Raw genomic sequence first — 55755 nt, 5'->3', positions numbered from 1 at the left:
TCCAATCCTATCTGGGGTCTGCGAACGCCTCATCCGTCGCACCGTCGGAGTGGGCTGCTATCCGCCCGGCGGCGAGGGTGAGTGTGAAGGGGGTGCCGGCCGGGGCATCCGAAGCGGAGCGGAGAACGTGACCGTCGACGCCCTGGGCTATCGCATAGCCTCGATCGAGAGTCCGCTGCGGCGACAGCGCCCGGAGGTGGGAACGCAGGTCGCCGATCTCGCGGGTGGACCGCTCAAGAATGCGCTCGACGAGTTCGGTGCCGCGCGCGACATACCGCGTGAGTTCCTCCGCCCGGGTGTCGACGATCCAGGCGGCTGAGGCGAGGGCGGGCCGCGACCGCATCTGGCTGACGCGGGCCGTCTCGTGCTGCAGGTAGGTGGCGAGCCGGGAGCCCAGGCGTGCCCGGGCCTGGTGGATGCGATGGAGCTCCTCGGTCACATCGGGGACAACGCGCTTGGCGGCATCCGTCGGGGTTGACGCGCGCAAATCGGCGACGTCGTCGAGGAGCGGTCGGTCTGCTTCGTGGCCGATGGCGCTGACGAGAGGAGTGCTGCAGGCTGCTGCGGCTCGAACCAGCCGTTCGTCACTGAAGCCCAGGAGGTTCTGGAAATCACCACCACCCCGAGCGACGATGATCACGTCGACCGCCGGATCGGCGTCGAGCCGTTTGATCGCTGAGATGACTTCGGGGACGGTGCGGTCGCCCTGCACCGCGGCGTGGACGATGCGGAAGTCGACCGCGGGCCAGCGCAGCTGGGCGTTGCGGAGTACGTCTTTCTCGGCGTCGGAATCCTTGCCGGTGACCAGTCCGATGCAGTGGGGGAGGAACGGCAACCGCTTTTTACGGGAAACGTCGAAGAGGCCTTCACTGGCGAGCTGGGTGCGGAGGCGTTCAAGCCGTTCGAGGAGGTCGCCGAGTCCGACGTGCTTCATCTGCAGCACCTGCATCGTGAGGGTGCCACCCTTGACCCAATAGTTGGGCTTGAGGAGAGCAACCACCCGGTCGCCGTGCTTCAGATCGGCAGGGATGCGTGCTTTCACGGATGACCAGATGGTGAAGCTCACCGTGGCGTCCTGGTGGAGGTCCTTGAGCTTGCCGTAGATGTTTCCGGCGGATGTTCCCCACTGGGCAAGCTCTCCTTCGACCCAGACCGAGCCGAGGCGGTCGATGTAGTCCCGGATTTTCACGCCGAGGAGTCCAACGGGCCACGGATTCTCTGCTGTGGCGGGCGAATCCGGCATCCGTTTGCTCTCCTTAGGGTCGTCCAGCATGCGCACAGAGCCAGCGGCCTAGAATTGAGGCGTGAGTGACGCAACAATTCGCCTGCCCATGCCGAGAATCCCCGGCGTGCGTTCGAGGCTCAAGGATACCCCGGTGGTCGGACATAAGCGGGTGCTGTTAGCTGCGCCCCGTGGCTACTGCGCCGGTGTTGACCGTGCCGTCATCGCTGTCGAGAAAGCTCTGGAGCACTACGGTTCGCCGGTCTATGTGCGCAAACAGATCGTCCATAACATCCACGTCGTGTCAGAGCTCGAGTCGAAGGGCGCGATCTTCGTCGAGGAGGTCGACGAGGTCCCCGCGGGAGCACACATCGTGTTCAGCGCGCACGGTGTTTCGCCTGCCGTGGTGAACGCGGCTGCAGACCGGGGGCTGCAGGCCATCGACGCCACCTGCCCCCTGGTGACCAAGGTGCACCGCGAAGCCGTGCGCTTCGCCCGCGATGATTTCGAGATCCTTCTCATCGGCCACGAAGGCCACGAAGAAGTCGAAGGCACCGCCGGTGAGGCGCCTGAGCACACCACCCTCGTCGGCAGCCCCGACGAAGCCGACACCGTGCAGGTGAAGGACCCGAACAAGGTTGTCTGGCTGTCGCAGACGACGCTCAGCGTGGACGAGACCATGGAGACGGTCCGCCGGCTTCGAGCGCGCTTCCCGAACCTGCAGGACCCGCCAAGCGACGACATCTGCTACGCTACCCAGAACCGCCAGGTGGCGATCAAGAAGGTCGCGAAGGATGCTGACCTCGTGATCGTCGTCGGCTCGGCGAACTCGTCCAACTCGGTTCGTCTCGTGGAGGTCGCTCTCGAGTACGGCGCCAAAGCTGCCTACCGGGTCGACTACGCGAGCGAGATCAAGCAGGAGTGGGTCGACGGCGTCGAAACGGTCGGCGTGACCAGCGGGGCATCCGTTCCGGAGGTGCTGGTGACCGAGGTCCTCGAAAGCCTCGCATCGGCCGGCTACCGTGACGTGCAGGAAGTGAAGACGGCTGAGGAAGACCTGATGTTCTCGCTGCCGAAGGAACTCCGCACCGACCTGAAGGGCGCCAAGGACAAGCGAGCGCTCGGCGGGCGGAACCGGCCGTGAGCGACGCCCCGCGCCCGCGCCCTGAGTTCGGCGAGTACGCGACCCCTGAGGAACAGCGCAAGGCGATCAAGGTTCCCCTTGACGACGCCGAATCGGTGCCCGTCGAATCCCAGCAGTCCCCGACGAGCCACATCACTGTGCAGGGTGGACCGACCTCGAAGGCACCGGTCGGGCGCGCAACGGACCGCCTGGCGACGATGAGTCTTCTCGGGATCGGTTTGTTGACGATTCTGCTCACGCTGCCGGCACTGATCAACCTGCCGAATTCGATCAACACGGCGTTCGCGCAGCTTGAGCTTGGGAATTACACATCGACGGCCCTTGGCTCGACCCTCGGCTGGACGGCCCTCGCCATCTCGCTGGTGCTCTGGGGTTTGGCCGCCTGGCTGTCGTTCCGCGCCCTCGGCAAGGGCCGGGTTGCCTGGTGGATCCCCCTCGTCTTCGGCGTGGTCGCCAACATCGCCGTCTTCATCTGCATCGCCATCGCCATGGCCGGAGATCCCGCGTTCAGCGAATACGTGAACCGGGCCAGCTGACCGCTAACTCGCCACAAGGCCACAACGAAAAAGACGGATGCCCCGACCGCGCTGGGGCATCCGTCTCATGAAATCGTGTGTGCTCAGCTGCGGGAGTGGCCGGCCGAGCCGAGCTGGCGGGTCGACTCGACGACCCGGGCGGCCATGGCGGACTCGGCGACCTTGCCCCAGGCGCGGGGGTCGTACAGCTTCTTGTTGCCCACAGCGCCGTCGACCTTGAGCACGCCGTCGTAGTTCTTGAGCATGTAGTCGGCGATCGCGCGGGTATACGCGTACTGCGTGTCGGTGTCGATGTTCATCTTGACGACGCCGTTCGCGACGGCTTCGGCGATCTCGGCGTCGGTCGAGCCGGATCCGCCGTGGAAGACGAGGTCGAGCGGCTTGGCGGAGGTGCCGTACTTGGCGGCGATGCCGTCCTGGATCTCCTTGAGCAGTTCGGGCTTGAGCTTGACGTTGCCTGGGGCGTAGACGCCGTGCACGTTGCCGAAGGTCAGGGCAGCCATGTACCGGCCCGTGTCGCCGAGACCGAGGGCCTCGACGGTTGCGATCGCGTCGTCGAGGGTCGTGTACAGGTGCTCGTTGATGTCGTGGCTGACCCCGTCCTCTTCGCCGCCGACGACGCCGATCTCGACCTCGAGGATGGCGTTGATCCCGCGGGTCCGCTTGATCATCTCTTTTGCGATCTCAAGGTTCTCGTCGAGGGGCACCGCTGAGCCGTCCCACATGTGCGACTGGAAGAGCGGGTTGCGGCCGGCCTTGACCTCTTCTTCGGAGGCGGCGATGAGCGGCATGACGAAGCCGTCGAGGGCGTCCTTCGGGCAGTGGTCGGTGTGCAGGGCGACCGTTACGGGATAGTTCTTGGCGACCTCGGTGGCGAACTTCGCGAAGGCGATGGCGCCCGCAGCACGGTTCTTGACGGTGTGGCCGGCGAAGTAGTCTGCGCCGCCGGTGGTTACCTGGATAATGCCGTCGGAGCCGGCTTCGGTCAGACCCTGGAGCACGGAGTTGATCGTCTGAGAGCTCGACACGTTGAACGCGGGATAGGCGAAACCCTTCGCCTTCGCGGTGTCAAGCATCTCTGCGTACTGCTCTGGGGTTGCGACGGGCATATCTTCTCCTTGACGAGATGGGAATGTCTTCGTGAATCAGTGTAGCGATCGGCCACTGAACGGCGGAGCCGCGGCGACAAGGCAGGATTGAACGGTGACCTCACCCAGCCTTCCCTCCGACGTCCTCGAGGGTTTCGCCCGCGCCACACGGAGCGCGGCACTCGCGACCGTCGACCTCCTCGGCTCGGGCAACAAACATGAGGTGGACCGTGTTGCGGTCGTCGCGCTCCGCGACGCGCTCTCGGGAATCGAAGTCGACGGGCTCGTGCTGGTCGGTGAGGGGGAGAAGGACGAAGCCCCCATGCTTCACCTCGGTGAACGTTTCGGCACCGGTGAAGGACCGGCCGTCGATATCGCCGTCGACCCGGTAGACGGCACACGGCTCGCCGCCGAGAGGCTGCCCGGATCGATCGCCGTCCTCGCGGTCGCAGCACGCGGCACGCTCTGTGACATCGGGCCGGCTCACTACATGGAGAAGCTGGTGACGGATGCCTCAGGGGCGTCACTCGATCTCACTGCGCCGCTGGCCGAAAACCTTGACAGAATGGCCGAAGCGCGCGGCGTTGCCGTCTCTGACCTCCTCGTAGCGGTGCAGGACCGGCCGCGCAACGCGGCACTCGTGTCGGCTGCCCGTGCCGTCGGTGCGCGCGTGGACCTCTTCGCCGACGGCGATGTCGAGCGCTGCCTGCTCGCCGCACAGCCGGGCACCGCCGTCGATCTCGTCGTCGGCATCGGGGGAGCGCCGGAGGGAGTCCTTACCGCTGCGGCGGTTCGGGCCCTCGGTGGGCACATGCAGGCGCGTCTCGCGCCCCAGCGTCGACGAGAGGCCGAACGGCTGAGGTCGGCCGGCTTCGACACGGGCCGCGTCCTCGGGCTTGCCGACCTGTGCGCCGGGGACGCCTGGCTGTTCCTCACCGCGATCACCGACTGCCGGATCGAAGCCGGCCGGGTGCTGCCCGGTGTGCGGGTTGAGGGCGCCAGCGCTATCACGTCATCCTGGAGCGCAGGTCCGGGGATCGTGGTCCGGAGGACGACGGCCCGAACCGCGCGGTAGAGCGGGCGCCTCCGACGGCCTCCCGCCGCGAACGCTGCGTGCACATCTGTGTGGTGCGTGGCTCCGCGGGCGTCCCGCCGATAGGCTGGAACCGTCCAAGCGAACCCGCCATCGCAACCACAGACGTTTTCGATAAGGACCATTGTGACCCCCGACACTTCTTCCCTGCTCGCCCACCCCGACCGCAACCTCGCCCTCGAACTGGTGCGGGCGACAGAGGCTGCTGCGATTCGCGCGACGCCGTACATCGGCCGGGGCGACAAACTCGCTGCCGACGGCGCCGCGGTCGATGCGATGCGGGCGTTTCTCGGCACCGTGAACTTCGACGGAGTCGTCGTCATCGGCGAGGGCGAGAAGGATGAAGCGCCCATGCTGTACAACGGCGAACGTGTCGGCAACGGCCGCGGCCCGGCCTGCGACATCGCGGTCGACCCGATCGATGGCACGAGCCTCACTGCCGCCGGGCGCCAGAACGCGCTCTCGGTGATCGCGGTGTCCGACCGGGGAACGATGCTCGACGCATCCAGTGTCTTCTACATGGACAAGATCGTCACCGGCCCGGAGGGCATCGGTGTCGTCGACATCCGCAAGCCGATCGGTGAGAACATCCGTGCCCTGGCGAAGGCCAAGGGCAAGAGCGTCGGCGATATGACGATCGCCATCCTCGACCGCCCGCGCCATGCGCAGCTGATCGACGACGTCCGTGCGGCCGGTGCCGGGACGCGCCTCATGCTTGATGGCGATGTGGCCGGCGGCATCAACGCCGCCCGTTACGAGACGCGGATCGACATGTGCGTGGGCATCGGCGGCAGCCCCGAAGGAATCGTGACCGCATGTGCCGTGAAGGCGCTGGGCGGGCTTATCCAGGGCATCATGGCGCCGAAAGATGACGTCGAACGCCAGAAGGGCATCGACGCCGGCCTCAAGATGGACTACGTCTACGAAGCGGATGAACTCGTCAACAGTGACAACACGTTCTTCGTGGCGACGGGTGTCACCGACGGCGGCCTGGTCGACGGTGTGCGTCGCATGGGTCCGATCATCCGCACGCAGAGCGTCGTTCTGCGCTCCAAGTCCGGCACGATCCGACGCATCGGAGCGGATCACCTCGCCGCCAAGTGGCTCTAGACGCTCCTACCCGCCTCCTCGGTCGGTAATGGCTGAAGTTCGGCAAAAACTGCAACCGTTATCGACCGAGAAGCGCTGCGTTCAACCGTTATCGACGGAGCAACTCAACGCTCGTCAGGTACCTCGGCTGTCGACCGCGCGCGGACGTCGGCGCGTTCGCGAACATCGGCGGGGATCGAGCTTTCGCCACCGAGGGAAACACGCGGTAACCCACCGCTGTGCTCCAGCTCCAGCTCACTGGCCAGCTCGACTGCAGCCAGATCGCGGGCGGTGTCTTCGAGGGGAAGCAGCGCAGGGATGGTTTTTGACTCATCGAGCACGTTGAGCTTGCGTGCCGAGGGCAGCACCTGGCGTTCCAGCGACCCCACGAAGCGGTTGTAGTCGCTGACCGTCGCCTTCACCGACCGGCCGAGCTTGTCGATGTGCCCAGCCATCGTCGCGAGCCGGCCGTAGAGTTCGCGGCTGAGATCGAAGAGGGTCTTCGCCTCCTGTGAGACGACATCCTGCTGCCAGCTGAACGCCACCGTCTTCAGCACCGACCAGAGCGTCACCGGCGACGAGAGGGCAACCCGTTTGCTGAATGCGAACTCCATGATGGTCGGGTCGGCTTCGAGCGCACTCGACACGAGCGACTCGCTCGGAATGAACGCGATGACCATCTCGGGGCTCGCGTCGAGACCGTCCCAGTAGGTTTTGCTGCCCAGCGCGATGATGTGGTCGCGAACAGCCTTCACGTGCGCCTTCATCAGCTGGGCCCGCCGGGCGAGTTCGGGTTCAGACGCCGTCAGCGGGATCGCGCTTGCCTCGATGTACGAGCTGAACGGCACTTTGGCATCCACGGCGATGCTCTTGCCTCCGGGGAGGTAGACGACCATGTCGGGTCGGCCCACACCGCTGTCTGTTCTGATGCTCGACTGTACGTCGAAGTTCACCCGTTCCAGCAGGCCGGCCGCTTCGACGACGCTGCGCAACTGGGTCTCGCCCCACACGCCGCGGGTCGAGTTGTTGTTGAGGGCGGCCGCGAGCGACTCGGCCGTCGAGCGGAGTCGCTCCTCTGATTCGGTTGCGCTCCTCAGCTGTTGTGCCAGCTCGCCGTGTTGCCGGCTGCGCTGCGTCTCGAGTTCGGTGACCTTCTGCTGCATCTCCTGAAGGCTCTCCCGGACGGGAGCCAGCGCCTGCAACACCCGGCTTTCGGAGCGGGCGCGTTCGGTCTCTTCTTCGCGCTCCCGGCGGTGCCGCTCGACCAGGTCCTGATACTGGTCGCGCTGGGCGTCGATCCGATCCTGGAGGGCGTCAGCGCGGGTCTCGGCCCGGGCGAGGAGCTCGGCGAGCTGGGCATGCCGCTCGGCCTCGGATGCCCGCGCGCGTGCGAGTTCGGATTCATGCCGCGCCTGGACCACCGGATCAACGGCATCCGCGGGTTTCCTGCGCCGGAGGACGACGAGGGTGGCCAGGGCGCCGAGCAGAGCGCCGAGGAGGACTCCGAGTATGAGAGCGGCGAGAGGATCCATGAGGCCAGTGTCGCACCCACCTCCGACACGGACGCAGCCGACACAGCGCGGCTCAGCGTACCGGGCCCGTGGGCGGGCGGATCTCGATACGCGGCCTCGCTGCGCTCCTGCGCTACTCGATCAGCGAAGGCGTCTGTTCTCGATACCATCGAGTAATGGCTTCGTGGCGCGTGTACCTCTTCCTCGTACTGGCGACCCTGTTCTGGTCCGGCAACTACGTCGTCGGCAACCTCGTCGCCGGAAGCATCAGCCCGCTCCAGCTCACCGCGATCCGCTGGGCAATCGCCGCACCGTTCTTGCTGGTCCTCGCCGTCCTGATCGAGAAACCGGACTGGCGGGCGGCGCTCCGGGAGTGGCCCATGCACGTGCTGCAGGCCGCCCTCGGCCTCGTCGCCTTCTGCCTCCTGAGCTACGTGGCGCTCGCGCACACCACCGCGCTCAACGCCGCGCTCGTCGGCGCCACCAACCCGGCGCTCATCGCCGTGGTCGCGGCCCTGCTCGTCCGGGAACGGATTCGACCCACCAGCGGCGTCGGGCTTCTCATCTCCCTCCTCGGGGTGCTCCTCATCCTGACCGACGGCCGGCTCCTCGAGGTGTTCACCACCGACTACAACGTCGGCGGCCTCTACATGCTCGGCGCGGTGGCCGTGTGGACCGCGTACACGATTCTGGGACGCACTCTGAAGACGGCGCCCGTGACATCCGCAGCGCTGCAATCGGTGATGGCCGCCGTCGTGCTCGCCCCGATTACCTTGCTCGTCGGTGGCCCGATCACACTCGACCTCGCCGGGTGGTGGGGGGTGCTGTACATCGGGCTGTTCCCGTCGGTGTTGAGCCTCATGCTCTGGAACATCTCGGTGAAGAAGATCGGCGCCGGTCGCGCTGGAATCTACCTGAACCTTATGCCCGTGTTCACCGCCCTGATAGCGATTCTGATGGGCACGCCGGTCACCCTCGTGCAGCTTCTCGGCGGCGCCCTGGTGATCGCAGGGGTGTGGCTGACCAGCCGCCCGCCGCGCGCCGTTCCGGTCGCGCCGGGGGCACAGATCGAGTTCGACGCAAGAGCCTCAGAGGTAGGCCCGGTACGATAGACCCTCGTGGCTCTAACTATCGGTATCGTCGGCCTTCCTAACGTCGGCAAGTCAACCCTCTTCAACGCGCTCACCAAGAACTCGGTGCTCGCGGCAAACTACCCGTTTGCCACGATCGAGCCGAACATCGGTGTGGTGAACCTGCCCGACTCGCGCCTCGCCGTTCTGGCTGAGATCTTCGGCAGCGAACGTATCCTGCCCGCCGCCGTGTCGTTCGTCGACATCGCCGGCATCGTTCGCGGCGCCAGTGAGGGGGAGGGGCTCGGCAACAAGTTCCTCGCCAACATCCGAGAAGCGGATGCCATCGCGCAGGTCGTTCGGGGATTCTCCGATGACGACGTGGTCCACGTCGACGGCGCCGTGAACCCTGCCGGCGACATGGAGACCATCAACACCGAGCTGATCCTCGCCGACCTGGAGACCCTCGAGAAGGCGCAGGCGCGTTTCGAGAAAGAGGTCAAAGGCAAGAAGCTCGACCCGATCGTGCTCACCACGGCTGAAGCCGCGAAGGCGTACCTCGACACCGGCAAGCCGCTCTCGAGCTCAGGGCTCGACCTCGAGCCGATCCGCGAACTCGGCCTGCTCACCTCGAAGCCGTTCATCTACGTCTTCAACATCGACGAGGGTGTGCTGCAGGACGACCTGAAGCTCGCCGAACTGGCCGCGCTCGTCGCCCCGGCGAAGGCGATCTTCCTCGACGCCAAGCTCGAGTCGGAACTCATCGACCTCGATGCTGAGGATGCCGCCGAACTGCTGGCGTCGACCGGCCAGACCGAGTCGGGTCTCGACCAGCTCGCGCGGATCGGCTTCGACACGCTCGGCCTGCAGACTTACCTCACGGCAGGCCCCAAGGAGACGCGCGCCTGGACGATCCCGAAGGGCGCGAAGGCGCCTCAGGCCGCCGGCGTCATCCACACCGACTTCGAGCGTGGCTTCATCAAGGCTGAGATCATCTCGTTCGAGGACCTCGTCGCGACCGGTTCGGTTGCGGAGGCCCGCGCCAAGGGCAAGGCCCGCATGGAGGGCAAGGACTACGTCATGGCCGATGGTGACGTGGTTGAATTTCGATTCAATGTGTAATCGAGTTCCGGCCTAGCGCAGCTCAAGCCCAAGTGGCACCTTCAGCCATTCGACAATGGCTCTAGGGCGAACCGCAGGAGTCTTCGCGCATCCAAAGCTGGACCAGATTATTGGACTGTGAATCTCAACTGGTGGCCTCGCTCGGGCCGGATCCACGCGGGCGTTTGAACTTTTCGGCCAACTGGCGGGCCTTGCCCTTGGCTTCTTGCTCGACCCGGGTTGCCAGTTCGTGCAGCTTGCGCAGCGGTTCCATCCCGCCGGCTTTCCCGCTATAGGACTCCTCGGCAGTTTCGACAAAAGGCACGACCCGCTCCACGCCTGCGACGTTGACGACGAACGCGGAGTCGTCCGGATTAAGCGCGATGCTAACCGGAACGGCGTCCCCCGTGTCAGGATCGATGGCTACGGCGTCGATCGCCAGGTCGACGTGGTCACCGTCCACGACCTCCGTGATGGCTATCTCAGTAAGCGGCCCGGACGTGACTGCCAGGACGAACTCCTCCTCGGCGGCTGACCGGCTCTGGTCATTGTTCATGATCGTCTCCTAGGTATCTGACGAACCAAACTCTACGCCTCGGACATTGGGTTGGCTACGGACCGAATCTTTCATCCGCACCGCCGGCGGCCGCGCCGATCCGGAGCCCGCCGCTGACCGCACTCCGGCCTTGCCGGTCTCGGTCAGCGCGTGGACGCAGCGGTAGAAAGTGTCATGGGCGTACGGCCGCTGGTTCACAAACTGACGGCCAGCGGGAGATCTTCGGCGCGGAGGATAGCCGTGTTTCACGCTCGCGCTGAACGAGGAACTCGTGACTCCCCCCACCCCCCCGAGGCGCGACGTTTGGAGACTTCGGAACGTGGTGGAGTTCCGCTTCAACGTGTAGGTTGCCCCGTCAAGTCTTGTGTTTACTGGGCCACCGGTGCTGCAGACCCACACCGCTGCCTGTCGCGCTCGGGCGTTTTCAGGCCAGTTCGTCCCCGACGTTGGTTCAGGACTGGACCCCGACCACGAAGCCTGCCTCTATAGCTGTTGCTGCGATGGCAGTTTTACGTGACATGCGCTTTGCTCCAGTCCCTCTGTTTCTTGTAGATGCGAAACACATTTCTGAAGTCGCGCATGTTTGCCCTGCGAAGAAAACTAGATAGAACGAATGCAACTACGAGACCCACGAACGGAATTGAACCGTCGACAGTCCCAGACCTGAACTAACGTTTGGTCGCACCTTACTATCTACGCAGAAAGTCCGCAAGGGGCAACGTGCAGAAAGCGATGTTCAGCCCCCGCTCGGCGCGCGCCCCCGCGCAGCGAGGGTGTCAAGCATCTTCACCACCGGGACACCGACGCCATAGGTGATGAAGTCACCAACCGGCCGGACTCCGATGCCAAGCAGTGTGCCCGACCCTTCCGCGTTCTTCAGACCCTTGGTGAGCGCCTTCCGTGCAAGCGCCGGCATCCGACCGGCCGGAACCACTTCGGCAACACCCGAGAAGGTGATCGTCGCCGCCGGCACTTTGATCCACGGCAGGAGCGGCACCCGTTTCGGAATCGCCACAGTGACTGACACCTCAGGACGAGCCGCGATGTGACGGGCATTCCACTGCTCGTCGCTCGTCGTGAACCAGAGCGTGCGGTCCACTGTGTACGGCATCACACCGGCCGTGCGGGCCTGGCCACGGGCGGAGACCATGCCCACCACCATGAAGTTCTGCTTCTCGAGGACCCGCCACACATCATCGGTCGTCAGTTTCGCCATGGTGCCTCCTGGGCGCTCGCGATGGGCCCAAAATACTGCAGCCCACGTTCCGACGGAACCCGGAACATCCCACCGCGCCGGCGAGGCACTGCCTTTACCGGTGCGGGGAGTGGACCGGGGAGCTGAAGCCCGCGAGCATGTTGAGGACCTCTTCGGTGAGGGCATCGTGAATGGTGGACGCCCAGACGCAGTTGCGGTGTTCGCGCAGGAGCCAGTCCATGGCGTCGGCCTCGCTCATTCCGACGTCGTCCCAGCTGATGCCGGGGTTCGCGAATGTCGCCGGTAACCCGGTCTCGGGTGACAGGATGACCGCACCCAAATGGATAGGGTCGTCGGAGCCGGGCGGCGCCCACAGCAGCTCCGCGTCGCCGTCCCGCTCTTCGTTATGCAGATGCCATGCATCGCCTGAGCCGGTCCAGATCTGGGGTTCGGCCTCGCCCGGAGCGGGAACACGGAACACGAGGAAGTCGTCCTTCTTGAACGTCGCCCAATCGTCGGGGTCGAAACCAGACGAGGAGAGCTGGGCGGATGTCGCGCCCGCTTCAAAGAGGTCGATCGCGTCGAAGATGTCTTCATCGATCATCCCCAGGTAGGCGTGGACCTTGCCGGCGAACTCCTCCATCCACAGCAGTACGGCCTCTGTCGTCCTGTGATTCCAGGGGCTACCGTCCAGCGGGGGACCGTCGTGCCCGCCGACGTGCAGGTGCCAGGCCAGGTCGTCTTCGGTGGTCTCGACGTGCATCGCAATGTCACCGATCTCGATGAAGGCGAGAGACACGCCCTCGTCCTCAAGCCACCGGGCATGGAGTTTGGGCGCGGGCAGCGACCGGGGGTATCGCCGTACCAGTTTCGGCAGGTCAGGAATCAACAGCTCCGCCTCGAGAATTTCCGCGTCGTGCCTGGATGCCATGTGGTTGCCCTTTCCGGCATCAATCTTGACAGCAAAAAATGGGTGAAGGTCTCACGCCTGCCTTGCGTTGCTCAACGGAAGAGGCCCTCTGCTGCTCGACGCACCCCACCGGCGCTACGGTTGGTACACCCCCGCCGCGACCGGCGGACTCGTGAAGGAGCGCCCGTGAAGAGTCAGGACAGCATCAGTATCAACGCTGATCGCAAACGTGTGTTCGCTGTGTTCTGCGACTTGGACAAAGCCGCGGCTAACGTGAGCGCGATCACCAGGATCGAGGTCCTCACGGGCCCCTCACAGCTGAACCTGGGTACTAAATGGCGCGAGACCCGCACCATGTTCGGAAAGGAAGCGACCGAGGAGATGTGGGTCACCGGGTACGAGCAGGACGTTTCGTACGTCGCTGAGGCGGAATCTCGCGGAACGCACTATCGCAGCGAGTACCGCTTTACGCCGGAAGGCAACGGCACTCGCGTCGACATGACGTTCGAGGGAACCCCGCTGACCGTGGGCGCGCGCCTCGCCGGAATTCTCGGCGCGTTGTTCGCCGGTGCGGCCAGGAAAGCACTGCACCAGGACCTGGTCGACCTGAAGCGAGCCTGCGAAACCGCGTGACCCTGGGCGGCTGATCGAATCACCGCTCGATCCGCACGACCGAGTACTCGGTGGCGGGAGTTGGGGGAGTGCCGAAGCGCGCGTTCGGGAGGTAGAGCCACTTACCGAATTTCGCGACCGTCGTCGGCACCTGGAAGTCCGGGTCGGTGAGCTGATCGACGAGTTCGCCACTGGTCCCGTCTGTGTTGAGACGGACGACGGCGACTGTGTTCAACACGTTCTGGACTACATACAGGGTTCGACCCACGACCAGCAGACCGTCGCCGTTGGTAAGGAGGTCTCCACCCAGATCGACGACCGTGGCGCCGCCGGATTCCGGATCGACACGGAACAGGAGTCCGGTGGACGACTGGATCACGAAGAGCGCCCGGTGGTTCGTGGTTTCCTCAATGCCGTTGGCGTTGAAGCCTTCCTGCTGCATCCACTCGCCGGACAGGGGGAGTACCTCGACGGCATCCGGTTCAGGAAGAGCGCCGCCCGGTCCAAACGGGAGTTTGTAGAGCTGTGCCTGCTGACTGTCGGTGAACCATGCGGCGTCGCGGGTCAGGACGACGTCGTTCACGAACGTCGGCGCATCGCTGAAGGTGTAGCTCGCAAGGAGCTGTCCGGTGGTCGCATCGACAACACGCGCCTCACCTGTCGGGCCGCCCGCGATGAACAGCCGCCCGCGTTTGTCGATCTTCAGGCCGACCGACGGAGTGCCAGGACCCTCGAGCGTCCGAATCTCCTCGCCCGTGCGCACGTTGAAGACGTAGATGTCGCCGTCGGCGAGGGATCCGACGTAGCCGGTGGCGTGATGGCCGATCGCGATCCCCTCGGGTTGGAACCCGTCGGGTAGCGCGATCACGTCCTCGAAGTGCCCGGGCGGAGACTGCGGTGCGGCGAAGACCGCGGGCGATCCTGAGACAATCAGAAGCGCTCCAAGTGCGGCGGCGGACAGTGTGCGTGCGACGATGCGACCGGACATGCCGTTATGCTACTCAGGCTTGCGGGACCGTCAAGGGTCCGACCGAGCCGTCGAGTCAGGTCATGTCGCCCGTCTCCGGTGTGGAGCCCTTCCACCCATAGCGCAGGAGGATCGCTCCCTTCTCTGAAGCAGCTCCCGCCTCGATTAATTCGAGGGATGCGGGTGGCCCGTCGTCGGGGAACAAACGTTTGCCCGGGCCGACGACGATGGGATATACCCACAGGTTCAGCTGGTCGAACATGCCGTCCGCGAGGAGGGTGCGTGAGAAGTCGATGCTGCCGATCACGTGGATCTCCTGGTGCCGCTCGCGCAGCGCGGAGAGCTCCGCAGGGAGGTCCCTGCCGAGCTGGTGCGAGTCGCGCCAGTTGAGGTCCGGGGTGCCGCGGGACGCGACGTACTTGGGAATGGCGTCGAACTTGCGTGCGATTCCGGCGTCGGGCCCGTCGAGTTGGTTCGGCCAGTACGAGGCGAAGATGTCGTAGGTGCGCCGTCCCAGCAACAGCGCGTCCATCGCCTGAATGCCTTCGTCCACCTGCTCGCCGACGGTCTTGTCGATCAGGGGCGCTTGCCATCCGCCGAACGCGAATCCGTTCTCGGCATCCTCTTCGCGGCCGCCTGGGGCCTGGGCGACTCCGTCGAGGGTGGTGAAGTGGTCGATGTGGATCCGACCGGCCATGGGGATCTCCTTTTCACCGCGGCGCTATCGCCTCACGTGGCAATATGCTGGCCACTCGCAATCGAGCTTGTCAACCGGATGCAGCTGGCCTGCTCACTCCGCCGGTTCGTACCCGATGAGCCAGTGAAGTCCATGACGGTCGATCACCTGACCATCCGAGGCGCCCCATGGCTTCGCGGCGAGCGGATCGACCACCCGCCCTCCCTCAGCGAGGTCATCGAACCACTGATGGAGAACGTCCGGTTCCGCACTCCCAAGCAACGAGAGCATTACGCCCTGGAGCAGAACGGTATTCTCGCCCGCTGCAGCATCCGATCCCGCCAGCCCGACCACACCAGTGAGCACACCGTGGGCGATGGCGTCTGGCGGGCCGTCGTTGCGGCCGAACTCTTCGTAGGTATGCAGCGAGAGCTCTCCGCCGAAAACATCCGCATAGAAGCCCAGCGCTGAACGCGCCGTGCCGGGGAAGCTCACATAGATTTGTGGCGAGGTCATGTCGCCCAGTTCCTTCCTGCCCACGGGTCGTAGTCGACCTCGAGTTCTGCTTGCTCGGGCCGCTCACCCTCGGGAACGTGTTGGAGGTTCACCCTGATCCGGTACCAGAGCGAACTGGAGCCCCGCATCCCGTCAACCAGGACGTCGGCCGGCTCAAGCAGCTTCACGACATCCGGATGCTTCGACTTCCACCGCTCGAGCCCTTCGAGGGCCTCAGGCTTCGTCTTCGCTCGAGCGATCTCAAGAAGCGGCATCGTCGACGCCCGCCTTCCCGAGCCGTCTGATGACTTCGGCGGTTTCTCGGCCGGACCCAGCTCTTTGGCCAGGCCGAGGAGTCCGTCCAGGCTTCCGGCCGCATCGTCGATTCCGGATGCCGGGTCGCCACGGTCCTTGAAGCGCTCGATCACCGAACGCACGGTGAATTCCTCCGGCCGGCATCCTGGTACTTCATCCCAATCAAGCGGCGTCGACACCCGGGCATCCGGCAGTGCCCGCACCGAGTACGCAGACGCGACGGTGCGGTCCTTCGCATTCTGATTGAAGTCGACGAACACGCTTTCGCCGCGCTCCTCTTTCCACCACTTCGCTGTAGCGAGGCCAGGGGCCCGTCGTTCAACCTCTCGGGCGAGTGCCTCGGCGGCAAGCCGAAGGTCGCGGAAACCCCAGCGCGGCTCGATCCGTGCATAGATGTGCATGCCGCGTGAACCGGATGTTTTCGGCCATCCGACGAGTCCATGGTCGGTGAGGACCTCCCGGGCGATCATGGCGACATCGACGATCTGGCGCCACTCAACGCCTGGCATCGGGTCCAGGTCCACCCGGAGTTCGTCCGGGTGCTCGAGGTCTTCCGCCCGCACGGGGTGCGGATTGAGGTCGATACAGCCGAGGTTCACCACCCAGGCCAGCGCCGCGGCATCCCGAACGACGACCTCCTCGGCCGAGTTGCCTGACGCGTACTGCAGTGTGGCGGTGTCGATCCATTCCGGGCGCTTCTCGGGAGCGCGTTTCTGGAAGAACGCCTCCTGGGAAATGCCCTTCACGAAGCGCTTGAGAACCATGGGCCTCCCAGCGACACCGCGAACTGCGCCGTCGGCGACAGCCAGGTAGTACTGCACCAGATCGAGCTTCGTCAGGTCCCGCTCGGGGAACACGACTTTGTCGGGATTCGAGATCTGCACCTCGCGGTCGCCGATTTCCAGCACCGCTGCCTGGCTCTTCGTCGGAGTCATGAGCCCCACCGTAGTGCCGGCGGCGCAAGCGCGGCAGCCCCCGGCGCGGACAAATGGTGCAAGCGGGGTACAGCGGACGCGACGTCAGGCGAGCATCTTGCGCATGACGATGCGGGGAAAGCCACCTGATACGGAGTCAGTGTCCGCGGCTTTCGTGAACCCGGCCCGTTCGAACATGCTGCGGGTACCGACGAAGGCCATGGTCTGGTCGACCCGCTCTCCGTCGTTGTCGACCGGATAACCCTCGACCACCGGCGCCCCTCGCCCGCGGGCATAGTCGACGGCACCGCGGATGAGCGCCTGCGTGACTCCTTGCTTGCGGAACCCGGGCCGAACCCGGATGCACCAAAGCGACCACGCCGGAAGGTCGTCGATGTGTGGAATGCGCCGCGAGTGCTCGATCGGGTGAAGCTCTGAACGGGGGGCAATGCCGGCCCATCCGACCGGTTCGTCGCCGAGGTACGCGAGTACTCCCGGCGCCAACTCCCGCGCGCACAGTTCCCGTACCTTGTCTGCCCTGGCGGTCCCCATCAGTTCCCGGTTCTCTTTCGAGCTCAGCCGCCACGAAAGACACCAGCACACCGACGACTGGGGGTTTTGCGGGCCCAGCAGCGTTGCCATGCCGTCGAAGTCGTGGGCCGGTCTCACGTCGAGAGTCATGACATCCGCCTTCGCTCCTTGCTCATCTCCGCGGGTTCATCGTGACACCCATCAGTGCGGACGCGAAGCATTCCCCGGCGGCTGCCGCTGCAACCTCGATCGGCACCGCCTATGCGGTGTGGGTGGGCATCGGAGCTGCGCTCACCTCCCATGGTCGATGATCACGGGAGACGCGAGCATTTCCTGGGTCAAGATCGCCCTCCTGCTCGGGCTCGTCGGATGCATCGTCGGGCTCAAACTCGTCGACGAAACGCACTGACGAGATGTCAGGCGGCGGCTGTTCCCGTCCCCGCCCCTGCATTGCCTGCCAGGGCTTCGTGGAGTGCCAGCTCGGCTGCCGGGTAGTCGATTCCGAGCGAGAGAGCAATCTCGGTCACGAGCGGCCTCTGTGCGTGCCGCAGCAGATCGCGCTCCGCCAGCGAGAGGCCCTTGTCGTCGTTCCGCCGCGTCAGATCGCGAACCACACTCGCGACGGTCACGATGTCGCCGAGCCGGATCTTCTCCTGATTGTCTTTCATCCGACGGGACCATTTGGTTTCCTCGTCGAGCGTTGGGGCACGCAGCACGTCGAACAGGGCGTTCATCTCGGTGGCATTGAGGACAGCGCGCATGCCGACACTGTCGGCGCTGGCGACCGGGACGCTGACCGACAGCCCCGAATCGTGAACCTCCAGCTTGAAGTATTCGATCTCGACGCCCTTCACGGTTCGGGAGAAGATCGATGTGATGGTGGCGGGGCCGTGGTGTGGATAGACGACGGTCTGGCCTTCAGAAAACTGCATTGGGGATGTACCTCCGGGTGCGCAAGAAGCGCCACACTCGACACCACCGGATTCGTGAAAGTGAATTCATTCGTCCGGTGACGGTCGTCCCAAGGCTTGGCGCGCGACTTCTCGCTCGCCAGATGACATGGGCGCACGGACAAAAGATTCCCACACGGGTGGGGCCTTCTGGAGCCGCAAGCTTGGCTGAGTCAATTATCTCACATCGCCCCGACATTCCGCGGGGTCGGTCACCCGTTCCGGATGATTCGCCGGCCGCGCCCGCCAGGTATTGTGAGCCCGCGATGAACGATACGACGCAGCGGAACAGCGGGCAGGTGGAAGCGACTCCCAAAGTGGAATTCATCACCGAGGAGTCGGTCTACGGGACCGTTCTCGTCTGCGGGATGATCGTTGTCTCCCGCGGGTACGGCGCAACCTCGTGGGAGACATTGCAGCTGGTGCTGGGCACCGTTGTTGTTTTCTGGATCGCTCACCTCTACGCAGGGACGGTAGCCGACTACCACGCCGTAGAAGGGGACGAGATGTCGCTTCGTGCGGCTTTCCGACGTGCACTCCGCCGCTCCGTCGGATTTCTGACCGCCGCCATCGCTCCATCGATTGCGCTTCTCCTGGGCGCGCTCGAGGCGATCCCGGACGATGTCGCTGTGTGGGTCGCGCTGTGGCTCGGCGTCGCCATCCTCGCTGGGATCGGCTACCACGTCGCTGCCGCCCACGGAAATAGTTGGCCTGTCCGCATTCTCAGCAGTCTGGCGACGGCCGCGATGGGTGTCGCGATGATCCTGCTCAAGGTGTTCATTCACTGAGGCAAAGAATTCCGTAGCGGATCACGGCACCGGGCACGCCTTGTTCAGCTACGGTGGATATGCTCCAGCGTTCAGGTACCTCCTCAACGACACGATCCTTGAGGAGAAGACCGGCATGAGCCTGATCCGACTGAACGACGTCAGCGTGCGATTCGACAACGCCCCGGTGCTTCGTGAAGCGTTCTTTCGGCTCGAAACGGGCGACCGGGTCGGTTTGATCGGCCGCAACGGGTCAGGCAAGACAACGCTGATTAAGCTGATCCTCGGGCAGGTGGCGGCGGATGCTGGCACGCTGTCAGTCGAAGACGGCATCCGAATCGGGTATTTCTCGCAGTTCTCCGAGCTCGACGGCACTGCGACGATCAACGACGTTCTCGATGACGTGTTCGGTGAGATCCGGGCGGTCGAGGCAGAACTGGCGTCAATCGACGCGGCCATCGCCGCCGATCCGACGGCGGACCTCAACACGCTGATCAGCCGCCAGGGGGCGCTGTTCGAGGAGATGGACCGGCTCGACGGCTGGGACTACCCGCGCCGCATCGACGAAGCACTGACCCGGCTCGGTTTCGACGACGACCGCCGGACCTGCCCGATCGACGACCTGTCCGGTGGCTGGCGCAACCGCGCAGCGCTCGCCAAGATTGTGTTGGAGCGGCCCGACGTTCTGCTTCTCGACGAACCGACGAACTTCCTCGACGTCGCCGGAGTCGAATGGCTCGAAGCCTGGTTCCGCGACTTCCGCGGTGCCGCGATCATCGTCTCGCACGACCGCACCTTCCTGGACTCGGTTGTCACCCGCATCGTCGAGGTGGAGAACTTCCACCTGCACGAATACCCGGGCAACTTCGCCGAATACGTGGTGCAGAAGCAGTTCCGGTTGAAGACGCTCGAACAGCAGTTCGTGCACGAGTCCGAACTCCTGGCGTTCGAGGCCGAGGGGATCGCGGACCGGCGGGCCGCCGCGAAGGCGGCGAACAGGGGACTCGACAAGAAGCTCTCCGGCATCAGGAAGGCACGTGCTCCCCGCCCGGTTGACCAGATCATCACCGAGATCTACGGCGGACTGCACGTCAAGGACGTGCTCTGCAGGGTCACCGGCCTCTCGAAGTCCTACGGCGACAACGTCCTTTTCTCCGACCTGACGTTCGAGATCCGCCGCGGCAACCGTATCGTCGTGGTCGGGGCGAACGGAAGCGGCAAGTCGACGCTGTTGCGCGTTCTGACCGGGGAGGAGAAGGCAGACTCCGGGGAAGCGATCTGGGCGAAGGGGGCGGGCGTCGTCTCGTACAACCAGATGCTCGCAGACCTCGACGACGATGACACCATTACCCACGCGGTGAACGCGGCGCCGGGCAGCCTCGCCTTCGCGGCCACTCGAAAGTCGGTCGGCCGGTTCCTGTCGATGTTCCAGTTCTCCGAGGCCGACCTCAAGCAGCGGATCGGCAACCTGTCCGGCGGGCAGCGGGCCCGGGTGGCTATGGCGCAGTGCCTGCTGTCCGGAGCATCCGTACTGATCCTGGACGAGCCCACCAACCACCTCGACATGCCCAGCACCCAGGTCATGGAACGGGCGCTTGTGCATTTCCCCGGCGCCGTCGTCGTCGTGAGCCACGACCGGTTCTTCAGCGACAAGGTCGCCAACCGCAAACTCGTCTTCGGACTCGACGGTGCGGAGCCAGGCGAGATCGAGGTCCGCGCGGCGTAAGGCGCCCGTCCCCGCGGCATCCGCGCCTTCCGGTGACGCTAGAACACCTGAAACGCTCGTATTCGGTGCTTAAGCGTCACCGGAAGGCGGTGGGAAGTCAGCCGACGACGCGATCCACAAAGTCGGCGACGGATGCCGACACCAGCGCGGCCACGTTGCTTGCGGTCAGCTCGGAGGACTTGAGGACCTTCATACCGTGGTCGGCGCCTGTGACCGGCACAATCCGAATCGAGCGCCGCGCGCCCGCCTCGCGTGCCACGTCGCTTGCCGTTCCGAAGGCGTCCCGATCACCCTGGAGCACCAGCACCGGCCCGGCAGGCTGCAGCAATTCCTCGACGCGAGTCACGGCGGGTCGCCCAGGCGGATGCAGCGGGAAGGCGAGGCACACCACTCCTGCGGCACCGAGGTCGTTCGCGGTGCGACACGCGACCCGTGCACCCGCACTCCGGCCGCCGACGACGATGGGCAGCCCTGCGGCGAGCTCGTCGACTGCCGGCGCGGTCTCACGCCAGGCGACGTCGAGCGTTGCCGGCCGCGGCGCGACCTTCTTGCCCGCCACCCGCCAGGGCTGCTCGTACCGGGCGACGGTGAATCCGACGTCGGGGAGACGTGCAGCGAGCGCGGCGAGATCGACAGCGCCGATGCCGCCACCGGCACCGTGGCCCAGCCACACGAGCGCCCGCGGCTCCGCCGCTGGGCTGACGGTGAGCCGCCCGGGCCCGAGCGACGTCGGCACGTCGAGAATCATGAACCCGAGGTTACCCGCCGGATCAGCGCGACTGGCGACGTTTGCCCGGCCGCGGTTGTCCTTTGACCGCGGGGGCCCGACCCTTGCCTTTGTTTGCCTTCGCCTTGCCCCCGGCGGGTTGAGGCCGGTTCTGCACCGAGGCGGCCGTGGCATCCGCTTTGCGCTGCTCATCGGCGAGGAGGGCGCGACCGGCGGCGGTCAGTGTCGTGGACGACGCGGCCATGTCGAAGAGCGGGGTGCGGAGTTCGTTCTCGAGTTCACGCACCGAGGCGAGCAACGTCGAACGCGGAATGTTGAGATACTTCGCCGCGCGGGCGAAGTGCAACTCTTCGGCGGCGACCACGAAGCGTCGAAGCGCGATGGCGTCCATGAGCAGCCTTCCGTCCGGCCGCCAGGTAGGAGGCCACAGGTTCAGGCTACCGGTGCTCGGATGGGAACGGGGCAGAAGGCAAGCAAAGGGGGAACCGTCACGGCGCCGGAGCGCCACCGTCTGTGGGTTCGGGCGTCGGCAGGATTCCGGCGTCGTCCTCATCGATCGAGGTGGATCGTTCGCCACCGGATGTCATCGGCACGTCGGTCCGGTCTGGTGCCTGGTCCCTGTCGGTTGCCTGGTCGTCGAGATCGTCGGGCGTTCCGCCCTCAAAGTTGGTGTCCATGCGCCCACGATACGAGCGGGACTCCTTCGATCAACAGAGCCTTGCTTTTCCGGCTGACGTGCTCCACGATGCGGCCTGCCGTTACGGCGGGGGCGGTGCCTCGCCTGGGCGCAGCCGGTCGAGGTGGGGGAGCAGGCCGTCGACCGGTCCTGGCGGCTTCCGCAACGCCCTCAGGTCGCGGCGGCTCGTGTCGAGATTCTCGGTGGCCGTCGAATCGTCCAGTTTGAGAGCGCTCGTCACCCGCTGCTGCGAGGGCTTCCGGTCCGATGAGTTGATCTCCATGCCGTCACCGTACGCCCGCTCGCCGACAAAGGGAAGGTCTCACCGGCGCGTCGGATCTGCCGCTCAGCTCAACGCTGACACGGCCGAAACGGATGCCACAATCGCGGCAACAGCAGACTCCACGGTCTCGTGCGTCAGCTCGGCACCGAAGGTGAACCGCACTGCTGTCTGGGCTACCTCGGGCGGCATGCCGAGGGCGGTGAGGACGTGTGACGGCTCGTCGCTTCCCGCCGCGCAGGCGGAGCCGCTCGACGAGACAACGCCGCGGCGTTCCAGCTCCAGCAGGACCGCTTCGCCGCTCGTGCCCGGAAAGCAGAACGACGCCGAGTTCGGCAGCCGGGAGGTGGCCGACCCGGTCAGGAGTGCGCCGGGAACCGTGCCGAGGACGCGCGCGATCATCTCGTCGCGGAGGACGCTCACCCGTACAGCGGCATCCGCGCGTTCCTTTTCGGCGAGCTCAAGGGCTGTCGCGAGTCCGACAATGGCCGCCACATTCTCGGTTCCCGAGCGGCGCCCGCGTTCCTGCCCGCCTCCGTGAACGAGCGGCTCAACCGGGAGCCGGCCGCGCAGCCAGGCTAGCCCGATGCCCTTCGGCGCGCCGACCTTGTGGCCGGCGAGCGAGAGCGCGTCCACTCCCTGCCCGGAGACGCGAAGGTCGAGCCAGCCGGCTGCCTGTACGGCGTCGATGTGGAACGGCACCCCGTGTGCGGCCGTCACTGCCCCGAGCGCGCCGAGATCCTGCACGGTGCCGATCTCGTTGTTGGCGTACATCAGGGTGACCAGCGCTGTGTCCGGGCGGAGAACAGCGTCGAGCGCATCAGGGGTCACGATGCCGTCCGGCTTCAATTCCACAAACGTGACCTCGAAGCCGTGCAGACGGCGGAGGTAGTCCACCGACTCGAGCACCGCCTCGTGTTCGGTTGCCGCGGTGACGATGTGCCGTCCGCGCGTCGATCCGAGGGCGATGCCCTTCACGGCGAGGTTGTCGGCTTCGGTGCCGCCGGAGGTGAACACGAGGTCTCCGGCCCGGACGCCGAGCACCGCAGCGACCCGTGACCTGGCGTCTGCGAGAGCATCCGCGGCACGCTCGCCGACCGTGTGGTGGCTCGACGGATTGCCGAATTCGGTGGTGAGATATGGCCACATCGCCTCGAGCACCTCCCGGCGAACCGGGGTCGTCGCCGCGGAGTCGAAGTAGAGCATCACGGCACCGGTTGGGCTGTTATCGACAGGTCCAGGCCAAAGTCGAGGGCCCGGACGCTGTGCGTGAGCGCGCCAGATGAGATGACGTCGACGCCGGTCGCAGCGATCGCGCCGACCGTGTCGAGGGTGACGTTGCCGCTCGCCTCGACGATCGCCCGTCCGCCGATTCTCTCCACGCCGGTGCGCAGATCGTCGAGGCTGAAGTTGTCGAGCATGATGGTGTCGACGCCGGCGGCGAGGACAGCGTCGATCTGGTCGAGCCGGTCCACCTCCACCTCGAGGTGCGTCGTGTGTCCGAGCTGGGCCCGCACGGCGAGCAGAGCTTCGGTCAGCGACAGGCCCCCCGCTGTCAGCACGGCGAGGTGGTTGTCTTTCGCCATGACGGCATCGGACAGCGAGAACCGGTGATTGAACCCGCCACCGGAGCGCACGGCATGACGCTCGAATGCGCGGAGCCCCGGCGTCGTCTTGCGCGTGTCAACGATGCGCGCCCGGGTGCCGCTCACGGCGTCGACGTACCGTGCCGTCAACGTCGCGATCCCGGACATCCGCTGCACGAAGTTCAACCCGATTCGTTCGGCCTGGAGGATGCCGCGGGCCGGCCCGGTCACGGTCGCCAGGGTGTCCTTCCGGCGGAAGCGCTCGCCGTCGCCAACGAGAAGGGTCACCTCGATCGATGGATCCGTCAACCGGAACGCCGCAGCGAAGACCTCGCCCCCGCTGAAGACGCCGTCCTCCCGGGCAGCAAGGGCGGCGGTGGCGGTGGCCGTCACCGGGATGAGGGTCGCGCTCGTCAGGTCGCCCCACGGTGCGTCCTCCTCGAGGGCGGCACCGACGACACGGTCGATCTGGGGGAGGGTCAGCATGCGGCGGCCTCTCGGGATTCGGCTCCGGCGCTCGCCGGGGCGGGGTAAGTTGCGGGAGCGTCGGAGCGCGCGTGCGCCCCGACGGATTCGGTGCGGGCCAGGGCGGCGAGCACGAGTTCACGGCCGAGGGTCAGGAGGTTGCGGTCCTCGAGAGAGCGGATGCTGTCGGTCGGCAACGGAAGTGCAGACCAGGCATCGAGAAGGCGCGCCGCGCGGTGAAGGCCGGGCTCATCGCGGAGGAGTCCGGCGTACTCCCACATCACTTGCTGGAGCGCCTCGCGGGAAAACGCCGGAGCGTGTGTTGCCGGGTCCCGCTCCGGCACGGCGAACGGCCGGGCCGGCCGGGCGGGCCAGTTCTCTGGGTCGTCGGCATCGAGCGCGAGCGCGGCGCGGGCGCCGAAGACAGCGCCTTCGAGCAGCGAGTTCGAGGCGAGGCGGTTGGCGCCGTGCACACCGGTCCTGGCGACCTCGCCGACGGCGTAGAGCCCAGGCACGGTCGTGCGGCCGTCGAGGTCGGTGGCCACGCCGCCCATCCAGTAATGCGCTGCTGGACTCACCGGCACGAGTTCCTGCGACCAGTCCGTTCCGGATGCCCGCACGGCACGGTCGATGACCGGGAACCGGCTTGCCAGGAATTCTGCGCCGAGCATCGTCGCATCGAGAACGACCGGGGTGCCGCCCTGCGCGGCCATCTCAGCGGCGATTCCGCGAGCGACCACGTCGCGTGGTGCGAGTTCAGCATCCGGGTGGATGGCGGCGAGGAACCGCTCTCCCAGCGCGTTTCGCAACACGGCGCCTTCGCCGCGCACTGCTTCAGACACCAGGAACCGCCCGGCGGTCGTCAGCGCCGTGGGGTGGAACTGGTAGAACTCCAGGTCCGCGAGCTGTGCGCCGGCGCGGAGGGCGGCAGCCGCGCCGTCTCCGGTGGCCACATCCGGGTTGGTCGTGTACCGATAGAGCTGCCCGGCACCACCGGTGGCGAGCACGACCGCATCAGCGACGACGGTGCATTCGGAGCCGTCCGGCAACCTCAGCCGTGCGCCCGCGGCGCGGCCCTCCTCGAGGATGAGGTCGACGAGGAACGTGTCCTCGAGGATCTCGGCAGAGCTCTCGCGGATGCGCGTGACGAGGGCTGACTCGATCCGCGCACCGGTCGCGTCCCCGCCCGCGTGGAGCACCCGGGGATAGGAGTGAGCAGCCTCCCGGCCTCTGGCGAACTCGCCGTCGGTGCGGTCGAAGTCGACACCGAGGGCGACCAGCTCACGGATCCGATCCGGGCCTTCTGTGCAGAGAACCCGGACGGCATCCTCGTCACAGAGACCGGCGCCCGCGGTGAGCGTGTCGCCGACGTGAGCCTCCACGCTGTCCTCGGCGAACATCACGCCGGCGATCCCGCCCTGCGCGTACCGGGTGTTGCTCTGCCCGAGCGTCGACTTCGTGATCAGCAGAACGTGGTGCCGCCTCGCGGCCTTCAACGCGGCTGTCAGGCCGGCGATCCCGCTGCCGACGACGATCACCCTCGCCATTTCAGACTCCCGTCGGGACCGGCGGCCGCGCCGCAAGCATCCGCTCGAGTGCGATCCGCGCTGGCAGCGCGACCTCATCCGACACGGTGATCTGATTGAGCACCTCGCCGCCCAGAAGAGCGTCAAGCACCCACGCCAGGTAGCCGGGGTGGATGCGGTACATCGTCGAGCACGGGCAGATCACCGGGTCGAGGCAGAAGATCGTGTGCTCCGGATGCTCCGCCGCGAGTCGCTGCACGAGGTTGATTTCGGTGCCGATCGCGAAGGTGGATCCGGCCGGCGCCGCCTCGATCGCTTTGCGGATGTAGTCGGTGGATCCTGATTCGTCGGCGGCGTCGACCACCGGCATGGGGCACTCAGGGTGCACGATCACCCGCACGCCGGGGAATTCGGTGCGGGCTTTCGCGATCTGGTCGACGGTGAACCGTTTGTGCACGGAGCAGAAGCCGTGCCACAGGATCACGCGGGAGTCCTTGAGCGCCGACGCATCGTTGCCGCCGAGCGGTTTGTTCGGATTCCACATCGGCATGAGGTCGAGCGGCACGCCCATGGCTTTGGCGGTGTTCCGTCCGAGGTGCTGGTCGGGAAAGAAGAGCACCCGCTGGCCACGTTCGAACGCCCACTCGAGCACCGTCTGCGCGTTGGACGACGTGCAGACGATGCCGCCGTTGCGCCCGCAGAATCCCTTCAGCGCTGCGGAGGAATTCATGTAGGTGACCGGGATGACGGGAACGCGCCCGTCGGCATCCGGTTCGGTACCGTACAACTCGGCGAGCTGCTCCCAGCACTCCTCGACTTGGTCGATATTCGCCATGTCGGCCATGGAGCATCCTGCGGCGAGGTTCGGCAGGATGACGGATTGCTCGTCCGTTGACAGCAGGTCGGCGGTCTCTGCCATGAAGTGCACACCGCAGAACACGATGGCCTCGGCGTCGGTGCGTTCCCGGGCGGCGGTGGCCAGCTGGAACGAGTCGCCCACGTAGTCGGCGTAGGCGAGGACCTCGTCGCGCTGGTAGAAGTGGCCGAGGATGACGAGTCGGTCGCCGAGTGCCTCTTTCGCGGCCAGGATGCGACGGTCGAGTTCGGCCGCGTCGGCCTCACGGTAGAAGGCGGGGAGTGCGCCCTGGCGGGGGGAGCCGGCGGGAATCACGTCGCCCATCGATGAGCCTGGACCGTAGCCGGGTGCCCGCAGGTCGAAGACCCACGGCTTTTCGACGAGGTCAGGGCTGCACGCGGCGCCGGGCGCGGTGCCGGCGGAGATCTGTGTGAGGGTGGTGTCGACGGAGGCGGTGAGAGTCATGATGCTCCTTGTGTGCGGCCAGGCAGTGAGCGGCTCGGGAGGGGGCCGTTGTTCTCGTCACTCGCTGCGCGGTTGTAACGGTAGAGGCGGGCCGGACGATGCCGTCCGCCGGTTTGCAGGTGTTCGGTGGGAACGACCTGGCCTGAGCCCTCGATCTGGCGCCGGAAGTTCGCCGGGTCCAGAGGCTTCTGCAGCACGGCCTCGTGAACCTCGCGCAGCTCGGAGAGGGTGAAGGTGTCGCCGACAAAGGCGTGCGCTATGGAGCTGTACTCCAGCTTGTTGCGGAGGCGCCACAGGGCGTACTCGACGATGAGGTTGTGGTCGAAGGCAAGTTCGGGCACCGAGTCGGCTTCGAACCAGCGCACGTTTTCGGTCTCAACCGCGACATCCGCCTCCTCCGAGCGCACGAGGGCCCAGTAGACGATCGAGACGACGCGCCCGCCGGGGGAGCGGTCGATGTTGCCGAATGCGTAGAGCTGTTCCAGGTACTGCGGCGTGAGCAGCGTGGTCTCGGCGAGGGTGCGGGCGGCGGACTCAGCGAGGTCCTCGTCCGGCTCGAGTGGCCCGCCGGGGAGCGCCCACTTGCCGACGAACGGTTCCCGGATGCGGCGGACGAGCGGCATCCAGACCGTCATCCGGCCGGTTTCCGGGTGCGGGCGGAGCGCGAAGATGACGGTCGAAACGGCCAGGCTCACGTCGGTGGCGTGTGCGGCCATTGTGTTCCTCCCGTTCCTCCGGTTAAAGTCACAGTGACTCTAACTCTGAATCCATCTTAGTGTCAAAATGACTCGAACACGAGCGAAAATCACAAATGTGTCAGTGTTGGCGTCCCGGCCCGGGGGTGAAAGTCCACACGGCGCGCGCGGCCGCGGTAGGCTGGGCTGCAAATCGAATATCGGGCCGCACACGCGATGCGGGAGAGCCGGGCATGCCCGGCACCGAAGGAGCAAGCCTCCCCGCCAATCTCTCAGGTCTACGTACCGCATCGAACTGGCCACTCTGGAAAGCGAATCGAGCGCGGCGAGATTCGGATCGGGTAGGCGCTCCGCGCCGTATCGAGATCTGACACGCGCTTCGCCCGGTTCCGCCGACGGTGAAAGCCGCCCCGCCGCACGACGGCACGGGCGTGCGAAACTCTCAGGCCCATGACAGAGGGGGAGTTCCCAAGGCACTTCGTGTGCCGCAGCCGCTTTTTTGCGACCGTCGCCCCCGGCGATTACTGGAGAACTCGTGTCAGACCCCGCACCCGAACGCACCAGCCCGCTTCATGCGGTTCACTCGCAACTCGGCGCGAGCTTCACCGATTTCGCCGGCTGGCAGATGCCGGTCCGTTACACCAGCGACCTCGCCGAGCACGCCGCGGTACGCACCGCGGCCGGTCTCTTCGACCTCTCCCACATGGCCGAGATCCTTGTCTACGGGCGGGAGGCCGGTCCGTTCCTCGATGCGGCGCTCGCCGGCAAGCTGTCCGCAATCGACCTGATGCAGGCGAAGTACAGCCTCCTCCTCACCGAAACCGGCGGCATCCTCGACGACGTCGTGGTCTACCGCCTCGGCGACACGACCTTCCTCGTCGTCGCGAACGCCGGTAACCGCGAAGCCGCGGCTGCCGCTCTCACCGAGCGGTCGGCCGACTTCGAGGTCACCGTCGATGACCAGAGCGACGACTACGCGCTGATCGCCGTGCAGGGCCCCAACTCGCGCGCCATCCTCGAGCAGACCGCGGGCATCACCGAAGTTGGCGTACCGCTCGACGAACTGAAGTACTACCGCGCGACCGACGCTTTCTTCGAGGGTGTGCCGCTTCTCGTCGCCCGCACCGGCTACACCGGCGAAGACGGCTTCGAGCTGTACCTCCGCACCACAGCCGCGGTGTCGCTCTGGCGCGCACTGGAAGCGGCAGGCGAAGACCAGGGACTCGTGCCCGCAGGACTCGCAAGCCGCGACACTCTCCGGCTCGAGGCCGGGATGCCGCTCTACGGCCACGAGCTCGGCACAGACACCCAGCCTGCGCAGGCCGGGCTTGGACGCGTCGTCGCGCTCTCCAAGGAGTCGGACTTCGTCGGCCGTTCAGCCGTGGAGGCCGGGCCTGCCGACAACGCCAGGGTCCTCGTCGGCCTCGTTGCGGATGGCCGCCGTGCTGGGCGCGCCGGATACTCGATCGTCTCCGACGGCGCCGTCGTCGGAACCGTGACGAGCGGGGCGCTGTCGCCCACGCTCGGGCATCCGATCATGATGGCGTACGTCGATCCGACACTCGCCGAGCCCGGCACCGAACTCGCTGTCGACGTGCGGGGCACGTCGATCCCGGCCACCGTCACCCCACTCCCGTTCTACAGAAGAAAGAAGTAACCCATGGCTGACAAGACCACGCTGAAGTACACGCCTGAACACGAGTGGCTCGACATCGACGGCAACGTCGCAACCGTCGGCATCACCGCATACGCCGCTGAGAAGCTGGGCGATGTCGTATTCGTCGAACTCCCGGACGCAAGCGTGGCGGTCACCGCCGGTTCCGTCATCGGTGAGATCGAATCGACCAAGTCGGTGGGCGAGCTCTTCGCTCCTGTCGACGGAACCGTCACCGAGAACAACGCAGCCGTCGTCGACGAGCCGTCGCTCGTCAACAGCGACCCGTTCGGCGAAGGGTGGCTCATCAAGGTGCAGTTCGAGAAGGCACCGGATGGCCTGCTCAGCTGGGACGAATACTCCGCGCTGGTTGGCGAGTAATGCCGGAACTCTTCTCCGAACGCCACATCGGCACGGATGCCGCCGCGCAGGCGAGCATGCTGGCATCCGTCGGCTACGACAGCGTCGACGCGCTCGTTGAAGCCGCCGTTCCCGAGTCGATCCACGTCGGCGAGATCCTCAACTCGTCGATCCCCGCGGCCGCGAGTGAACGGGAGGCCCTCGCCGAACTGCGGCAGCTGGCCGATCAGAACACCGTGCGAACGTCGATGATCGGCCTGGGCTACTACGGCACGATCACCCCGGCCGTCATCAAAAGGAACGTTCTCGAGAACCCGTCCTGGTACACGGCATACACGCCGTACCAGCCGGAGATCTCGCAGGGCCGGCTCGAAGCGCTGATCAACTTCCAGACGATGGTCACCGACCTGACGGGGCTCGACACCGCCAATGCGTCGATGCTCGATGAGGGCACCGCCGTCGTGGAGGGAATGCTCCTGGCCAGCCGGGCCTCGAAGCTCACCTCGAACGTCTTCGTTGTCGACGCCGACGCGTTCCCGCAGACCAAGGCCCTGCTCGCCAGCCGGGCCGAGGCTGTCGGCATTGAACTGGCCGAAATCGACCTCGCCGGCGGTGGGGCGCTGCCCGAGGCAGCATTCGGAATCTTCGTTCAGTACCCCGGAGCATCCGGGCGGGTCTGGAACCCGGCATCCGTGATTGCGTCGGTCAAGGAACAGGGCGGCCTCGCCGTCGTCGCCGCCGACCTGCTCGCCCTCGCGCTGATCACCTCGCCGGGAGAACTCGGCGCCGACATCGCCGTGGGCACCAGCCAGCGCCTCGGCGTGCCGATGGGCTTCGGCGGTCCTCACGCCGGATACATGGCCGTGCGCAAGGGGCTCGAACGCCAGCTCCCCGGTCGCCTCGTCGGTGTGAGCCAGGATGCCGCCGGTCACCCGGCGTACCGGCTCACCCTGCAGACGCGCGAGCAGCACATCCGCCGTGAGAAGGCGACCTCGAACATCTGCACGGCGCAGGTCCTCCTCGCCGTCATGGCGTCGATGTATGCCGTGTACCACGGGCCCCGTGGCATCCAGCGGATCGCCGCCGAGACCGCGGCCAGGGCGGATGCCCTCGCGACGGTCCTCACCGGCTACGGTGTGACTCTCGTGAGTGACGCGTTCTTCGACACCCTCCGGGTGCACGTCCCGGGCAAGGCATCCGTCATCGTCGATCGGGCGCGCGAGCTGGGCCTCAACCTGCACCTCGTCGATGACGCGACCGTCGGCATCTCGGTCGACGAGACCACGACGGCCGACGAACTCCGTGCTGTTGTCGTCGCTTTCGGTTTCTCCGGCGACGAAGCCTTCGCCGGGCTCGACGGAGAGACCACCCGTCTGCCCTCGGAACTCGCCAGGACCAGCGGATACCTCACGCATGCGGTGTTCAACACGCACCACTCCGAGACCGCCATGATGCGCTATCTCAAGCAGCTGGCCGACCGGGACTACGCCCTCGACCGGGGCATGATCCCCCTCGGCTCATGCACGATGAAGCTCAACGCAGCGACCGAGATGGAGGCCATCACCTGGCCCGAGTTCGCCTCGCTGCACCCGTACGCTCCGGAAGCGGACGTCCTCGGCTACCTTGGCCTCATCGAACAGCTCGAAAGCTGGCTCGCAGAGGTCACCGGGTACGACTCGGTGTCCCTGCAGCCGAACGCCGGCAGCCAGGGTGAACTCGCCGGGCTGCTGGCGATCCGCGGTTACCACCGGGCGAACGGCGACCTGGACCGCACCGTCTGCCTGATCCCGTCCAGTGCACACGGCACCAACGCGGCATCCGCTGTGCTCGCCGGCATGAAGGTCGTCGTCGTCGCCTGTGACGAACTCGGCAACGTCGACCTCGACGACCTCCGGGCGAAGATCGCTCTGCACGCCGAAACGCTTGCCGCGCTCATGATCACCTACCCGTCGACGCACGGTGTCTACGAGCACGAGGTCACCGCGATCACCCAGGCTGTGCACGACGCCGGCGGCCAGGTCTACGTCGACGGTGCAAACCTCAACGCGCTGCTCGGGTATGCCCGGTTCGGCGACTTCGGCGGCGACGTCTCGCACCTCAACCTGCACAAGACCTTCTGCATCCCGCACGGCGGAGGCGGCCCCGGAGTCGGTCCAGTGGCGGCGAAGGCGCACCTTGCGCCGTTCCTGCCCGGGCATCCGCTCGCGCAGCGCGACGACCACGGAGCCTTCACGCACGCCGGCGGACCGGTGTCGGCGGCGCCATATGGCAGCCCGAGCATCCTTCCGATCTCGTGGGCCTACGTGCGCATGATGGGTGCCGAGGGTCTGAAGCAGGCCACCGGTGCAGCGGTTCTCGCGGCGAACTACATCGCCGTGCGGCTGCGCGAGCACTTCCCGGTGCTCTACACCGGCGACAACGGACTCGTCGCCCACGAGTGCATCCTCGACCTGCGTCCGCTCCGTGACGCAACCGGCGTGACCGTCGACGACGTGGCGAAGCGCCTCATCGACTACGGCTTCCACGCGCCGACGATGTCGTTCCCGGTCGCAGGGACCCTCATGGTCGAACCGACCGAGAGCGAGGATCTCGCAGAGATCGACCGGTTCATCGACGCGATGATCGCGATCAAGGCCGAAGCGGATGCCGTCGCAGCGGGCACGTGGCCGGCATCCGACAACCCGCTGGTGCATGCGCCGCACACCGCCCAGTCGGTCATCGAGGGGGAGTGGGAGCACGCCTACACCCGTGAGCAGGCCGTCTATCCCGTACGATCACTCATTCGGACCAAGTATTGGCCGCCGGTGCGCCGCGTCGACAATGCCTTCGGGGACCGCAACCTCGTGTGTGCGTGCCCGCCGCCCGAAGCGTTCGAGTGAGCAGGTCACGCGCGGGTTAAATGGTTCAGCGCGGGTGAAAGATCACCCGCGCTGAACCGATTGACGCGCTCTGTTTAGCGAGCGCCGAGCGTGCGGGCCCAGGCGAAGAAGTCTGCTGCACTTCGAATCGTCGGCGTGCTCGTCACGGGAGCCGGGGTCGAGGGCGTGCTCGAGACCGGAGCCGGGGTCGGCGTGCTCCTCACCGGAGCCGGGGTGGGCGTGCTCGTCACGGGAGCTGGGGTCGGCGTGCTCGAGACCGGAGCCTTGGTTGAACCCGCCGGGTAGGTGGCGAAGTTCTGGGTGAAGTAGAGGCGTCCCGAGCTGTTCGCGGCGACTCCGATACCCAGCGTGTTGGCTGAAGCCTGGGTGATGTTCTTGTAGTGGCCGGGTGACGCCTTCCACGCCGCGACCACCGCGGTGACCGAGTATCCGTAGGCGACGTTCTCGCTCGCTGTCGTCCAACCGGACGGGTACTGGCTCGAGTACGACGGGTTGTGCGACATCGCGCCGGCGTTTGCCTGCTTGATGGTCCAGTTCTGGGCGACCGTGTTCAGTGCGGAGCTTTCGGCCACGGGCTTGAGGCCGAGGCCTGTCCGGATGGTGTTCGTGTCGTCGAGGATGATCTTTCTCGCCTGGCTGAGCGTGTAACCTCCGACGACGGGCTCCGCCGTCGCCTGTGCTGATACGGGCTCCGCCGCCTGTGCCGCGACGGGTCCTGCCATGATGCCGGTGGTGCCGATCACTGCCGCCAGGGCGACGGCGGTCACGCGACCGCGCTTCTTGAATGCGTGGTTAGTAATGATTGTGTTCTCCTCAAAAGCGGTCATGCCGACCGTCGAAATGAAGGTTTGACTATACACGTCCCCCTTCCGGGGGCGCCTGAGCGCAGCGCCCCCCAGCACCCAGCGAGCTCACCGCCATGATGCGGCGACGGCATCCCAAACTCGACGGTGAGGTGACTGTTTTCGGGTGTGGCCCTCGGTGACCCGCAACGTCCGAAGATGGTTGCGGGTCGCCGTCTCTCTCTCGAGATTGCCTTGGTTAAGGCTGCCGCCTTTCGCAAGGCTGCGCCTCGCGGAGCTGAGGAGAAAATTGTCACCTCGCCGGCACTAGCCCTAGTGCGAAGAAGCCTTCTCCGCACCATGCCCGGTGAGCGAACGCACCTCCATCTCGGCCGCAATCCGCGGGTCTTCCTTCACCGATGAGGTGACGGTACCCAGCCAGCCGAGCAGGAACCCGAGCGGGATGGAGACGATGCCGGGGTTGTTCAGCGGGAACCAGGAGAAGTCCGCATTGGGGAACATCGACGTCTCCGCACCTGAGATCACGGGGGAGAAGATGATCAGCAGCAACGCCGAGCCGAGGCCGCCGTACATGCTCCACAGTGCTCCGCGCGTCGTGAATTTGCGCCAGTACAGCGAGTACAGGATCGTCGGCAGGTTCGCGCTCGCCGCGATGGCGAATGCGAGGGCGACCAGGAATGCGATGTTCTGCCCCTGGACTCCGATGCCACCGGCGATCGCGAGTACGCCGATCACGACGACCGTGATGCGGGCGACCTTCACCTCACCGTTCGGAGGCACAGCCCCTTTCTTGATTACGTTCGCGTACACGTCGTGTGCGAACGACGTGGCGGCGGTGATGGTCAACCCTGCGACGACCGCGAGGATCGTCGCGAACGCCACGGCCGAGATGATACCGAGCAGGATCGAGCCGCCCAGTTCGAATGCAAGCAGCGGCGCGGCCGAGTTCACGCCACCGGGTGCGGCGAGGATGGTTTCCTTGCCGACGAGGTACGCGGCGCCGTAGCCGAGCACGAGGGTGAACAGGTAGAACAGACCGATCAGCCAGATGGCCCAAACCACGCTCCTCCGGGCTTCCTTCGCCGTCGGCACCGTGTAGAACCGCATCAGCACGTGGGGGAGCCCCGCGGTACCGAGCACGAGGGCGAGGGCGAGCGACACGAAGTCGAGGCGCGAAACCCCGGTGAGCCCGTACTGGGCACCCGGGTTCAGGATGCCTTCGCCGGCGACCTCGACAGCGTTGCCGAGGAGAGCAGAGAGATTGAACCCGTTGAGGGCGAGCACCCACACGGTCATCACCCCGGCGCCGGCGATGAGGAGGACGGCCTTGATGATTTGAACCCAGGTCGTGCCCTTCATGCCGCCGATGAGTACGTAGAAGATCATGATGAACCCGACCACGGCGATGACCACCGACTGGCCAAGCCGGTCGTTGACGCCGAGGAGCAGGGAGACGAGGCCACCGGCGCCTGCCATCTGCGCGAGCAGGTAGAAGAAGCACACGGCGAGCGTTGCTGTCGCTGCGGCAAGGCGCACCGGGCGTTCTTTGAGCCGGAACGAGAGGACATCCGCCATGGTGAACTTGCCCGTGTTGCGCAGCAGCTCGGCGACGAGCAGCAGGGCGACGAGCCAGGCGACGAGGAACCCGATGGAGTAGAGGAACCCGTCGTAGCCGTTCACGGCGATCGCACCACAGATGCCGAGGAACGATGCGGCCGACAGGTAGTCGCCGGCGATCGCCGTTCCGTTCTGGCCTCCGCTGAACGAGCGGCCGGCCGCGTAGAAGTCGTTCGCCGTCTTGTTCGAGCGCGAGGCACGAATGACGATGACAAGAGTCACGGCGACGAACGCCGCGAAGATGGAAATGTTCAGGACGGGGTTGCCGACAGTCATGAGCGCTCAATCTCCTCGAGTTCGGTCCTGAACTTCTCGGCAGCCGGGTCGAGCTTTCGGTTGGCGAAGGAGACGTACCAGGTGGTGATGGCAAAAGTGGTGACGAACTGGCTGAGCCCGAGCAGCAGACCGATGTTGATGTTGCCGATCACCTTGATCGACATGAAGTCGTGCGCGTAGTCCGCCAGGAGCACGTACGCGAAATACCAGACGAGGAAGGCGACGGTGAGGGGAAAGACAAAACGTCGATGCCGTCGCTTGTGTTCGACGAATGTTGGGGATTCTTCTACTGCCACGTAGTCGATGGCGGTGCCGGGAACGTGCGTCCCCGTGTCGTCGTGGGCCATGATCCTCCTCACAGTTCGCGCAACGCTGCGCGACGCACGGCTCTGTGCGCTGCAAAAACCCTAGTCGCTAACCATTAGCCAGGAACAGCGCAAGGGCGGTGAGTTACTTCGGCGAGGTAAAAAGGTCGGGCCACAGGCCGGCCGCGATCGGATAGCCGACGAAGGATGCCACGTCGAGCAGCGTGTGGGCGATGACGAGGGGCATCACGCGTCCCCATCGCCGGTAGCACCAGCCGAAGAGGATGCCCATCGCGATGTTCCCGAAGAACGGCCCGACACCTTGGTACAGGTGGTAGATCCCGCGGAGCAGCGCGGTCGCCAGGATGATCATCCAGTCCGTCCAGCCGCGCTCGCGCAGTCGGGTGAACAGGTAGCCGACCACGATCACCTCTTCGACGAGCCCTGCGCGCAGCGCAGCGAAGATGAGGACCGGGATGGTCCACCAATACGACTCGAGCGGCGACGCCTCAACAGCGACGGTGAGGCCGGCTGCCCGGCCACCCGCGTACAGCAGGATCCCCGGGATGCCGATGGCGAGGAACAAGAGGATGCCGCGCCACACGTCGCTCCAGCCGGCGGTGAAGTCCAGGCCGATTCTCGCGAAGCCGCTTCGCCCGCCCTGCCAGAGCAGGAACAATACGAGGGCGACGACGAACAGCCCGAAGAAGATGCCGAGGAACTGGTAGCTGAAATCCAGCCATTCCCGTTCGCTCTGGGAGGTGTTGAGTTCCGCCGACTGGTCCGCGAGGGGAGTCTCGTCGGTGACCCGCGCCACGATCGACACCAGGGAGTAGACGGCGGATGCTCCGACGCTCAACCCGAGGACGATCACGATCTCCCACCATGCTCGCGCCTGGCTCGATTCGGGCATCGGCGCTCCTGGGTGTGTTCTCGGCTGTATTGACGAAAATTACGGCGATCGACGCAGCGATCTGCAAAGAAAGTGCGGTGCTTGCAAGATTCTGCAGGTTGAGTTACTGGTTTGTAACGATTGTCCGACGAATTATGTAGTTGGGGTCCACGATACCTAGTGTTCTTGTATCCAGCGCGGTAGACGGGGCACAATCCTGCTTGCCGTACGCACTTGCACAGGAGGAAAATTGAAGAAATCACGCATGGGACTTAGCGTCCTTGCGCTGTTGTCTGCCAGCGCTCTCGCGCTGACCGGCTGCGCGCCAGGGGAGCCGGCGGCTGAAGACGAGTCCACGGGCGACGCATCAGCGATCATCACCACGAACGGCAGTGAGCCGCAACACTCGCTGATTCCGACCAACACCACCGAGAGCGGTGGAGGAAAGATCACCACGTCGATCTTCGCCGGCCTCGTGTCGTACACGGCTGAGGGCGAGATCGAGAACGAGGTCGCTGAGTCGATCGAATCCGAAGACGCAAAGACGTGGACCGTCACCCTCAAGGATGGCTGGACGTTCACCAACGACGAGCCCGTCACGTCGGACTCCTTCATTGACGCCTGGAACTACGGCGCCCTTTACGACAACGCTCAGAGTGCTTCGTACTTCTTCGACAACATTGTCGGATTCTCCGACGTACAGAACACCAAGGACGACCCGTCCGGTGCAGTCGACGAAGAGGGCAACCCTGTCCAGGTTGGCGACCCCCTCGCCGAGACGATGTCTGGTCTTCAGGTTGTAGACGACACGACATTCACCGTTGAGCTGTCGTCTCCTGAGGCTGACTGGCCGCTGCGCCTTGGTTACACCGCGTACTCGCCGCTGCCCAAGGCGGCGTTCGAGGACATGGAAGCCTTCGGCGAGAACCCGATCGGCAACGGCCCGTACATGCTCGACGGCGAAGGCGCCTGGGTCCACGAGGAGAAGATCAACCTCGTCACCAATCCTGACTACGACGGTGTACGTAAGCCGGCCAACGGTGGCCTGGAGATCATCTTCTACGCAACGCAGGATGCCGCATACGCGGACATCGAAGGTGGAAACCTCGACGTGCTCGACGCAGTTCCGGACTCGGCACTCGAAACGTTCGAAGACCAGTTCGGCGACCGTGCTGTCAACCAGCCAGCTGCGATCTTCCAGGCCTTCAACATGCCGTACTACCTCCCGCACTGGAGTGGTGAAGAAGGCAAGCTGCGCCGCGCCGCCCTCTCACAGGCGATCAACCGCGAGGAGATCACGGACGTCATCTTCCAGGGCACCCGCACGCCAGCAACCGACTTCACCTCCCCGGTGATCGACGGTTGGACCGACAAGCTCGAAGGCGCCGAGGTTCTGGATTACAACCCCGAAGAAGCCAAGAAGCTGTGGGCTGAAGCCGATGCCATCGCTCCGTACAACGAGACCTTCAGCATTGCTTACAACGCTGATGGTGGCCACCAGGCCTGGGTCGACGCTGTCACCAACAGCATCGCTAACACGCTCGGAATCACGGCCGAAGGAAAGTCCTACCCGACTTTCGCTGCTTCTCTCGAGGACCGTGCTAACGACAAACTGACCGGCGGCGTTCGTGCCGGCTGGCAGGCGGACTACCCGTCGATGTACAACTTCCTCGCTCCGCTGTACCAGACCGGGGCCGGATCGAACTACGAGGACTACTCGAGCGAAGAGTTCGACAACCTCCTCAAGGAAGGTTCGCAGGCAGCCAGCGTTGAAGATGCAACCGCGAAGTACCAGGAAGCACAGGAAGTCCTGCTCAAGGACCTCCCGTCGATCCCGCTGTGGTACTCCAACGTCACCGGTGTTTCGGCTGACACGGTCGACAACGTGGTCTTCGGTTGGGACTCCGTCCCGCTGTACCACCAGATCACCAAGGGCTAAGCTCCACCAGCCCAGCACAAACAAGCAATGAAATGTCCGGGGCGGATCCGCCCCGGACATTTCATTGATTAGACTTCTTCAGTGATTGCGACGTTAATGCACATTCGACCCGGCGAGACGACCTGATGCTCTGGTATACAGGCAAGCGCATTCTCCAAATGATCCCCGTATTCTTCGGGGCGACATTCCTGATCTACTTCATGGTTTTCTCTTTGCCGGGCGACCCCATCGCAGCGCTCTACGGCGACCGCCCTCCGGCACCAGGTGTGATTGAAGTTATCAGGGCCGAGTACAACCTCGACAAGCCGTTCATCGTGCAGTACTTCCTCTACATCATCGGTCTGTTCCAGGGCGACTTTGGAACGACATACTCCGGGCGCCCGGTCTCCGACGTCATGGCGCAGGCCTTCCCCATCACGGCTCGACTGGCCATTCTCGCGTTGCTGTTCGAGGCTGTCGCAGGCATCCTGATCGGTCTCATCGCCGGCCTTCGCAAGGGCAAGCTCTTCGACGCGTCAGCCCTCGTCGTCAGCCTGCTCCTCATCTCGGTTCCGACCTTTGTCGTGGGTTTCGTCCTCCAGCTGGTCTTCGGAGTCCAGCTTGGCTGGGCTCGCACGACGGTCTCAGGGGACGCGCCATGGGGCGAACTCGTCCTGCCAGCCATCGTGCTCGCATCCGTCTCGTTCGCCTACATCGTCCGGCTCACCCGGGCGAGCGTGTCAGACAACCTCAGCGCCGACTTCGTGCGCACTGCAACAGCAAAGGGGCTCTCACGCAACCGTGTCGTGCGTGTCCACGTGCTGCGCAACTCACTCGTGCCCGTCGTCACCTTCCTCGGTGTCGACCTTGGCGCCCTGATGGTCGGAGCGATCGTCACAGAGGGAATCTTCAACATTAACGGAGTCGGAGGGACCGTCTACCGGGCAGTGACGCTCGGTGAAGGCCCGACTGTCGTCTCATTCATCGCAGTTATGGTGATCATCTTCGTGATCGCCAACTTGCTCGTCGACCTGCTCTACGCGGCGCTTGATCCAAGGATTCGCTATGCCAAGTAAGAAATACACTCCACAGGGGCACTACGTCGCCCCTTTGGAAGACACGCCGATCGCCCCGATCGACAAGCTGGACGAGTCACAGAAAGCGCGAAGCACCTGGGCGGATGCCTGGGATGCGATGCGCCGCAGGCCCGCGTTCTGGATCTCATCCGTCCTGATCGTGCTCATCGTGATCATCGCCCTGTTCCCGGGGCTGTTCACCCAGGTGCCGCCGAACTCCAACTGCCTGCTGGCTAACAGCAACGGCGGGCCGCAGCCCGGGCACCCGTTCGGCTTCACCCGGCAGGGCTGTGATGTTTACTCCCGGCTCATCCACGGAACCCAGGCATCCGTAACCGTCGGCCTGATGGCCACCATCATGGTGACGGTCATCGGCGTAGTCATTGGAGCACTCGCAGGCTTCTATGGCGGCATCCTTGACTCCGCTGTCTCGCGTGTCGGCGACATCTTCTTCGCCATCCCCACCGTCTTGGGCGCGATCGTCCTCATGTCGGTCCTCCCGGAGCGGACCCCGGTCACCGTCGCGGTGGTCCTGGGTATCTTCGCCTGGCCACAGATCGCCCGTATCATGCGCGGAGCGGTGCTGAGCGCGAGAAACTCCGACTACGTCACTGCGTCCGTCGCCCTGGGCGTCGAACGGTCGAAGATTCTTCTCCGCCACGTCGTCCCGAACTCCATCGCCCCGGTGATCGTGATCGCCACCGTGTCGCTCGGAACGTTCATCGTTGCCGAGGCGACGCTGTCCTTCCTGGGAATCGGCTTGCCGCCGAGCGTGATGTCGTGGGGCAACGACATCGGCCAGGCGCGGACATCCATCCGCACCAGTCCTCAGGTGCTGCTGTACCCGGCAGCCGCGCTGTCCATCACTGTCCTTTCGTTCCTCATGCTCGGCGATGTCGTCCGTGATGCACTCGACCCGAAGGCGAGGGCACGTCGATGAGCCAGCCAATTACTGAGACCGTAAGTTCACGTGAAGATCCCTCCGAAGAGCCTCTGCTCCAGATTCGGGACCTGCAGGTCGGATTCGAGACCCAGCGCGGAATGGTTCCCGCCGTGCGCGGCGTCGACCTCACTCTGTACGTCGGCCAGACCCTCGCGATCGTCGGGGAATCTGGGTCGGGCAAGACCACGACCGCGCAGTCGATCATCGATCTTCTGCCCGGCACCGGAAAGGTCACCGGCGGACAGATCCTCTTCGAAGGCAGGGATCTGACGACGCTTTCGGCTCGTGAGATCCAAGCCGTCCGCGGTAACGAGATCGGCTACGTGCCGCAGGACCCGATGTCGAACCTCAACCCGGTGTGGAACATCGGATTCCAGGTTGAAGAGGCCATCAAGGCGAACAACATCGCCCAGGGCAAGGATGCACGACTGCGGACCATCCAGGTGCTCCAGGAGGCCGGGCTCTCCGACGCCGCGGACCGCCTCAAGCAGTACCCGCACCAGTTCTCCGGCGGGATGCGCCAGCGTGTCCTCATCGGAATCGGTCTCTCATCCCGGCCGAAACTGCTGATCGCCGACGAGCCGACTTCTGCTCTCGACGTCACCGTCCAGCGCCAGATTCTCGACCACCTCGCCACGCTCACACGTGACTATGGGACGAGCGTTCTGTTCATCACCCACGACCTTGGCCTTGCCGCGGAGCGTGCCGAACAGCTCGTGGTCATGTATCAGGGCAAGGTCGTCGAGTCCGGGCCGTCGCAGGAGATCCTTGCGAACCCGATGCACCCGTACACGCAGCGACTGGTCGCCGCGGCGCCGAGCCTCGCCTCGCGTCGCATCCAGTCGGTCAGGCACCGCGACCCTGAGAAAGCGCAGATCTTCTCAGAAGGATCGCTGGACGACGCACTCATCGCTCGCGCGGCCGAGCGGGAAAGCGCGGCGCCGGCGACGGATCTCATTTCGGTCCAGAACGTCTCCAAGCTCTATCGGATCCGCAAGCAGGGTTTCAAGCACGACGACCTCCTCGCCGTCAACGACGTGTCGTTCGGTGTGCAGCGCGGCACCACGACCGCGATCGTCGGCGAATCCGGTTCGGGCAAGTCCACGGTTGCCAAGCTGATCCTCCAGCTCGAAGGAATCACCAGCGGAAAGATCGAGTTCGACGGCCAGGACGTCGCCGCGCTGAAGGGGCCGGAACTGCTCAAGTTCCGGCGTCGCGTGCAGCCCGTGTTCCAGGACCCGTACGGCTCGCTAGACCCGCAATACAGCGTCGGCAACACCATCGCCGAACCGCTTCTTGCGCACAAGGTCGGGACAGCAAAAGAACGGCAAGCGCGCGTTCGTGAACTGCTCGACCAGGTCTCACTTCCGTCGGCGACGCGATACCGATACCCGAGTGAGCTGTCCGGCGGGCAGCGCCAGCGAATCGCGATCGCGCGCGCACTGGCGTTGAAGCCAGACGTCCTCGTCCTCGACGAGGCCGTCTCAGCGCTCGACGTGCTCGTTCAGGGGCAGATCCTCAACCTGCTCACCGAGCTGCAGACCGAGCTGGGGCTGACCTACCTCTTCATCACCCACGACCTCGCCGTCGTCCGCCTCGTGGCCGACAACGTCTGCGTGATGCAGAAGGGCAAGATCGTCGAGGCCGCCACCACGGACGAAGTCTTCGACAACCCGCGTGAGCTCTACACGCAGGAGCTGCTCGCGGCCATCCCCGGAGGCGACTTCGAGTTCGGACGCTAAACAGTATTGACTGCTGAGCGGGGTGGGGCCTTCGGGTTCCACCCCGCTGTGCGTCTGGCTGTGCCTCACAGCAGTGGTTCACCTTGCGTGCGGTAGGATATTCTGTTGGGTCGGATTCTGACCCGATCGACCCCTTTTTCCGCCGCAATCGAATATTCGCGGCATCCATACTTTGTAAGGAATTTTTTCATGGCGCTTGCTTCGCGCGACGATCTCCGAAACGTAGCTATTGTTGCTCACGTTGACCACGGCAAGACCACTCTGGTGGATGCCATGCTCCGGCAGACAGACTCGTTCGCCGAGCACTCACACCTCGAAGAACGCGCGATGGACTCGAACGAGCTCGAGCGCGAAAAGGGCATCACGATCCTCGCCAAGAACACGGCAGTGTCGTACAAGGGCAAGCACACCACGAACGGTCCGATCACCGTCAACGTGATCGACACCCCGGGCCACGCCGACTTCGGTGGAGAGGTCGAGCGCGGCCTGTCTATGGTCGACGGTGTCGTCCTCCTCGTCGACGCGAGCGAGGGCCCGCTCCCGCAGACCCGCTTCGTGTTGCGCAAGGCGCTCGAGGCCAAGCTCCCCGTCATCCTCCTGGTGAACAAGACCGACCGTCCGGACGCCCGGATCGATGAGGTCGTCGCGGAGAGCCAGGACCTCCTTCTTGGCCTCGCGAGCGACATGGCTGACGACGTCCCCGACCTCGACCTCGACGCCGTCCTCGACGTGCCCGTCGTGTACGCGTCCGGCCGCAACGGCGCTGCGAGCTGGAACAAGCCGGAGAACGGCACCCTTCCGGACAACGATGACCTCGAGCCGCTGTTCGACGCGATCATCAAGCACATCCCCGCTCCCGTCTATGACGACGAGCACCCCCTGCAGGCCCACGTCACCAACCTCGACGCGTCGCCGTTCCTCGGCCGCCTCGCGCTGCTCCGGGTCTTCCAGGGCACCATCAAGAAGGGCGAGACCGTCGCCTGGGTGAAGCACGATGGGTCTGTCCACAACGTGCGCGTCACCGAGCTCTTCATCACGAAGGCCCTCGACCGTTACCCGGCCGAGAGCGCCAGCCCCGGTGACATCGTCGTCGTCGCCGGGTTCCCCGACATCACCATCGGTGAGACCCTTGCAGACCCCAACGATGTGCGCCCGCTGCCGACGATCACCGTTGACGAGCCGGCCATCTCGATGACCATCGGAACCAACACCTCACCCCTCGTCGGCAAGGTGAAGGGACACAAGCTCACCGCTCGCATGGTCAAGGACCGCCTCGACCGCGAACTCGTGGGCAACGTCTCGCTGCGCGTCCTCGACATCGGCTCCCCGGACAAGTGGGAGGTGCAGGGCCGAGGCGAACTCGCCCTGTCGATCCTCGTCGAGCAGATGCGGCGTGAGGGCTTCGAGCTCACCGTCGGCAAGCCTCAGGTGGTCACCAAGAAGATCGACGGCAAGACGCATGAGCCGTACGAACACCTCACGATCGATGTTCCGGAAGAGTACCTCGGCGCGATCACCCAGCTCCTCGCCGCCCGCAAGGGCCGGATGGACAACATGGCGAACCACGGCACCGGCTGGGTTCGGATGGAATTCATCATCCCGTCGCGTGGTCTGATTGGTTTCCGGACCGAGTTCATGACCCTCACCCGCGGTACGGGAATCGCCAACGCGATCTCGCACGGCTACGACGAGTGGGCCGGCCCGATCGTGACCCGCAACAACGGCTCGATTGTCGCGGACCGCGCCGGCGTCGTCACCCCGTTCGCCATCATTGCTCTCCAGGAGCGGATGACGTTCTTCGTCAACCCGACCGAAGAGGTCTACGAGGGCATGGTCATCGGCGAGAACTCGCGCTCGGATGACATGGACGTCAACATCACCAAGGAAAAGAAGCTGACCAACATGCGTCAGTCGACGTCGGACACCTTCGAGTCGATGACGCCCTCTCGCCAGCTGTCCCTCGAGGAGTCCCTCGAGTTCGCCCGCGAAGACGAGTGTGTCGAGGTCACCCCCGGCATGATCCGCATCCGCAAGGTCGAGCTGGACGCCAACGCCCGCGCGCGTGCGACGAGCCGGTTGAAGAAGCAGAACGAGTAATACCCGCCTGCGGTTGGCGAAGCGCCCGGGATCTCGGATCCTGGGCGCTTCGTCGTTCCCGCTACGCTTGAACACATGTCGCGAGCACGATCCGATTCAGACGTGCCCACAGGCATCCGTTCGCGCCGCGTGCGAGCCACTGCGCCTCGCTCACCCGGGCAGCTTGCAACCCGGCAGGGGATCGCCGTGGGTGTGGCGACCGCCGCGTACGGAGTCTCGTTCGGTGCCCTCGCCGTGGCCGCAGGTCTCGATGTGTGGCAGGCGTGTGTGCTCAGCCTCTTCATGTTCACCGGCGGGTCGCAATTCGCGCTCGTCGGCATCCTCGCGTCAGGGGGAGTGGCCGCTGGCGGAACAGCCATTGCGAGCGCCGCACTGCTCGGCGTGAGGAACGCCGCGTACGGGATGCGGATGAAACCCGTCGTCGGTGCGACAAGCTGGTGGAAGACGGCCGGAGCGGCCTGGCTGACGATCGACGAGTCCACGGCAGTCGCCCTCGCCCAGGAGGATCCGGCGGCTCGCCGTCGTGGCTTCTGGGTCACCGGCATCGTCGTCTACCTCGGCTGGAATCTGACCACCCTGGTCGGCGCTCTCATCGGAGACCTGCTCGGTGACACCCGTGCCTACGGGCTGGATGCCGCCGCCGCAGCCGCCTTCCTCGGCCTGATCTGGCCGCGCCTGAAAAGCCACCAGACGATCGCCGTCGCGTGCGCCGCCGCCGTCGTGGCCGCTGCTCTCACCCCGGTGGTCGCACCAGGGATGCCGGTTCTGGCCGCAGCGCTTGTCGCGGTTCTCGTCGGGACGACCAACTTGCTCGGCCGCCGAACTGCCAGGGAGGCCACACCGTGACCCTTTGGCACATCGTGCTCATCGCCTCGATCGCCTGTGTCGCCCTCAAGCTCGCCGGCTACGCGGTGCCACCGCACTGGCTCGAGAAACCAGCAGCCGCACGCACCGCCGACCTGCTGACGGTCGCGTTGCTTGCCGCCCTCATCGCGGTGCAGACGCTCGGAGCGGGCCAGGCGCTTGTCGTCGATGCGCGGGTGCCTGCTCTCGCGGTTGCTGCGCTGCTGTACTGGCTGCGGGTGCCGTTCCTCGTCGTCGTGATAGCGGCCGCCGTGGTGGCGGCGCTGCTCCGGCTGTGGACCGGCATGGCCTGAGCTCGTTGCTCTGGCTGTGCACCGGAATGGCCCGAGCGCGCTGCTCGGGCGCCGAGGGGCCCAGGTGGTCGTTCGTGAGCACGGGGAGTGACCATTTGGGATCGATGAAATGCTGGCGCACCCTGGGGGATCGATCGTGCGTCAGGTCGACGAGCGCGTCCGGCCATCGGGCGGCTATGGATGCTCTCCAGCTACACTTCGAGAGTGACTGCTGCGACTTCCGCCCCGACCGCCGAGCGCCCGTCGACCGCCACTCGCCCGTCGACCGCCTCACGGGCATCCGGTGCGATCCTCGGCCTGGTCGTTGGTGCGATCTACGGCACCGTCGGGACCGTCGCGCATCAGAACACCGCCGCGATCGGCGACGTGGGTCTTCCCGTTGGGCTCGTCCTCGCGCTGATCGGAGTCCTCGGCCTGCTCCTCGGTTTCCGGTTGCTGTTCGATAACCGGGTGCCTGTGCTCTTCGCGGCCATCGGACTGGTCGGCATGATCGCGCTCTTCTCTGTCGCGAGTGCCGGGGGGTCGGTCCTGATCCCGCAGGGCCTGATCGGGCTGGTCTGGACGGTGGTTCCCGTCCTCGTCGCGACGATCGTCGTCGCCTGGCCGCGGATGCCGTCACGTACGACGGCAGAGGCGGCCAACACCCCTCCTGAGCGTGCGAACGTGCGGCACGAGCCTGAGGCGTAGACTGGGGTCTCCTGTAATCGAAGGGAACCCAGCAAACCGTGACCTACGTCATCGCCCTCCCGTGTGTGGATGTCAAAGACCGAGCGTGCATCGATGAATGCCCCGTCGACTGCATCTACGAGGGTGAACGCTCCCTCTATATCCACCCCGACGAATGCGTCGACTGCGGCGCCTGCGAACCGGTCTGCCCGGTCGAGGCGATCTATTACGAGGACGACCTGCCCGAGGAATGGGCCGATTACTACAAGGCCAACGTTGAATTCTTCAACGAAATCGGCTCGCCAGGCGGAGCCGCCAAGGTCGGTGTGATCAAGTACGACCACCCCGTCGTCGCCGTCCTGCCCCCGCAGGCCTGACCGGTGGCACTCCAGCCGCTTCCCGACTACCCCTGGGATGCCATGGCACCGTTCGCAGAACGAGCCAGGTCGCACCCGGACGGTATCGCCGACCTCTCGATCGGGTCACCGGTGGATGCCACGCCCGGCGTCGTTCGGGACGCCTTGTCTGCGGCCACCGACGCGCACGCCTACCCGACAACAGCGGGAACGCCTGCGCTGCGTGAAGCCATCGTCGCCTGGTTCGAGCGTCGGCGTGGGGTCACCGGCCTCGGCGTTGAGAACGTGCTCCCGAGCATCGGATCGAAGGAACTCGTCGCCCTGCTTCCGTTCATGATCGGGCTCGGCGCGGGGGACACCATCGTCCACCCGAAGGCTGCGTACCCGACCTATGCGATCGGTGCCGCACTCTGCGGAGCCGAGGCGAAAGCATCCGACGATCCAGCCGAATGGCCCGAGACCACCAGACTGATCTGGCTCAACTCGCCAGGAAACCCCGACGGTCGCGTGCTCGATGTCGCGTTCCTGCGAGCCGCAGTCGCCCGGGCGCGGGAACTCGGTGCCGTTGTCATCAACGACGAGTGCTACGCCGAACTCGGCTGGAGCGGACAGTGGGAGTCCACCCCGATCCCCAGCATCCTCGACGAGCGCGTCACCGGGGGCGACTCCAGCGGCATCCTCGCGATCTATTCGCTGAGCAAGCAGTCGAACATGGCCGGTTACCGGGCCGCCTTCGCGGCCGGGTGTGCTGAGACGATCGCCCGGCTGCTCAACGTGCGCAAACACTCCGGGCTCATGCTTCCCGGACCGTTGCAGGCCGCAATGGTCGCTGCGCTTATGGACGATGCCCATGTCGCCGAGCAGAAGGAACGGTACCGCGCACGCCGGGACATCCTCGTTCCTGCTTTGCTGGCGGCCGGGTTCCGAATCGACTTCAGTGAGGCCGGCCTGTACCTCTGGGCGACAGAGGGTCGTGACGCCTGGGCCTCCATCGACCGGCTTGCCGACCTAGGAATCCTCGCCGGCCCCGGGCACTTCTACGGGGAGTTCTACCCGGACCACGTGCGACTGTCGTTGACCGCGACGGACGAACGGATCCGCGCCGCGGCTTCACGACTGCAGGGATCGCGCATTTAGGAGGATTGCTCCAACGCACCGCCGAACCTGTTGGCGAATGCGACAGTAGGCCGCGCAGCCGATTAGGCTGTATCCGGACCGTGCACCGCTACCAGCGGCTTTCGCGTCTGGTCCACCGAACACACATCTCACTACAAGGAGGCGCCGTGGGTGACGTCGAGCAGGACTTCCGCGCAGGAAACCACAAAGCGACCCTGACGTACCCCGGAGGTACCGCCGAGTTCCCCATCCTGGGTTCCAGCCAGGGAGCATCCAGCCTCGACGTGTCAACGCTGACGCGACAGACCGGACTCACCGCCCTCGATTACGGTTTCGTGAACACCGCCGCCACCAAGTCGGACATCACCTACATCGACGGCGACGCCGGCATCCTGCGGTATCGCGGTTACCCGATCGAACAGCTCGCGAAGGGGTCGAGCTACCTCGAGGTCGCGTGGCTTCTCATCCACGGTGAACTGCCGACCGCCGATCAGCTCGGCGAGTTCGACGAGAAGATCCGCCGCCACACCCTGCTCCACGAGGACCTCAAGCACTTCTTCTCCGCACTGCCGCACACCGCGCACCCGATGGCGGTCATCTCCAGTGCGCTTTCTGCTCTTTCGACGTACTACGAGAGCTCGGCAGACCCGACCGATCCTGAGCAGGTCGAGCTGACCACCATCCGGTTGCTCGCGAAGCTGCCGGTGATCGCGGCGTACGCACACAAGAAGGCGCTCGGCCAGGCGTTCCTGTACCCGGACAACAGCCTGAGCTTCGTCGACAACTTCCTGCGGCTCAACTTCGGCAACATGGCCGAACCGTATGAGATCGACCCGGTGCTCTCCACCGCCCTTGAGCAGCTGCTCATCCTGCACGCCGACCACGAGCAGAACGCGTCGACGTCGACCGTGCGTCTCGTCGGCTCAACCGGTGCGAACCTGTACGCATCGATCTCCGCCGGCATCAACGCCCTGTCCGGCCCGCTACACGGCGGCGCGAACGAAGCGGTCCTCGAGATGCTCGGCCGGATCCGCGATTCGGGGGAGGGCGTCCAGCGCTTCGTCGACCGGGTGAAGAACAAAGAAGAAGGCGTGAAGCTCATGGGCTTCGGACACCGCGTCTACAAGAACTACGACCCGCGCGCGAAGATCGTCAAGGAAAGCGCCGACCAGGTGCTCGCCCAGCTCGGGATCAGCGACCCGCTGCTCGACCTCGCTAAGGAGCTGGAGCAGATCGCCCTTGAGGACGACTACTTCAAGGAACGCCGCCTGTACCCGAACGTCGACTTCTACACCGGTGTGATCTACAAGGCGATGGGCTTCCCGACCCGCATGTTCACCGTGCTCTTTGCGATCGGGCGCCTACCCGGCTGGATCGCGCACTGGCGTGAGATGAACGAAGACCCGCAGACCAAGATCGGCCGCCCCCAGCAGCTGTTCACCGGTGCGGTGGAGCGCGACCTTCCGCAGCGCTGACGCGTCAGGCCCGCGCGTGCTCGGTCGAGTTTGGTCGGACTTTCCTGAAGAGTGCCGCCGTTAGCGGCCGAGCAGCGCGCCCAAGCAGCCATTTGTGACCGAGCGGCACAGCCGCGGATGCTACCGGCCGGACTCAAGGGACGAGCGTCAGGGTGTCCCTCGTCGCCTCCGTGACGGCATCAGGAGTGAACGGCCACGCACGGGTCTCATGTCTCTGCCAGAGCGGCGTCTGGTCGATGTAGTTGGCGTGGAATGCGTGCCCTGACGCACCCGTGAGGTTGATCCAGGTGGACGAGTCCAGGTCGGCCAGGTCGACCACCTGCCGCATCGACGGGACCCAGTCGACGACGTAGCCTTCCGGCGCGTACCAGCCGACGGCGTTGACCACCGACGACCCGCCGGCGAGTTCGTACGGGCCACGATTGAAGAGCATCTCGATCGGTGCGATACCGGATTCTCCGAAGCTCGCGTTGCGGACGGTGAGGGTGTGCAGTTCGCCCCAGCTCCACTCCTCAGGGTCGTTCCCCATCAGGTCCTGAGCCTCTGTCCAGGCCCTGCTGAGGGCGAGCATGATGGCGTCGTCCCGGGTGACGATGTTGTCGTCCGGGCCCGCCCACCATTCGGAGTCCGGCTCATCGAGGAGCGTACCGACCACCTGGAACCACTGAGACCCGCCCGCAGGCGGAATCTCATCCGGCAGTTTGGGCGCGAAGGTGCCCTCGAGGAGATTGCGCCAGAAGATGTTGAAATAGGCGGCCTGGGCGCTGTCCGCGTCGTCGTGGAAGTCCCAGCCGTCGAGGAACTGTTTGCCCAGGCGTGCGTTTCCGGACGGCGCGAGGTCGGCGATGAACGGGGCGATGCGCTTGGCGAAGGCGTTGGCGTTGTCAGCCTGGATCGCGCTCATGTCTTCGGCTGTGAACCCGTCACCCGAGGCTGAGACCAGCTCGACCAGTTCGACGATGCGGGATGCGCGGTAGCCGGCATCCCAGTCCCGGGTCAGCAGGGGAGTCGAGCTCTCGGACGCGACCGCGTTGTTCGCGGTGACGATGTAGCCGGAAGGGGGATTGTACAGCGACGGGAGCGAATCGAAGTCCACGTAGCCGGCCCACGCCGTCGACGCGAACCAGCCGGGTTGCGGATGGGTCCCGTCGCCGCTCTGGCGGATCGGGATGAGTCCGGGGGCCTGGTAGCCGATGTTGCCGTCGATGTCCGCGTAGACGAGGTTCTGCGATGGCACGTCGAACAGCCGTGCACCGGCCCTGAAGCTCTCCCAGTCGGTCGCCCGGTTGACGGCGAAGATCGCGCCGGGCGTGCGTCCCGGCGTGAGCGCCGTCCACTGGAGGGACAGCTCATAGCTGCCTTCAGGCAGGTCTGCGGTCGCCGGGTAGTCGGCGGCGATGTCCCCGAAATCATCACTGATCCCTGTGACGAGCGGGCCGTGTGAACTCCAGCGGATGCGGATCGGCACATCCGCTCCTCCCGCGACCTTCACCGTCTCGTCGCGGATGGTGAGCGGCGTGGCAACCCCATCGACCTCGACGGTGTCGCCCGTCACTTTCTCCAGGAAGAGGTCAGCGACATCGGGGCCGAGGTTGGTGAATCCCCACGCAACCCGTTCGTTGTGGCCGATGATGATGCCCGGCATGCCCGAGAAACTGAAACCCGCAACGGCGAACGGGCATTCCTCCGAAACGGTCGAGCAACGCAAACCCATCTGGTACCAGACCGACGGCATGGCCGGGCCCAGGTGCGGGTCGTTGGCGAGCAGCGGTTTCCCAGACGCTGTGAGCGCTCCGGAGACCACCCACGAGTTGGAGCCGATGTCCGGGCCGGCCCGACCGAGCAGCACCGGCATTTTCCTGAGGATGTCCTTGAGCGCCACGAGCGATTCGACCGTGGCGTCGGAGACCGGCTCCAGCGGTGTGGCAGAGCCGACGGATGCCGGCGCTGGCACCGCCACGTCGGATTGCAGGATCGTCGGGTTGACGGTGTACGGGTACGGCGGGTAGAGCTGGGCGACCTGTTCCGGCGTCAGATCCGTCGCCAGCAGGGCTCGGTCGATTTCATCCTCCAGGTTGGACCGCAGATCCCATGCCATCGCCTTCAGCCACGCCACCGAGTCTGCCGGGGTCCACTTCTCGGGCTCGTAGCCGGGGATCTGCAGCCCAAGAACCGCGTACTCGAGTGACAGGTCGGCGCCGCTTCGCTGCCCCAGGTAGGCGTTCACCCCGTCGGCGTAGGCCTGGTACCAGCCGAGGGTCTGCTCGTCGAGCAGCTGGACTTCTGCTTCGGCGACCGCGCGCCAGCCGAGGGTCCGCACGAACGTGTCCGTCCCGACCTGGGATTCGCCGAACAACTCCGCCAGGCGTCCACTGGTCACGTGACGGCGGAAGTCCATCTCCCAAAAGCGATCCTGGGCGTGCACGAATCCTTGCGCCAGGAACAGATCGTGCGCGTTATCGGCTTCGATCGTCGGGATACCGGCGTCGTCGCGCTGAACGGTGACGACGCCGTCGAGCCCCGGCACCGTGAGCTCGCCGGAGAGCTGCGGAAAGGAACGTTGGACGGTCCAGATCGCGAGGCCTCCGCCGACGAGCACAACCACAACGAACACCGCCGTGACACTGAGGAAGACGGTGAAGGCGCGCGAGCGTCGACCGCGGCTTGAGGTTCGGACCACATCACTCCTTTGTGAAGAGGTAGAAGAAGGGATCAGGCGTGAAGAGCCTGGTTCAGCTCGATGCCCGCACCGGTGCGGGGCAGAACCTCGACCGCGCCGGTGACGGAGTTGCGTCGGAACAGGATGTTCGGAACGCCGGACAGCTCAACGGCCTTCACCGTGCGTGGGGCATCCCCTTCACTGTCGAGGACGAGGACCTTCGTGCCCGCGGTGACGTAAAGCCCCGCTTCGACCACGCTGTCGTCCCCGATGGAGATGCCGATGCCGGAGTTCGCGCCGAGGAGAGCCCGCGCGCCGATGGAGATGCGCTGGGTTCCGCCGCCGGAGAGAGTTCCCATGATGGAGGCGCCGCCGCCGATGTCCGAGCCGTCGCCCACCACGACACCCTGCGAGATCCGGCCCTCGACCATGGAGGAGCCGAGGGTTCCCGCGTTGAAGTTCACGAATCCTTCGTGCATCACCGTCGTTCCCGGTGCCAGGTGTGCCCCGAGGCGGACTCGCGAGGCGTCGGCGATCCGTACCTTCGACGGGGTGACGTAGTCGAGCAACCGCGGGAATTTGTCGACGCCGGTGGCGTGGACGCCCTGGCGTGACAGCGCCGGACGCAGCCGGTCGAAATCGTCGGGATGCACGGGGCCGGCGTTGGTCCAGACGACGATGGGCAGGTGCCCGAAGATGCCGTCCAGGTTGATGGTGTTCGGCTGGACGAGGAGGTGGCTCAGCAGGTGCAGCCGCAGGTACGCGTCAGGGGTGTCCTTGGCCTGCTCACGCAGGTCGATCTCGACGGTGACGATGTCGACGGTGACGTTGCGGCGTTCGTCGGGGATGGCCAGGGCTTCGATCTCTGCTGGTGCAATCCAGCGCTCCCGGCCGGAGGGCAGCATCCCGAGCTGGGGTTCCGGGTACCAGGTGTCGAGCACCGTCCCGTCCGCACTCACCGTGGCGAGGCCGTAGCCCCAGGCATGGGTCGGGGTGGCAGGGTTTCCGGAAGCACTCGTCATGCCTCAAGGCTAGCGAATGCCGCCGGCTCCCGGCGCCGGACCGCTCTGCGTTCCCGCCCATAGACTGATGCAATGCCGGATCAGCCTCTCGACGTTCCCCTGCTCGACCTCTCTGCCGGTTCGGTGGACCTCACCCAGGCGATTTGCGACATCGAATCCGTGTCGGGGAACGAGAAAACGCTGGCGGATGCCATCGAACTCGCGTTGGCCTCGTACCCTCACCTCGACGTCACCCGCGACGGGAACACGATCGTGGCGCGCACGATGCAGGGCAGGAGCAGGCGGGTCATCGTCGCCGGGCACATCGACACTGTGCCGTTGAACGACAACCTGCCCACCCGCTTCGAAACGATCGACGGCCGGGACTACCTGTGGGGCAGGGGGACCGTCGACATGAAAAGCGGTGTCGCCGTCCAACTCAAGCTCGCGGCTGAGCTCACCGCACCCGCTCACGACGTGACCTGGATGTGGTACGACAACGAAGAGGTGGCCAGCGACATCAACGGGCTGAAACTGCTCGCCGAACGCCGGCCTGACCTCTTCGTCGGCGACTTCGCCATCCTGGGTGAACCGACCCGCGGCGACATCGAGGGCGGATGCAACGGCACCCTCCGTGTCGACATCACGACGACGGGGCTCCGCGCGCATTCGGCGCGCAGCTGGGTCGGCGACAACGCCATCCACAAGGCGGCGCCCATCCTCGACATCCTCGCCGCATACGAGCCGCGCTCGATCGAAGTGGACGGCCTCGTCTACCGCGAGGGGCTCAACGCGGTCGGAATCTCCGGCGGTATCGCAGGCAACGTCATCCCGGACGAATGCACGGTGCAGGTGAACTACCGGTTCGCACCCAGCCGCAGCGCCGCCGAAGCGGAGGCGGAGGTTCGCGAACTTTTCGCCGGCTTCGAGGTGACCCTGACGGATGCCGCCGACGGCGCCAGGCCCGGACTGGACGCTCCGATCGCGCAGGAATTCCTCGCTGCCGTCGGGGGTCGCGCGCTACCGAAATACGGCTGGACCGACGTCGCCCGGTTCTCGGCCCGTGGCATTCCCGCCGTCAACTTCGGGCCAGGCGACCCGCTCAAGGCCCACGCCGATGACGAACGGGTCGCGCTCGACGAGATCACGGGCTGCGAGGCGGCGCTGCGCAGCTGGCTGTCCGGCTCGAGTGGCTGAGGTCGGAGCCAGGCCGATCGTCGACCTGTGGCGGCGAATCCCGTGGTGGGGCCAGGCGCTTCTCATCTTCGGCGCGGCCCGGGTCGTGACCACGGGCATCCTGCTCGTCGTCGCGGCGCAGCAACCGGCGAACGCCTGGACGGGCCCGAGCCCCGGCTATGCGGATTTCGCGTCGATGTGGGACGGCCGCTGGTACAACATCGTCGCCGAATCCGGGTACCCGAGTGTTCTTCCGCTCACCGAAGACGGGCACGTCGGCGAGAACGCGTGGGCGTTCATGCCGGTGTACCCGGCGGTCGTCCGGCTGTTGATGCTTCTCACCGGGGTGCCGTGGGCCCCGACGGCCGTCGTCGTCTCGATCGCGTGCGGTTTCGCCTCCGCGGTCGTCGTTGCGCGGATCTTCCGCTTGGCCCTCCCGGCAGGAACCGCCATGTTCGCCGTCGTCTGCTATTCGGTGGCCCCGCTCTCGCCGATCCTGCAGGTGGCTTACGCGGAGTCCGTGCACCTTCTCCTTCTCGCCGTCTCGCTTTACCTCGTGATGCGCCGCCGGTACTGGCTGGTGCTGCCGGTCATCGCCGTCGCGTCATTCACCCGGCCGAGCGGGCTCGCTTTTGCGCTGTTCCTGCTGTTGCACGTGCTGCACCGCTGGTGGACAAGGCGAAGCGACCCGTTCCCTGCGGGTGAGGCGATCGCGGCGTCCGTTGCAGCGGTTTTCAGCGGAATCGCCGGACTCGGCTGGCTTCTGATCGCCTGGGCCGTCACCGGCTCGCTCACCGCATACACCGACACCGAGCTGGCCTGGCGGTCGGCCTATATCGGGTACACCGAACTGGTGCCGTTCTCGGGCTGGTTCCAGGGGCTCGACTGGTGGGCCGTCAACGGGCTGGGACTGCCTGCTGGATTCTGGTGGGGCGCGATGGGCGTCGTGCTCCTCGTCATAATCGCTATTGCGCTTCTTCTGTCTCCGGCGGGCAAACGGCTGGGGGTGGATCTGAGACTGTGGGTGGCGAGCTACCTGATCTATCTCTTCGCCGTGTTCTTTCCGCAGTCGAGCACATTCCGGCTGCTTGTTCCGATCTTCCCGTTGGCCGGGGTGCTCGCGCAGCCGCGATCCGTCGTGTACCGGTGCTCGATCGTCGCGCTCAGCATCGTGGCGCAGGTCGGCTGGATCCTCATCGCCTGGCGGGTCGATGGTTACGACTGGACGCCGCCGTAAGCTGCCCCCAGTAAGGGACACGAATCCGGCCGATTTCGCCTGTCCGCCCCGGATGGCAGATAATAGAGTTCTAAGCAACGAAAGGGGCGCGGAATGGCAGCGATGAAGCCGAGGACTGGGGATGGGCCAATGGAGGCCGTGAAGGAGGGTCGGCTGATCATCGTTCGGGTTCCACTCGAAGGCGGCGGACGACTCGTCGTCTCCGTTAACGATGCTGAAGCCAAAGAACTCCACGATGCACTTGCCGGGGTTGTTTCCCCGAGCTAGTTGTACTGCACAGGGACGTTGGTTGAATCGGTGTGACGACTCGCTGTAGTTGCTGCGAATGAGGTGAGGACCTCCGGTTGCAGAGTGGGAGTTGCTTAGACAAACACTCTCGACAGCCAGGAGGTCCTCGATGTCCCACGCTAATGCTGCTCTAACTCCACGCCAACGACTTCGAGTGGCGCGGCTGATCATCGATCAGGGCTGGCCAGTCTCACAGGCCGCGAAAGCGTTCAACTGCTCCTGGCCGACAGCGAACCGGTGGGCCGAACGATACGCCGCGATGGGCGAGGCCGGGATGCAGGACCGGTCCTCGCGCCCGCACCGGATCTCGAACCGGAC

The 55755-nt window shown here is 65.6% G+C and carries 54 protein-coding genes, 1 pseudogene and 2 riboswitches; of the genes and pseudogenes, 28 read left to right on the top strand and 27 right to left on the bottom strand.

Annotation, left to right across the window (positions count from 1 at the left end; genetic code table 11):
• Window positions 1–7: 7 nt before the first annotated feature.
• The gene (gene xseA / locus BM197_RS14010) at window positions 8–1273 is read right to left on the bottom strand and encodes an exodeoxyribonuclease VII large subunit (RefSeq protein WP_090712622.1); all 1266 of its coding nucleotides are present in this window, start codon (window positions 1271–1273) and stop codon (window positions 8–10) included.
• 58 nt (window positions 1274–1331) lie between these two features.
• Here xseA and BM197_RS14005 point away from each other — a divergent pair, with 58 nt between their 5' ends.
• Both BM197_RS14005 and BM197_RS14000 read left to right on the top strand, forming a co-directional pair.
• A complete protein-coding gene (locus BM197_RS14005) occupies window positions 1332–2366 on the top strand; it encodes a 4-hydroxy-3-methylbut-2-enyl diphosphate reductase (protein ID WP_090712620.1) in 1035 nt (344 codons plus the stop codon).
• On the top strand, window positions 2363–2902 hold the full coding sequence (locus BM197_RS14000) for a DUF6264 family protein (RefSeq protein WP_090712618.1): 540 nt from the start codon (window positions 2363–2365) through the stop codon (window positions 2900–2902). Before BM197_RS14005 ends, BM197_RS14000 begins: the two co-directional genes overlap by 4 nt.
• Window positions 2903–2985: 83 nt before the next feature.
• Here the strand turns inward: BM197_RS14000 and fbaA are convergent, their stop codons facing one another.
• Window positions 2986–4011 carry a class II fructose-bisphosphate aldolase gene (gene fbaA, locus BM197_RS13995; RefSeq protein ID WP_090712616.1) on the bottom strand — a complete coding sequence of 342 codons (1026 nt, stop codon included), beginning with the start codon at window positions 4009–4011 and terminating at the stop codon, window positions 2986–2988.
• Between the two features lie 94 nt (window positions 4012–4105).
• Here fbaA and BM197_RS13990 point away from each other — a divergent pair, with 94 nt between their 5' ends.
• Both BM197_RS13990 and glpX read left to right on the top strand, forming a co-directional pair.
• Window positions 4106–5065, top strand: a complete 960-nt coding sequence (locus tag BM197_RS13990; protein WP_090712614.1) for a class II fructose-bisphosphatase family protein — start codon at window positions 4106–4108, stop codon at window positions 5063–5065.
• A gap of 144 nt (window positions 5066–5209) precedes the next feature.
• The gene (gene glpX / locus BM197_RS13985; protein ID WP_090712613.1) at window positions 5210–6193 is read left to right on the top strand and encodes a class II fructose-bisphosphatase; all 984 of its coding nucleotides are present in this window, start codon (window positions 5210–5212) and stop codon (window positions 6191–6193) included.
• Window positions 6194–6297: 104 nt separating this feature from the next.
• On the opposite strand, the gene BM197_RS13980 is transcribed toward glpX, so the two are convergent.
• Window positions 6298–7704, bottom strand: coding sequence for a DNA recombination protein RmuC (locus BM197_RS13980; protein WP_090712611.1), 1407 nt, complete (start codon window positions 7702–7704; stop codon window positions 6298–6300).
• A 155-nt stretch (window positions 7705–7859) separates the two neighbouring features.
• Here BM197_RS13980 and BM197_RS13975 point away from each other — a divergent pair, with 155 nt between their 5' ends.
• Window positions 7860–8795, top strand: a complete 936-nt coding sequence (locus tag BM197_RS13975) for a DMT family transporter (RefSeq protein ID WP_090712609.1) — start codon at window positions 7860–7862, stop codon at window positions 8793–8795.
• Between the two features lie 6 nt (window positions 8796–8801).
• A complete protein-coding gene (gene ychF / locus BM197_RS13970; RefSeq protein ID WP_090712607.1) occupies window positions 8802–9875 on the top strand; it encodes a redox-regulated ATPase YchF in 1074 nt (357 codons plus the stop codon).
• A 124-nt stretch (window positions 9876–9999) separates the two neighbouring features.
• Here the strand turns inward: ychF and BM197_RS13965 are convergent, their stop codons facing one another.
• The 3 genes from BM197_RS13965 to BM197_RS13955 form a co-directional block, all read right to left on the bottom strand.
• Window positions 10000–10410: a hypothetical protein gene (locus tag BM197_RS13965; protein WP_090712605.1), complete on the bottom strand. Its 411-nt coding sequence runs from the start codon at window positions 10408–10410 to the stop codon at window positions 10000–10002.
• Between the two features lie 736 nt (window positions 10411–11146).
• Window positions 11147–11626 carry a pyridoxamine 5'-phosphate oxidase family protein gene (locus BM197_RS13960; RefSeq protein ID WP_177216848.1) on the bottom strand — a complete coding sequence of 160 codons (480 nt, stop codon included), beginning with the start codon at window positions 11624–11626 and terminating at the stop codon, window positions 11147–11149.
• Window positions 11627–11720: 94 nt separating this feature from the next.
• Window positions 11721–12536: a hypothetical protein gene (locus BM197_RS13955; protein ID WP_177216846.1), complete on the bottom strand. Its 816-nt coding sequence runs from the start codon at window positions 12534–12536 to the stop codon at window positions 11721–11723.
• Between the two features lie 165 nt (window positions 12537–12701).
• Between BM197_RS13955 and BM197_RS16490 the strand changes: the two genes are divergently transcribed.
• Entirely contained in the window at window positions 12702–13148 is a 447-nt protein-coding gene (locus BM197_RS16490; protein ID WP_218151874.1) for an SRPBCC family protein, read from the top strand.
• 19 nt (window positions 13149–13167) lie between these two features.
• Here the strand turns inward: BM197_RS16490 and BM197_RS13945 are convergent, their stop codons facing one another.
• The 5 genes from BM197_RS13945 to BM197_RS13925 form a co-directional block, all read right to left on the bottom strand.
• A complete protein-coding gene (locus BM197_RS13945) occupies window positions 13168–14115 on the bottom strand; it encodes an SMP-30/gluconolactonase/LRE family protein (protein ID WP_090712598.1) in 948 nt (315 codons plus the stop codon).
• Window positions 14116–14170: 55 nt separating this feature from the next.
• Window positions 14171–14791 carry a dihydrofolate reductase family protein gene (locus BM197_RS13940; RefSeq protein WP_090712596.1) on the bottom strand — a complete coding sequence of 207 codons (621 nt, stop codon included), beginning with the start codon at window positions 14789–14791 and terminating at the stop codon, window positions 14171–14173.
• A gap of 93 nt (window positions 14792–14884) precedes the next feature.
• A complete protein-coding gene (locus BM197_RS13935; protein WP_090712595.1) occupies window positions 14885–15286 on the bottom strand; it encodes a VOC family protein in 402 nt (133 codons plus the stop codon).
• On the bottom strand, window positions 15283–16515 hold the full coding sequence (gene ligD / locus BM197_RS13930; protein WP_090712593.1) for a non-homologous end-joining DNA ligase: 1233 nt from the start codon (window positions 16513–16515) through the stop codon (window positions 15283–15285). The genes BM197_RS13935 and ligD overlap by 4 nt, the downstream gene beginning before the upstream one ends.
• Before the next feature lie 84 nt (window positions 16516–16599).
• The gene (locus BM197_RS13925; protein WP_090712591.1) at window positions 16600–17175 is read right to left on the bottom strand and encodes a GNAT family N-acetyltransferase; all 576 of its coding nucleotides are present in this window, start codon (window positions 17173–17175) and stop codon (window positions 16600–16602) included.
• Window positions 17176–17270: 95 nt separating this feature from the next.
• Between BM197_RS13925 and BM197_RS13920 the strand changes: the two are divergent.
• Window positions 17271–17434, top strand: a pseudogene (locus tag BM197_RS13920) (DMT family transporter); the annotation flags it as partial.
• Between the two features lie 7 nt (window positions 17435–17441).
• On the opposite strand, the gene BM197_RS13915 reads toward BM197_RS13920, so the two are convergent.
• A complete protein-coding gene (locus tag BM197_RS13915; RefSeq protein ID WP_090712589.1) occupies window positions 17442–17957 on the bottom strand; it encodes a CarD family transcriptional regulator in 516 nt (171 codons plus the stop codon).
• A 284-nt stretch (window positions 17958–18241) separates the two neighbouring features.
• On the opposite strand from BM197_RS13915, the gene BM197_RS13910 reads away from it, so the two are divergent.
• Entirely contained in the window at window positions 18242–18763 is a 522-nt protein-coding gene (locus BM197_RS13910; protein WP_090712587.1) for a hypothetical protein, read from the top strand.
• 115 nt (window positions 18764–18878) lie between these two features.
• The gene (locus BM197_RS13905; protein WP_090712755.1) at window positions 18879–20468 is read left to right on the top strand and encodes an ABC-F family ATP-binding cassette domain-containing protein; all 1590 of its coding nucleotides are present in this window, start codon (window positions 18879–18881) and stop codon (window positions 20466–20468) included.
• Between the two features lie 97 nt (window positions 20469–20565).
• Here BM197_RS13905 and BM197_RS13900 read toward each other — a convergent pair whose 3' ends face one another.
• The 9 genes from BM197_RS13900 to BM197_RS13860 form a co-directional block, all read right to left on the bottom strand.
• Entirely contained in the window at window positions 20566–21216 is a 651-nt protein-coding gene (locus BM197_RS13900; RefSeq protein WP_090712585.1) for an alpha/beta hydrolase family protein, read from the bottom strand.
• Between the two features lie 22 nt (window positions 21217–21238).
• On the bottom strand, window positions 21239–21586 hold the full coding sequence (locus BM197_RS13895; RefSeq protein WP_090712583.1) for a LysR family transcriptional regulator: 348 nt from the start codon (window positions 21584–21586) through the stop codon (window positions 21239–21241).
• A 97-nt stretch (window positions 21587–21683) separates the two neighbouring features.
• Window positions 21684–21872, bottom strand: a complete 189-nt coding sequence (locus BM197_RS13890; protein WP_090712581.1) for a hypothetical protein — start codon at window positions 21870–21872, stop codon at window positions 21684–21686.
• An 81-nt stretch (window positions 21873–21953) separates the two neighbouring features.
• On the bottom strand, window positions 21954–22154 hold the full coding sequence (locus BM197_RS13885) for a hypothetical protein (protein WP_090712579.1): 201 nt from the start codon (window positions 22152–22154) through the stop codon (window positions 21954–21956).
• 63 nt (window positions 22155–22217) lie between these two features.
• Window positions 22218–23357, bottom strand: coding sequence for a cysteine desulfurase family protein (locus tag BM197_RS13880; RefSeq protein ID WP_090712577.1), 1140 nt, complete (start codon window positions 23355–23357; stop codon window positions 22218–22220).
• Window positions 23357–24223 carry a carboxylating nicotinate-nucleotide diphosphorylase gene (gene nadC, locus BM197_RS13875; protein WP_090712575.1) on the bottom strand — a complete coding sequence of 289 codons (867 nt, stop codon included), beginning with the start codon at window positions 24221–24223 and terminating at the stop codon, window positions 23357–23359. The genes BM197_RS13880 and nadC overlap by 1 nt, the downstream gene beginning before the upstream one ends.
• Window positions 24217–25749: an L-aspartate oxidase gene (nadB, locus tag BM197_RS13870; protein ID WP_090712573.1), complete on the bottom strand. Its 1533-nt coding sequence runs from the start codon at window positions 25747–25749 to the stop codon at window positions 24217–24219. Before nadB ends, nadC begins: the two co-directional genes overlap by 7 nt.
• Before the next feature lies 1 nt (window position 25750).
• The gene (gene nadA / locus BM197_RS13865; RefSeq protein WP_090712571.1) at window positions 25751–27049 is read right to left on the bottom strand and encodes a quinolinate synthase NadA; all 1299 of its coding nucleotides are present in this window, start codon (window positions 27047–27049) and stop codon (window positions 25751–25753) included.
• Complete coding sequence (locus BM197_RS13860) at window positions 27046–27765, bottom strand: NUDIX hydrolase (RefSeq protein ID WP_090712569.1); 720 nt, start codon at window positions 27763–27765, stop codon at window positions 27046–27048. Before BM197_RS13860 ends, nadA begins: the two co-directional genes overlap by 4 nt.
• A 188-nt stretch (window positions 27766–27953) precedes the next feature.
• Window positions 27954–28042, top strand: a riboswitch (glycine riboswitch).
• 1 nt (window position 28043) lies between these two features.
• A riboswitch (glycine riboswitch) is annotated at window positions 28044–28208 on the top strand.
• A gap of 71 nt (window positions 28209–28279) precedes the next feature.
• On the opposite strand from BM197_RS13860, the gene gcvT reads away from it, so the two are divergent.
• From gcvT to gcvP, 3 genes are read left to right on the top strand one after another with little or no spacing between them, the layout of a single operon-like run.
• Entirely contained in the window at window positions 28280–29401 is a 1122-nt protein-coding gene (gene gcvT / locus BM197_RS13855) for a glycine cleavage system aminomethyltransferase GcvT (RefSeq protein ID WP_090712567.1), read from the top strand.
• Between the two features lie 3 nt (window positions 29402–29404).
• On the top strand, window positions 29405–29779 hold the full coding sequence (gcvH, locus tag BM197_RS13850) for a glycine cleavage system protein GcvH (RefSeq protein ID WP_090712565.1): 375 nt from the start codon (window positions 29405–29407) through the stop codon (window positions 29777–29779).
• The gene (gcvP, locus tag BM197_RS13845) at window positions 29779–32637 is read left to right on the top strand and encodes an aminomethyl-transferring glycine dehydrogenase (RefSeq protein WP_090712564.1); all 2859 of its coding nucleotides are present in this window, start codon (window positions 29779–29781) and stop codon (window positions 32635–32637) included. Before gcvH ends, gcvP begins: the two co-directional genes overlap by 1 nt.
• 74 nt (window positions 32638–32711) lie before the next feature.
• On the opposite strand, the gene BM197_RS13840 is transcribed toward gcvP, so the two are convergent.
• The 4 genes from BM197_RS13840 to BM197_RS13825 form a co-directional block, all read right to left on the bottom strand.
• A complete protein-coding gene (locus BM197_RS13840) occupies window positions 32712–33497 on the bottom strand; it encodes a CAP domain-containing protein (RefSeq protein ID WP_143095082.1) in 786 nt (261 codons plus the stop codon).
• Between the two features lie 255 nt (window positions 33498–33752).
• Window positions 33753–35333: a solute symporter family protein gene (locus tag BM197_RS13835; RefSeq protein ID WP_090712560.1), complete on the bottom strand. Its 1581-nt coding sequence runs from the start codon at window positions 35331–35333 to the stop codon at window positions 33753–33755.
• Complete coding sequence (locus BM197_RS13830; RefSeq protein WP_090712558.1) at window positions 35330–35680, bottom strand: DUF485 domain-containing protein; 351 nt, start codon at window positions 35678–35680, stop codon at window positions 35330–35332. The genes BM197_RS13835 and BM197_RS13830 overlap by 4 nt, the downstream gene beginning before the upstream one ends.
• A 103-nt stretch (window positions 35681–35783) precedes the next feature.
• Window positions 35784–36551 (bottom strand): CPBP family intramembrane glutamic endopeptidase, encoded by a 768-nt coding sequence (locus BM197_RS13825; protein WP_090712556.1) that lies wholly within the window; start codon window positions 36549–36551, stop codon window positions 35784–35786.
• 244 nt (window positions 36552–36795) lie between these two features.
• Here BM197_RS13825 and BM197_RS13820 point away from each other — a divergent pair, with 244 nt between their 5' ends.
• The 11 genes from BM197_RS13820 to BM197_RS13770 all read left to right on the top strand — a co-directional run bounded on the left by BM197_RS13820 (window position 36796) and on the right by BM197_RS13770 (window position 49076).
• A complete protein-coding gene (locus BM197_RS13820) occupies window positions 36796–38469 on the top strand; it encodes a peptide ABC transporter substrate-binding protein (RefSeq protein WP_245762552.1) in 1674 nt (557 codons plus the stop codon).
• 125 nt (window positions 38470–38594) lie between these two features.
• Complete coding sequence (locus tag BM197_RS13815; RefSeq protein WP_090712553.1) at window positions 38595–39524, top strand: ABC transporter permease; 930 nt, start codon at window positions 38595–38597, stop codon at window positions 39522–39524.
• Window positions 39514–40464: an ABC transporter permease gene (locus BM197_RS13810; RefSeq protein ID WP_090712551.1), complete on the top strand. Its 951-nt coding sequence runs from the start codon at window positions 39514–39516 to the stop codon at window positions 40462–40464. The genes BM197_RS13815 and BM197_RS13810 overlap by 11 nt, the downstream gene beginning before the upstream one ends.
• Window positions 40461–42209: a dipeptide ABC transporter ATP-binding protein gene (locus BM197_RS13805; protein ID WP_090712549.1), complete on the top strand. Its 1749-nt coding sequence runs from the start codon at window positions 40461–40463 to the stop codon at window positions 42207–42209. Before BM197_RS13810 ends, BM197_RS13805 begins: the two co-directional genes overlap by 4 nt.
• Before the next feature lie 189 nt (window positions 42210–42398).
• Window positions 42399–44306 carry a translational GTPase TypA gene (typA, locus tag BM197_RS13800; protein ID WP_090712547.1) on the top strand — a complete coding sequence of 636 codons (1908 nt, stop codon included), beginning with the start codon at window positions 42399–42401 and terminating at the stop codon, window positions 44304–44306.
• Window positions 44307–44381: 75 nt separating this feature from the next.
• Entirely contained in the window at window positions 44382–45152 is a 771-nt protein-coding gene (locus BM197_RS13795) for an AzlC family ABC transporter permease (RefSeq protein WP_090712545.1), read from the top strand.
• Window positions 45149–45463, top strand: a complete 315-nt coding sequence (locus BM197_RS13790; protein ID WP_090712543.1) for an AzlD domain-containing protein — start codon at window positions 45149–45151, stop codon at window positions 45461–45463. The genes BM197_RS13795 and BM197_RS13790 overlap by 4 nt, the downstream gene beginning before the upstream one ends.
• Before the next feature lie 204 nt (window positions 45464–45667).
• Window positions 45668–46150 carry a hypothetical protein gene (locus BM197_RS13785; RefSeq protein WP_090712541.1) on the top strand — a complete coding sequence of 161 codons (483 nt, stop codon included), beginning with the start codon at window positions 45668–45670 and terminating at the stop codon, window positions 46148–46150.
• A 38-nt stretch (window positions 46151–46188) separates the two neighbouring features.
• Window positions 46189–46506, top strand: coding sequence for a ferredoxin (gene fdxA, locus BM197_RS13780; RefSeq protein WP_090712540.1), 318 nt, complete (start codon window positions 46189–46191; stop codon window positions 46504–46506).
• Window positions 46507–46509: 3 nt separating this feature from the next.
• Entirely contained in the window at window positions 46510–47622 is a 1113-nt protein-coding gene (gene dapC, locus BM197_RS13775; RefSeq protein ID WP_090712538.1) for a succinyldiaminopimelate transaminase, read from the top strand.
• Window positions 47623–47768: 146 nt separating this feature from the next.
• Window positions 47769–49076 (top strand): citrate synthase, encoded by a 1308-nt coding sequence (locus BM197_RS13770; RefSeq protein ID WP_090712536.1) that lies wholly within the window; start codon window positions 47769–47771, stop codon window positions 49074–49076.
• 133 nt (window positions 49077–49209) lie between these two features.
• Here the strand turns inward: BM197_RS13770 and BM197_RS13765 are convergent, their stop codons facing one another.
• Entirely contained in the window at window positions 49210–51756 is a 2547-nt protein-coding gene (locus tag BM197_RS13765) for a penicillin acylase family protein (RefSeq protein WP_218151873.1), read from the bottom strand.
• Window positions 51757–51788: 32 nt separating this feature from the next.
• Window positions 51789–52757 (bottom strand): 2,3,4,5-tetrahydropyridine-2,6-dicarboxylate N-succinyltransferase, encoded by a 969-nt coding sequence (gene dapD, locus BM197_RS13760; RefSeq protein ID WP_090712534.1) that lies wholly within the window; start codon window positions 52755–52757, stop codon window positions 51789–51791.
• A 72-nt stretch (window positions 52758–52829) separates the two neighbouring features.
• Here dapD and dapE point away from each other — a divergent pair, with 72 nt between their 5' ends.
• The 4 genes from dapE to BM197_RS13740 form a co-directional block, all read left to right on the top strand.
• Window positions 52830–53933, top strand: a complete 1104-nt coding sequence (gene dapE / locus BM197_RS13755; RefSeq protein ID WP_090712532.1) for a succinyl-diaminopimelate desuccinylase — start codon at window positions 52830–52832, stop codon at window positions 53931–53933.
• Entirely contained in the window at window positions 53926–55149 is a 1224-nt protein-coding gene (locus BM197_RS13750) for a hypothetical protein (RefSeq protein ID WP_245762551.1), read from the top strand. Before dapE ends, BM197_RS13750 begins: the two co-directional genes overlap by 8 nt.
• A 93-nt stretch (window positions 55150–55242) precedes the next feature.
• Entirely contained in the window at window positions 55243–55416 is a 174-nt protein-coding gene (locus BM197_RS13745) for a DUF3117 domain-containing protein (protein ID WP_090712530.1), read from the top strand.
• A 130-nt stretch (window positions 55417–55546) separates the two neighbouring features.
• A partial coding sequence (locus tag BM197_RS13740) for a helix-turn-helix domain-containing protein (protein ID WP_143095081.1) occupies window positions 55547–55755 on the top strand: 209 nt, incomplete at its 3' end.

The organism is Mycetocola miduiensis (assembly GCF_900115155.1).
GTDB classification, from domain to species: Bacteria; Actinomycetota; Actinomycetes; order Actinomycetales; family Microbacteriaceae; genus Mycetocola_A; species Mycetocola_A miduiensis.
This window is presented reverse-complemented; position numbering and strand designations above follow the sequence as displayed.

What these genes read in the sequence shown, in the direction of transcription:
- xseA (WP_090712622.1), bottom strand. Translation starts at nt 1,273, where the DNA reads ATGCTGGACGACCCTAAGGAGAGCAAACGGATGCCGGATTCGCCCGCC.
- BM197_RS14005 (WP_090712620.1), top strand. Translation starts at nt 1,332, where the DNA reads ATGCCGAGAATCCCCGGCGTGCGTTCGAGGCTCAAGGATACCCCGGTG.
- fbaA (WP_090712616.1), bottom strand. Translation starts at nt 4,011, where the DNA reads ATGCCCGTCGCAACCCCAGAGCAGTACGCAGAGATGCTTGACACCGCG.
- BM197_RS13980 (WP_090712611.1), bottom strand. Translation starts at nt 7,704, where the DNA reads ATGGATCCTCTCGCCGCTCTCATACTCGGAGTCCTCCTCGGCGCTCTG.
- BM197_RS13975 (WP_090712609.1), top strand. Translation starts at nt 7,860, where the DNA reads ATGGCTTCGTGGCGCGTGTACCTCTTCCTCGTACTGGCGACCCTGTTC.
- BM197_RS13965 (WP_090712605.1), bottom strand. Translation starts at nt 10,410, where the DNA reads ATGAACAATGACCAGAGCCGGTCAGCCGCCGAGGAGGAGTTCGTCCTG.
- BM197_RS13960 (WP_177216848.1), bottom strand. Translation starts at nt 11,626, where the DNA reads ATGGCGAAACTGACGACCGATGATGTGTGGCGGGTCCTCGAGAAGCAG.
- BM197_RS13955 (WP_177216846.1), bottom strand. Translation starts at nt 12,536, where the DNA reads ATGGCATCCAGGCACGACGCGGAAATTCTCGAGGCGGAGCTGTTGATT.
- BM197_RS13945 (WP_090712598.1), bottom strand. Translation starts at nt 14,115, where the DNA reads ATGTCCGGTCGCATCGTCGCACGCACACTGTCCGCCGCCGCACTTGGA.
- BM197_RS13940 (WP_090712596.1), bottom strand. Translation starts at nt 14,791, where the DNA reads ATGGCCGGTCGGATCCACATCGACCACTTCACCACCCTCGACGGAGTC.
- BM197_RS13935 (WP_090712595.1), bottom strand. Translation starts at nt 15,286, where the DNA reads ATGACCTCGCCACAAATCTATGTGAGCTTCCCCGGCACGGCGCGTTCA.
- ligD (WP_090712593.1), bottom strand. Translation starts at nt 16,515, where the DNA reads ATGACTCCGACGAAGAGCCAGGCAGCGGTGCTGGAAATCGGCGACCGC.
- BM197_RS13925 (WP_090712591.1), bottom strand. Translation starts at nt 17,175, where the DNA reads ATGACTCTCGACGTGAGACCGGCCCACGACTTCGACGGCATGGCAACG.
- BM197_RS13915 (WP_090712589.1), bottom strand. Translation starts at nt 17,957, where the DNA reads ATGCAGTTTTCTGAAGGCCAGACCGTCGTCTATCCACACCACGGCCCC.
- BM197_RS13910 (WP_090712587.1), top strand. Translation starts at nt 18,242, where the DNA reads ATGAACGATACGACGCAGCGGAACAGCGGGCAGGTGGAAGCGACTCCC.
- BM197_RS13905 (WP_090712755.1), top strand. Translation starts at nt 18,879, where the DNA reads ATGAGCCTGATCCGACTGAACGACGTCAGCGTGCGATTCGACAACGCC.
- BM197_RS13900 (WP_090712585.1), bottom strand. Translation starts at nt 21,216, where the DNA reads ATGATTCTCGACGTGCCGACGTCGCTCGGGCCCGGGCGGCTCACCGTC.
- BM197_RS13895 (WP_090712583.1), bottom strand. Translation starts at nt 21,586, where the DNA reads ATGGACGCCATCGCGCTTCGACGCTTCGTGGTCGCCGCCGAAGAGTTG.
- BM197_RS13890 (WP_090712581.1), bottom strand. Translation starts at nt 21,872, where the DNA reads ATGGACACCAACTTTGAGGGCGGAACGCCCGACGATCTCGACGACCAG.
- BM197_RS13885 (WP_090712579.1), bottom strand. Translation starts at nt 22,154, where the DNA reads ATGGAGATCAACTCATCGGACCGGAAGCCCTCGCAGCAGCGGGTGACG.
- BM197_RS13880 (WP_090712577.1), bottom strand. Translation starts at nt 23,357, where the DNA reads ATGCTCTACTTCGACTCCGCGGCGACGACCCCGGTTCGCCGGGAGGTG.
- nadC (WP_090712575.1), bottom strand. Translation starts at nt 24,223, where the DNA reads ATGCTGACCCTCCCCCAGATCGACCGTGTCGTCGGTGCCGCCCTCGAG.
- nadB (WP_090712573.1), bottom strand. Translation starts at nt 25,749, where the DNA reads ATGGCGAGGGTGATCGTCGTCGGCAGCGGGATCGCCGGCCTGACAGCC.
- nadA (WP_090712571.1), bottom strand. Translation starts at nt 27,049, where the DNA reads ATGACTCTCACCGCCTCCGTCGACACCACCCTCACACAGATCTCCGCC.
- BM197_RS13860 (WP_090712569.1), bottom strand. Translation starts at nt 27,765, where the DNA reads ATGGCCGCACACGCCACCGACGTGAGCCTGGCCGTTTCGACCGTCATC.
- gcvH (WP_090712565.1), top strand. Translation starts at nt 29,405, where the DNA reads ATGGCTGACAAGACCACGCTGAAGTACACGCCTGAACACGAGTGGCTC.
- gcvP (WP_090712564.1), top strand. Translation starts at nt 29,779, where the DNA reads ATGCCGGAACTCTTCTCCGAACGCCACATCGGCACGGATGCCGCCGCG.
- BM197_RS13835 (WP_090712560.1), bottom strand. Translation starts at nt 35,333, where the DNA reads ATGACTGTCGGCAACCCCGTCCTGAACATTTCCATCTTCGCGGCGTTC.
- BM197_RS13830 (WP_090712558.1), bottom strand. Translation starts at nt 35,680, where the DNA reads ATGGCCCACGACGACACGGGGACGCACGTTCCCGGCACCGCCATCGAC.
- BM197_RS13825 (WP_090712556.1), bottom strand. Translation starts at nt 36,551, where the DNA reads ATGCCCGAATCGAGCCAGGCGCGAGCATGGTGGGAGATCGTGATCGTC.
- BM197_RS13820 (WP_245762552.1), top strand. Translation starts at nt 36,796, where the DNA reads ATGGGACTTAGCGTCCTTGCGCTGTTGTCTGCCAGCGCTCTCGCGCTG.
- BM197_RS13815 (WP_090712553.1), top strand. Translation starts at nt 38,595, where the DNA reads ATGCTCTGGTATACAGGCAAGCGCATTCTCCAAATGATCCCCGTATTC.
- BM197_RS13810 (WP_090712551.1), top strand. Translation starts at nt 39,514, where the DNA reads ATGCCAAGTAAGAAATACACTCCACAGGGGCACTACGTCGCCCCTTTG.
- BM197_RS13805 (WP_090712549.1), top strand. Translation starts at nt 40,461, where the DNA reads ATGAGCCAGCCAATTACTGAGACCGTAAGTTCACGTGAAGATCCCTCC.
- typA (WP_090712547.1), top strand. Translation starts at nt 42,399, where the DNA reads ATGGCGCTTGCTTCGCGCGACGATCTCCGAAACGTAGCTATTGTTGCT.
- BM197_RS13795 (WP_090712545.1), top strand. Translation starts at nt 44,382, where the DNA reads ATGTCGCGAGCACGATCCGATTCAGACGTGCCCACAGGCATCCGTTCG.
- dapD (WP_090712534.1), bottom strand. Translation starts at nt 52,757, where the DNA reads ATGACGAGTGCTTCCGGAAACCCTGCCACCCCGACCCATGCCTGGGGC.
- dapE (WP_090712532.1), top strand. Translation starts at nt 52,830, where the DNA reads ATGCCGGATCAGCCTCTCGACGTTCCCCTGCTCGACCTCTCTGCCGGT.
- BM197_RS13745 (WP_090712530.1), top strand. Translation starts at nt 55,243, where the DNA reads ATGGCAGCGATGAAGCCGAGGACTGGGGATGGGCCAATGGAGGCCGTG.